The sequence below is a fragment of the Pantoea sp. Morm genome (assembly GCF_016643525.1).
GTDB lineage: Bacteria > Pseudomonadota > Gammaproteobacteria > Enterobacterales > Enterobacteriaceae > Pantoea > Pantoea dispersa.
The window spans coordinates 1-41,402 of sequence record NZ_VOQX01000045.1 but is presented as its reverse complement, the minus strand read 5'-3'; the positions used below and the strand labels follow the sequence as shown (position 1 = coordinate 41,402).

Below are 41,402 nucleotides of genomic sequence, written 5' to 3'. Positions count from 1 at the left end.
ATTTTGCGCGGTGCGGTCCGGTGAGGTCAGTGCGTTTTCACCGCCACCATAAATAAACGCGGAAAGGCCAGCAAAACCTGTCCATTACTGCGCGTCGGGTAAGCGGGCAGCAGCGCCTGATGATAGTCGCGTAAAAAGTCAGCCTGCTGCGCCTCATCCAGCGCGGCAAGGAACGGACGCAGCCCGGTGGCACGCAACCAGCTGATAATCGCCTGCGCATCCGCCATCGGATGATAGTAAGTGGTGCGCCAGATATCGACCTGACAGCCTGCATCGCCTAATAAATCATAGTAGCGATCGCTGCTCAGCAGGCGTTTGCGTTCTGCCGCCTGAGGCGAAATATGCGCCTGCCAGCGTGAGCTGGCCGCCACCTCACGCATCAGACGATGCGACGGCTCCTGCAGGTTATCCGGCATTTGCACCGCCAGTGCTCCGCCCGGTGCCAGCTGGTTTACCAGATGCGGCAACAAGGTTTCGTGGTCGGTCAGCCATTGCAGCGACGCGTTGGCATAAATGACCTGTTGCGGCTGCTCAGGCTGCCAGCTGCGGATATCGGCCTGACGAAAATCACAGTCCGGCAGGCGTTGCCGCGCCTGTTCCAGCATCGCCTCAGAGCTGTCGATGCCAGTGATGTGCGCCTGCGGCCAGGCCTGTGCCAGCAGTTCCGTGCTGTTGCCCGGGCCACATCCCAGGTCGGTAGCAAAGTGCACCTCGTGGACGGGAATACGCGCCAGCAGCTCCTGTGCCGGGCGCGTACGCTCAGATTCAAACTGACGATACAGCTGGGGATTCCAGTCTTGCATAGCAACGCTCCTGTCTGTGTGGAAGAGTCACACACTACCTGTTTTGCTGCGCGAGGCGCGAAGAGAAAAGTGCGGTTGCAGAAAAAGTGTGGATGGCGCAGCGGAGTCAGGTGCTGCAGGCTCAGGCGTGGTGATAGCGCGCAGGATGCGGATGTCATTACTTCCGCATCCTGCGGGGAAAAGCAACAGGACGGCGCATGGCCGTCCTGCAATTAGTTCTTTTTCACAAACTCAGATTTGAGTTTCATCGGACCGAAGCCGTCGATTTTGCAATCGATATTGTGGTCACCTTCAACCAGACGGATGCTTTTCACTTTGGTGCCGATTTTCAGGGTGGAAGAGCTGCCTTTCACCTTGAGATCTTTCACTACGGTTACGCTATCGCCATCTGCCAGCAGGTTACCGTTGGCATCGCGCACTACCAGCCCTTCGCTGCTGTCATCCGCGCTGGCGGACCAGATATGGCCGCAGGAGGGGCAGTTCAGGTTATCACCCTCCTGCCAGGTGTAGTCTGCCTGGCAGGCCGGGCAGGCAGGTAAAGTCGTCATACATATTCCTCAGTAGTCGGTATGCGATGAAGAAGGCACCGCAAAAGGGGCGCCATCTTATACCCTCATACTTTATAAGGACAGGATTAAAGCATGTTGCCCTGACGCGCCTGGGCGACCGCCTGCCCCAGCTGCCACACCGCCATGGCATAGTGCGTGCTGTGGTTGTAGCGCGTGATCACGTAGAAATTAGGCAGACCGTACCAGTATTGATAGCTGGTGCCGAGATCCAGCCGCAGCAGGCTGACCTGGCTGTTGCCATCCAGCGAACCCTGCGGTGCCAGACCGCTGGCCGCCAGCGTATTCACTGAATAAGAGGTTTTGAAACCGTTCTCCAGCGCCGGTGCCTGACCGCTGGCGGGCACGGCGACGTTTTCACCGGAACGCCAGCCGTGCGCTTTAAAGTAGTTGGCAACGCTGCCGATGGCATCCACCGGATCCCACAGATTGATATGGCCGTCGCCGTTAAAATCGACCGCATACTGCTTATAGGAGGACGGCATAAACTGGCCGTAGCCCATGGCACCGGCGAAAGAGCCGCGCAGATCCAGCGGATCGTCCTGCTCGGTGCGCGCCATCAGCAGGAAGGTTTCCAGCTCACTGCTGAAGTAAGCGGCACGGCGCGGATAGCTAAACGAGAGCGTCGCCAGCGCATCCAGCAGACGGGTTTTGCCCATCACCCGACCCCAGCGTGTTTCCACCCCGATAATCCCGACGATGATCTCCGGCGGTACGCCATACACCTGCTGGGCGCGCTGCAGCGCATCCTGATATTGATTCCAGAAGGCGACGCCGTTCTGCACGTTATCCGGGGTGATGAATTTATTGCGATAGCGAATCCACGCGCCGTTCGGCCCGGTCGGCGGCGTATAGCTCGGCGCCTGCTGATCCATCAGGCGCAGCACGTAATCCAGTCGCTTTGCCTGACCAATGACCGCATGCAGCTGGTCGCGGTTGAAACCGTGCTTCGCCACCATCTGATCGATAAATTGTTCCGCCGCCGGATTACCGGCAAAGTCGCCAAACATCGGCTGAATGGCGTGAGAAGGTTCCAGTAAAAACCCCCCTTTCGGTGCAGGCACAACGGCGGATTGCTGCTGGGGGGCAGGCTTACTGCTGCAGGCAGCAAGCAAACAAATAAGCGGAAGAAGAGCAACCTTAAAACGCATCGGATATCCATAAGCCAGATGAAACACGAATGCTCATGGTAATCGTTCAACGAAGCGACTTACAGAGCAATGTCGTAAATTTACGCCCGTGGTGATTCTGCAGTTATGACCAGCCCTATCTCTGGTCAGGTAATGAAAACGCCGCTGAGGTAAGGGGTGCACTGACCGAACTGACGCTTACCTGTAGCACGGCAGCGGCCTCGCCCGGCCGCGGCTAAGCGCCGGATTTGCGCGCTGGCTCCACAGTTTTCCCCGCCGCATAAAATTTACTTTTTACCGCCTGTCGCAATTTGATATGGTCGCCAGCCAGAAACATCGGCTGGCGGATGAAGCGGGCTGCGCAAAAATGCTAACATCTGCCCTTTCGTTATCCGCCAGTGTGATAACCATCCATCCCGGCTGCCCCTGTCCAGCCAGCGGAAATCAAAAGAGTGAATCCTGAGTGAGAATGAGATGAAAGGAGCAGAGCAAATGGACTTCAGTGGCCACACCCCCATGATGCAGCAATACCTGCGCCTGAAGGCCGATCATCCTGACATCCTGCTGTTTTATCGCATGGGCGATTTCTATGAGCTGTTCTATGACGATGCCAGACGCGCATCGCAGCTGCTGGAGATCTCGCTGACCAAACGCGGTGCGTCCGCCGGTGAACCGATCCCGATGGCCGGCGTGCCCTATCATGCCGTTGAAGGCTATCTGGCGAAGCTGGTGCAGCTGGGCGAATCGGTGGCGATCTGCGAGCAGATTGGCGATCCGGCACTCAGCAAAGGGCCGGTTGAGCGTAAAGTGGTGCGCATTGTAACGCCCGGCACCATCAGTGATGAAGCGTTACTGCAGGAGCGCCAGGATAACCTGCTGGCAGCCATCTTCCAGAGCCAGCGCGGTTTTGGCTACGCCACGCTGGATATCAGCTCCGGGCGTTTCCGCCTCAGCGAGCCGGGCGATATCGAGACCATGGCGGCCGAACTGCAGCGTACCAATCCGGCAGAGTTGCTCTATCCGGAGGATTTGCAGGCCATGACGCTGATCGATCAGCGCCGCGGGCTGCGGCGGCGTCCGCTGTGGGAATTTGAAATTGACACCGCACGTCAGCAGTTAAACCTGCAGTTTGGCACGCGCGATCTCAGCGGCTTTGGCGTCGAGCAGGCGCATCTGGCGCTGCGCGCGGCGGGCTGTCTGCTGCAGTATGTTAAAGATACGCAGCGCACCTCGCTGCCGCATATTCGCTCGCTGAGTATGGAGCGCCAGCAGGACAGCGTCATCATGGATGCGGCCACCCGGCGCAATCTGGAAATTACTCAGAATCTGGCGGGCGGCAGCGAAAATACGCTCGCGGCGGTGCTGGATAAAACCGTCACGCCGATGGGCAGCCGCATGCTGAAGCGCTGGCTGCATATGCCGCTGCGCGACGTAGCCACCATCACGCGCCGCCAGGAATCAATTGCCGAACTGCAGTCGCTGAGCGAAGAACTGCAACCGGTGCTGCGCCAGGTAGGCGATCTGGAGCGTATTCTGGCACGTCTGGCGCTGCGCACCGCGCGTCCGCGCGATCTGGCGCGCATGCGTCATGCCTTCCAGCAATTACCAGAACTCAATACCCAGTTAGCGGGCGTGGCCGCCCCCCATCTCAACGCGCTGCGCGATCGGATGGGAGATTTCAGCGAACTGCGCGAACTGCTGGAAAGCGCCATTATCGAATCGCCGCCGGTGCTGGTGCGCGACGGTGGTGTTATCGCGCCCGGCTATAACGCCGAGCTGGACGAGTGGCGCGCGCTGGCCGACGGTGCCAGCGACTATCTTGACCGCCTGGAGATTCGCGAGCGCGAAAAACTGGGGCTGGATACGCTGAAGGTTGGCTTCAACGCTGTGCACGGCTATTACATTCAGGTCAGCCGCGGACAGAGCCATCTGGTGCCTATCCATTACGTCCGCCGCCAGACGCTGAAAAATGCCGAGCGCTATATCATTCCCGAACTGAAAGAGTACGAAGATAAGGTCCTTACGTCGAAAGGCAAAGCGCTGGCGCTGGAAAAGAGCCTGTATGACGAGCTGTTCGATCGCCTGCTGCCGCACCTCGAAGCGCTGCAGCAGAGCGCCGCGGCGCTGGCAGAACTGGACGTACTGGCCAACCTGGCAGAGCGCGCCTGGACGCTAAACTATTGCCGCCCGGTGCTGCAGGAGAAAGCCGGGATTCGCATCACTGCCGGCCGCCATCCGGTGGTGGAACAGGTGCTGAAAGAGCCGTTCATTGCCAACCCGCTGTCGCTCTCGATGCAGCGTCGCATGCTGATCATTACCGGCCCCAACATGGGCGGTAAGAGTACTTATATGCGGCAGACGGCCCTGATTGCGCTGATGGCCTGGATCGGCAGCTATGTGCCAGCGGAAGAGACGGTGATCGGCCCCATCGATCGCATCTTTACCCGTGTCGGTGCCGCCGACGATCTCGCCTCCGGTCGCTCTACCTTTATGGTCGAGATGACCGAGACCGCCAACATTCTGCATAACGCCACCGAAAACAGCCTGGTGCTGATGGACGAAATAGGCCGCGGGACGTCCACTTATGATGGTTTGTCGCTCGCCTGGGCCTGTGCCGAAAGCCTGGCGAATCGCATCAAAGCCATGACGCTGTTTGCCACCCACTACTTCGAGCTCACGACCCTGCCGGAGAAAATGGAAGGCGTGGTGAATGTGCATCTTGATGCGGTGGAACACGGTGACACCATTGCTTTTATGCACAGCGTGCAGGATGGCGCCGCGAGCAAGAGCTACGGCCTGGCCGTGGCGGCGCTGGCCGGTGTGCCGAAAGAGGTGATTAAGCGTGCGCGCCACAAGCTAAAAGAGCTGGAAGCGCTGTCGGGCAGTTCTGCCGGCTCAACGGTGGAAGGCTCACAGCTGCCGCTGCTGGTGGCGGAAACCTCGCCGGCAGTGGAGGCGCTGGAAGCGCTCGATCCGGACAGCCTGACGCCTAAACAGGCGCTGGAGTGGATTTACCGTCTGAAAACCCTGATGTAACCTGCCACCGGCGCGTGCGCGGCGCGCGCTGGCCTGAATGACAGGCATAAAAAAACGGTGACCTTGTGGTCACCGTTTTTATTGCCAGCTACGGCTTATTCGCGGAACAGTGCTTCGATATTCAGACCCTGCGTCTGCAAAATTTCGCGCAGACGACGCAGACCTTCTACCTGAATCTGACGGACACGCTCACGGGTTAAACCGATTTCGCGGCCCACATCTTCCAGCGTTGCCGCTTCATAGCCTAACAGGCCGAAACGACGTGCCAGCACTTCACGCTGCTTGGCATTGAGTTCAAACAACCACTTAACGATGCTCTGTTTCATATCATCGTCCTGCGTGGTGTCTTCCGGGCCGTTGTCTTTCTCATCGGCCAGGATATCCAGCAGCGCTTTTTCGGAATCACCGCCTAACGGCGTATCAACCGACGTAATGCGCTCGTTGAGACGCAACATACGGCTTACGTCATCAACTGGCTTGTCCAGCTGCTCGGCGATCTCTTCCGCACTCGGCTCATGGTCCAGCTTGTGCGACAGTTCACGCGCGGTACGCAGGTAAACGTTCAGCTCTTTAACAATATGAATCGGCAGACGAATAGTACGGGTTTGGTTCATGATAGCCCGTTCAATGGTCTGACGAATCCACCAGGTGGCATAAGTTGAGAAGCGGAACCCGCGTTCCGGGTCAAACTTCTCTACGGCGCGAATCAGGCCGAGATTACCCTCTTCAATCAGATCCAGCAGCGCCAGACCACGATTGCTATAACGACGGGCAATCTTTACCACCAGGCGTAAGTTACTTTCGATCATGCGACGACGAGAAGGAATGTCACCGCGTAATGCGCGACGGGCAAAGAACACCTCTTCTTCCGCCGTTAACAGTGGTGAATAACCAATCTCGCCGAGGTAAAGCTGCGTCGCATCCAGAACGCGTTGCGTCGCACCCTGTGACAGCAACTCTTCTTCAGCTACTTCATTATCACCAGGTTCGTTCTCAACGAGAGCCTTCTCATCAAAAACCTCAGCTCCGTTCTCCTCGAATTCCGCATCATCGTGTAACTCATTAACTTTCAGCGTATTCTGGCTCATAAGCGGCTCCTACCCGTGATCCAAGGGCAGAACACCTAAGGTTCTGCCGGATTATCGCTGCGGTAAATAACGCAACGGGTTTACGGATTTCCCCTTGTAACGAATTTCAAAGTGCAATCTTACTGAACTGGTTCCGGTGCTACCCATGGTAGCGATTTTTTGCCCCGCCTTAACTTCCTGTTGTTCCCGGACCAGCATGGTATCGTTGTGGGCGTAGGCACTCAGGTAATCATCGTTGTGTTTGATGATGATTAAATTACCGTACCCGCGTAGCGCGTTGCCTGCGTATACCACTCTTCCTGATGCAGTGGCGACGACAGGTTGTCCACGCGACCCGGCGATATCGATCCCTTTGTTTCCGCCTTCCGCAGCGGAGAAGTTATCGATGATCTTCCCATCAGTTGGCCAACGCCAGCTTCCCACTGGTGTTGTGCTATTAGTTGTGCTGCTAACTGTGGGCGGTGCGGTAACCGGAGCTGTGGTCGTTGCCACATTATTTGCCCCTTTCGACGGCAGCATTTTCCCGCCTGTCGAACCCGAATCATCAGAATACGTAATAACAGGTTGCTGTGCAACAGGGGTGGATTTAATTTGCGTTTGATTCGATGCCACCGGAACGCCGCCCTGCGTGGCATCCGCTGCGGTTATCGCGTTACCACCGGTGATGGTCTGACCGTTACCGTTACCCACCTGCAACGTCTGCCCGGCGCTCAGGCTATAGGGCGCCGCGATATTATTGCGCTGTGCCAGATCGCGGAAATCATTGCCGGTAATCCAGGCAATATAGAACAGCGTATCGCCTCGCTTAACGGTGTAGGTTTCACCGCCGTAGCTGCCTTTAGGAATATTCCCATAATTGCGATTGTACACAATACGACCATTTTCGGTGGTCACATTATTATTGCCACTAACCATTCCACCTGCAGGCGCGGCTGATGGTGTACCACCGCTTAACATTCCACCACGCGGCATCGCCGGCACGGTGCTGTTCTGCGCGGCGATCATGCCGCCGCCTGTGGTGGGAGCTGCAGCCATACCGCTGTCACCGCTGTTGCTGCCAATCTGGCTGATGGGGGCTTGTGTGTTGTCGCCAGAGCTACAGCCTGCCAGCCAAAAACCGACCAGTGAAAGTGCCGCCAGACGGCGTAATTGAAATACTGTGCTTCCCGTGCTCATTGATCCCCCGTGATGGCAATCCTGGATAAAACTGTGTGTCGACGTTGACCGCATGATTCACTAGCTGTGCCGTCAAAAACGCGCTTTCGCATTGATTAACAAGGATAGTAACAATATCAACTGCGCCATGCCATGTAACGATTGTGAAGAAATACGTAAGATGGCTTTATGCCAGATCGCCCTGAACCAGCGGCACAAAGCGCACCGGCTCAATCGTTTCTTCAATGATTTCACCACCCTGACGACGCAGGCGCTTAAGTACCTGCTGGTCCTCACCCACCGGCAGCACCATTTTGCCGCCTTCTCCCAGTTGCGCTATCAGCGCAGTCGGAATTTCTGGCGGTGCGGCAGTCACAATAATGGCATCAAACGGACCCCGCGCGGCCCAGCCCTGCCAGCCGTCGCCGTGGCGTGTGGAAATGTTATGCAGATCGAGCTGCTTCAGGCGGCGTTTCGCCTGCCACTGCAGCCCTTTGATGCGTTCAACCGAGTAAACGTGGTTAACCAGATGCGCGAGAATGGCGGTCTGATAACCCGAACCGGTGCCAATTTCCAGCACGCGCGAGGTCGGGTTCAGTTCCAGCAGCGCCGTCATGCGCGCCACCATATAAGGCTGAGAAATAGTCTGGCCATTGCCAATCGGCAGCGCCACATTTTCCCAGGCTTTATGTTCAAAAGCCTCGTCGATAAAGCGTTCACGGGGGACATCAGCGATGGCTTTCAGCAGATGCTCATCGTGAATACCCTGCGTGCGCAGTTGGGCCAGAAGCGTTTCGATGCGCCGGTTTACCATGCCGGGTTCACCTCAGCCTGGTACAGTCCGTCGCCTGCCCTCTTCCGCGCCGCGCCGGCGCCAGGATCAACCTGTCGTAATGTCTTCACGCCAGGGAACACGCCAATGCCGGGAGTCTGAATTCCATCATCGTTGCTGAGCCGTATCCGCATCTGATTCTGACCTTTTTCATTAACCGGTCCACCGACCGCCGCGCCCGTTTTGCGCCTTCAGCGGCGCAAGCGGTCCTGCGCTGGCGGCACAAGGATGTTTGCATTCTAGCGGTGAGGCGCGGGAAGTGGTAGGCGTAAATCACGCAACCGTCGGCAGTTGTCGCAACAATAAGCAGTCAAACGCAATGGCACCCAGTAAAAAGCCCGGCGAAATGCCGGGCTGATTTATCACCTCAGTGACGATCCGGTAAGCTCACCGCATACAGATACCAGGCCGAGTGCGGCAGCCAGCCTTCCGCCCAGCGCCAGTCGTCATCCTTCCGTGTAACCGCATAGCCTTCATCAAAGGCGATGCCGTCCGCCACCTGATTCGACGCGCCGGTGATGCCGTTGACGATACCGCCCGGCAGCGTGGTGTATTTCCACGAATTGAAGAACAGATAGCTGATGTGACGATAGCCGCTGCCGGTCAGCATGCTGACGTCGTACGGATTATGACCGAGGATCCAGTTGAGCTGATCCCAGGCATAGCTCTGCAGCTGCTGCGTAAAGGCTTTATCGTCGGCAAACAGCGGCATCGCCTGACGGGCGGCGGCGGCCAGCGAGGCGATACGCGCGTTTTCGCCCTGCCACCACGGCGCAGCTTCGCTGTCGTGCGGGAAGAAGAAGCTGGTGCGCTTCACGCCGTCTTTCAGCTGAATCAGCTGGCGCGCATAGCCAAACGGGTTATTGCTCTCTTTGGTGACCGCCAGCTCAAAGCCCAGCGAGCGTTTCACCGTCTGGCGGATATTCGCCTGCTGCGCCTGCGGCGCGATACGCGCGTACTCCAGCAGCGCAATCACCGGCAGACCGGCATCGGACGGATGGAAGAACGGGCGTTTTTCGCCGTCGGCACGCCAGTAGTCATGCCAGTTATCCAGCGACGTCAGTCGCGCCATCAGGCTCTCCGCGCGCTGCTGCGCCGCAGCCAGATACACCGCTTTTTGCGAGGCGCGGTACAGCTCGGTAGCCGCCAGCAGCGCAGTGTAATCATCCACGATGTTCTCTTTGCCGTCGTTCACCATGCGCAGATTATTTTTCTGCAGGAAGGCAAAGGCATCTTCTGCGGTTTGCAGATACTGCTGCCGCGTAAAGTTACCGTCATTTTCCATGGTGCTGGCCAGCGCCAGCGCGGCAATTGACATGCCGGCACCGGAGCGGAAACTGGCCTGCCACGCCAGCGGGCCGACCGCCTCCTCTTCAACAATGGTGGAATCTGACTCCTTCTCTTTGATCTGCGTGCGCCAGTTGGGATTGGCGATCACCCGGTCCTGAGCCAGCTTCTCTTTGCCCGGCGATGAGATCGCCTGGAAGAAGGATTCCCCCGGCCGCTTCATGCGCACCAGGAAATCGGCACCGTACAGCCCTTCGTCGAGCATGCGCCGGCGATACTCATCAAAGTTCGGGTTATCCCGCGCCCCGAGATTTTGATAACCGCGCAGTAAGCTCCACGCCACCAGCGGCGCCTGCTGCGGATTGAAATAAGAGGTCAGATTCTGGTGCGACAGGTGCACGCCGTAATCGCCGGTGGCGTCATACCAGCCGCCGTGGACGTCAACCGTGCCGCTGCCGGTGCCCGGTGGCAGCGGCAGTTTGCGGTCCGCCTTATCGAACAGGCCGGTGACGCGCTGGCTTTTGAAATAGGCAATTACATCGGACAGCGTATAGCGCTCGAGCAGATCGGCACCAATAATGAACGGCCCGGAGCGCACATCGCCGTCGCTGCTGGTGGTTTGCAGCACGTAGCGGCCCGGCGTTTGCCAGCCGGAGAAATCGGCACGATAGAAGGTGCGATCGCCCCAGCCCGGCACGTCACCCTGCGGCTGCAGCGTGCCGCTCAGCACCGCTTTATTGGTCTCATTATCCAGCAGGGTAAATTTCACCGGCGGTTTAGCGCGCGAGTCGCCGGTCAGCTGCACGATGGCGTTTTTCGGCGCAGCAACATCGTAGCCGACCTGATTGATTAAAACGTGGGTTTCGGCGTGCGCCAGCCCGGCCAGTAACAGCGCTGCGGTCAGCGCGGAGAAGCGAATCCTCATGGTCATCATCCTTAGTGTCGTGAGTGATTGAACAGGCTAAAAGGGGCAATCATCATGAATTTGACGTCCTTTTCATCCTGGAAAACGTTGCCATAGCCGCCGCCCCAGCTGGGGTTATCGCTATGGTTGTTGTAGGCGGTGAGATGCAGCTTAAATACCGTGTCTTTGGCCCAGCCGGATTGCACCTGCCACACCAGATCGCCATTGATGGCGGTTTCCGTCAGACGCTGCTGCTGCGACCAGTCGCCACCGCGCGCCGGTTTACCGTCCCAGCCCCAGGCAAACGAGCCACCGATGCTGACGCCCGGCCAGACGATGTCGCTGAGATCGATCATCAGGCCTGCAAACAGCGCTTTTTCGCCGTCGGCGTTGAAGTCAGAGCGCGAATCCCACCACATATCGATGCGGCCCGCGGAGTTGGGATAGATCGGCGTCATCGCCACGGTGTAGTAACCTTGTTTCCCCGGTGCGTGTACCGCGCTGCCCTCGAGCCGGAACTGGTAGCGATCCCACTGGTACGCCAGCGTCAGGCCCTGCTGCCAGGCAAATTCATCGTAAACATCATGGCGACCGGTACGATCCTGCGAGCCGTAGAACTGCCAGCTGACGCTGAACGGGTTATCCCACAGCGTGGTCTGACGCGCCGCTTTGGCGAAATATTTGTCGAGATAATGCGGAGATTCACCCCACGCCAGCTCCAGCGTGTTGCCGTTTTTGAAGTCATACTTCGCGCCCAGCGAGTGCAGACAAGGAATGCGTGTTTGCCGGTCGATTTCGCGAAACTCGTACATTTTGCGATACCACGGTGCTTTGTACTTGTTGGCGCCCATCCACGACAGCGACAGCGCGCCGGCAGCGCCATAGTCATAGACTGCCCCGACTTCCACGCCCTGGTAGGTGCCGGGCAGAAATCCCCATTGGGTGCCAAGCAGCGTCTGACCGCTCGGCTGGATATAACCGGCCCGCAGCCAGTAGTCGCCGGCTTTGAGTTTCAGCGCGGCACGGTAGAGATCCAGCCCGTTACGTTCGCCGACGCCACGGTCTTCCCACATCGAAGGCCCGTGACTGAAGCTGATCTCATTGGGATGCGCCGGGCTGCCTTCAAACAGATCCCAGGTGGCGAAGGCTGCCACATCAATGCCCACGGTATCGGCCAGATAGCCGGACTGATAATCGAGCGCGCCGGTCAGCGTGCTGTGATGCAGGTTGGTCTGATAGTGCTGATAGTGCGTGCTGTGCGGATCGAGATCTTTACGCTCACGGTGGCGCTGCCAGTAATAGACGGTGCCCTCCAGCGTGCTGTCTTCAACAAATCCTTCCGCCAGCGCCGGCGGTGCCGCGCCCAGCATCAGGGTGGCCAGCGGCAGCAGCGCTGCCTTGTTTCTCCTGGTGAATGTGTTCATGACCTTTCCTTAAGGTGCACGCGGCCCTGCGAAGTAGCCGCATGCGATTTCCCTGTTTTGGTGTTAACGAATCAGCGCATCAGGCGCCGGTTTTATTCACGCTGCGCAGCGTCCAGCGGCCGTAAATCAGCGTCAGAATGAATGGGGTGAGGAAAGCCACGGCAATTGCCGCCACTTCATAGATCATCTTCGACTCAGGACCTTCGAACAGGCCAAGTTCAAACACGTTCAGCACCGGCAGGAAACTGTAGGTTTTCACCTGCAGCAGCCCGGTGATGCCACCGCCGAGCGCCGCGCCGATGCAGCCGAAGATAAACAGCATGCGGTACTTGAGATTGACGCCGTACAGCGCCGGTTCGGTGATGCCAAAGAACGCTGACAGCGACGCCGAGATTGCAATCTGCCGGTCGCGCAGGCTGCGGGCGATGAAGATCGCGCCGGTAACCGCGCCAAACTGCCCCATCACCGCCGACATAAACATCGCCATGATGGTGTCATAGCCCTGCACCTGAATATTGATCAGCGCCAGCGGGATGATGCCCCAGTGCACACCAAACACCACGAACAGCTGACCAATGCCCGCCAGCAGCGCGCCGGAGATCATCGGGCTGAGCTGATAGAGCCAGCTGTAGCCGCTGGCGATGCCGACGCCAACGTAATCTGCCAGCGGGCCAATCACCGTGAACACCACAAAACCGCAAATCAGCAGCGACAGGCACGGCACAAACACCAGCGCTGCCACCTCGGGGATCCACTGTTTCAGCCGGCGCTCAACCTTGCTCAGTAGCAGTACCGCCAGAATCGCCGGAATCACCGCGCCGCCGTAAATCTTCAGGCTGATGCTCAGGCCGAACAGCGTAAAGTGCGCCGGCAGATCCGGCTGGGTGAGCGGAAACACCATCGCCGCCGTCAGCGCCAGCGCGGTGAAACGGCTGGCACCGAAACGGTCTGCCGCGGTAACGGCAATAAACAGCGGCAGGAAGACAAACACGCCGCTGGCCAGCGCGTTGAACATGGCGAACAGCAGGTCATCGTCCGCCACCCAGCCCTGCGTCTGCAGCAGCACCATGATGCCTTTGATCACCCCGATGCCAGCCAGTACGCCAATGTAGGGCGTAAAGATAGCGCCGAGCGTGGCCAGCATTTTACCCGCGACGCCGCGCTCGTCTTTGCCGGGCTTCACCGGTTCGGCCACCGGCGCTGCGCCCTGCTGCATCGCCTGATACAGCTGTTCGACCTGCGGCCCGACCACAATCTGCAGCTGCCCGGACGCGTTCACCACGCGGATGACGCCCGGCAGGCTACTGATGGCCGGCATATCGACACTGGCCAGATCGTTTATCGTCAGCCGCAGTCGCGTGGCGCAGTGTGAAATGTGGCTGATATTATCGTCGCCGCCGACCTGTTCCCTGATGGCCTGCGCCAGCTTCACGTAATCGAGTTTCATGGTTGTTATCCTTATGGCTCGCGCCCGGCGTTAGTCGTAATCACCCGGTTTGGTTTTGCTCTTCATCGCCACGCCAAAATCAGTGAATATGCGCTGCGGCAGATTGTTGCCTTTGGCTTCAGCGATGTGATGCGCGAGGATCTGGAACGGAATCACCATCAGCAGCGGCGCCATCCATTCGCTGACCTCCACGCCGAGTGCCAGCGTGCGCGCATCATCGCTCTCCCCGAGACACAGGCTCCAGACGTGCGGCGTCACGCGCTGCTCATACTGGCGCAGCAGCTGCAGGCGTTCGCGCACCGGCGCCTCGACATCGATAAAGAACAGCCGGTGCTGCGGATTGATTTCGAAATAGGGGCCGTGCATGAATGCTTCCAGTTCAATGCCCTGCGACGGCACGCGCACCGTTTCGCTGAATTTGGTCTCCATCTCTTTGATCACGCCAATCGCCGGACCAAAGCCAATCGAGATAAAGCGTGGCGCCGCAGTGAGATCGTCCTGCCAGCGCTGCCAGAAACGCTCGGTGCGGGCGATGATGTCCGGAATCGCGTCGACGCCGTGCTGCAGTTGCGTCAGCGCCTGCTGCTCCTGCTCTGCGCTGAGGCGACCGCTGTGGCGCGCACTGTGCACGCCAATCAGCATCAGCGTCAGGATCGTGGCGACATAGCCTTTGGTGACATACCCGACGCGCTCTTCGCCGTTCATGATGTCTACGGCGTGATCCACCGCCTGCGCCAGCGGACTGGTGATTTTGCTGGTGATGCCCCAGGTTGCCACGCCGTGCTGTTTTTTCAGCGCGTCGATCGCCGCCAGCGTCGAAGTGCTCTCGCCGCTCTGTGAAATCGCGATCACCAGATCGGTCGCCGGATCCCACTGCTCGTAGTGCTGAAAATGGAACGGCTCCTGCACGCTGATGCGTACGCCGGTCAGTTGCTCAACGTAATATTTGGCGCTGAGCGCGGCGTTGATGCTGGAGCCGGTGGCCAGAATCAGCACTGTTTTTGCCTTGCCCAGCACCGGTAATCCCTGCGGATAGCACGCCAGCAGATGGCTCAGCACCTCGGGTTGCTGGTGGATGTAGGTCATCATGGTGGGTTTCATTACCGCTCCTTAAACTGTTTTTCCGCCAACCTGAAAACGTTTTCATGTTGTGAGCCAACTTATTTAATGGCGCATATTAAGTCAACGTGAGGATCGTGAAATTGCGATCGCGCTAACAAAGCGCAACGAAAGCAGGCGGAACGTTTAAGGGGAGAAGATCAGGCGGATTCGCCGGGGATCAATACCGGCTTTAGCGGTGCGCTGCAGCGCGCGTGCGGGCTTAAGCTGCCGTCCAGCTGCGCCATCATCATGGTGATAATGTTTTGCCCCAGCTGCGGATTCTGGTGATCGACACTGGTCAGGCGCGGGATAAAATACTCGCTGCCGGGGAAGCGCTCGCAGCTGATGACTGCTACCTGCTCAGGCACGTCAATGCCGCGATCGCGTAACGCGCGGATCGCGCCCATCGCCACGCGATCGTTGATTGCCACCAGCGCCTGCGGTTGCTCTGCCTGCTGCCACAGCGTATCAACCGCCTGATAGCCGTGTTCAGGATAGAAGTTATTCAGGCAGATCCAGCTGTCGCGCGGCGTAATGCCGGCCTGCTGCAGCGTGGCGTGGAAATGACTGACGCGCTCGCGCGTCACCCACACTTTGCGCGAACCGCCAATAAACGCGATATCACGCAGGCCGCGCGCCAGCAAATGATTCACCGCCAGCCCGACGCAGTGCTGCTGGTCGCGCATCACGCACGGCCATCGGCCAGCAGGATGCGGCTGCCCCACCACCACCACCGCCATTTTGTCCATCAGCGATTCCAGCAGCGTCAGGTAGCCGGCCGGAATCGGCGCATAGTCGCTGTGGCCGCCGAGCACGATCACCCCATCGATCTGGCTATCGATAATCGACTGAAAAATCGCGCTTTCGTCATCGTCGTGCTGAGGGCTGCGGTTGGCCGACTGGGTATCGTACAGGGTGATTTTGTAACCGATGGCCAGACAGGCCTGCTGAATCTGCGCCACCAGCGTGACGAAGTAAGGGTTAGTGATGTCAGAGACAATCACCGCGAGGGTGTAGCTCTGGCGCGATATCATGCCGCGCGCCATCAGGTTGGGGCTGAACTGATGCTCGGCGATCACCTGTTCCACCCGCGTGCGGGTTTTTTCCGATACCCACGCATGCTTGTTGAGCACGCGCGAGACGGTGGTGATCGACACACCGGCGAGTACGGCAATATCCTTGATGGTGAGATTTTTGCTCATCGTCGCCGGGTTCGCTTATTCGTCGCCGAGCGGGGCCGCCGCGCCGTTGCTCAGCAGCTCACGCACTACGCTGGTGGCAAAACTGCCGGCCGGCAGCCAGAACTGCAGCTCGAGCGTGACGTCATCCCACCAGTTCCATTGCAGATCTTTCGGCACCACCAGCATGGCGCGCCGCGCCGCATCGACGCGTTCACGCTCCAGCAGGCCCAGCAGATCGGCCACGCCCGCCAGCTGCTGCTGTTCAAACGCCAGCGTTTCGCCCTGAGTGCCCAGCTCGCCGCGTCCGGCCAGCGGTGCGGTGATGCGCAGCTCGTGGTTATCCAAACGCTGCTGCAGCGCAGGTAACTCGTCCGTCTGGGCAACAAACCAGCTGCCGCGCCCGCTGAGCTGCAGCGCATCGCCGGGCTGCACGCGATCCAGCGCACCGTCACGCTGCAGGCGCGCGCTGGTCAGCTGATTGAACAGCTGGCTGCGCGCCGCCGACAGCAGAATGCCTTTCATACTGCGGTCGCGTGGACGGAATTTCTCCTCTGCCCACAGGCGCGCCTGCGTCAGGTTATTGCCGCCGCGGCCAAAGCGCTGTTCGCCAAAGTAGTTGGGCACACCCTGCTGCTGAATTCGCTGCAGCCGCGATTCCACCTGCGCGCGATCGGACACCTGACGTACCACCAGACGAAACGCATTGCCCGCCAGCGCGCCGGTGCGCAGTTTACGCTTGTGGCGAATCACCTGCAGGATCTCCACGCCTTCCAGCTGGAAGCCGGCAAGGTTGGGCATCGCCGTGCCCGGCACGCGGAAGCACAGCGTCTGCTCGGTGACCGCGTGGCGATCTTTCATGCCGGCATAGCTGAGATCGCGCTGATGCACGCCGAGGAATTTGGCGATCGCCTCAGCGACAAAACGCGTGTTGCAGCCAATTTTACGGATGCGCACCAGCAGCTGCTCGCCTTCGCCGTCATAGGGATAGCCGAGATCTTCAATTACCACGAAATCTTCGGGACTGGCTTTAATCACCCCAGTGGCAGCGGGCACGCCGTGCAGGTAGAGCAGCTCACTCATGCCCGATCGGCCTTCACCAGCAGCGCCACGGCTTCGCAGGCAATACCTTCACCGCGACCGGTAAAGCCCAGCTTCTCGGTGGTGGTGGCTTTGACGTTGACATCATCCATGTGGCAACCGAGATCTTCGGCGATGTTGACGCGCATCTGCGGCACGTGCGGCAGCATTTTCGGTGCCTGAGCGATGATGGTGACATCGACGTTGCCGATGCGGTAGCCCTTCTGCTGGATGCGACGCCAGGCTTCGCGCAGCAAACCGCGGCTGTCGGCGCCTTTGAATGCCGGATCGGTGTCCGGGAACAGTTTGCCGATGTCGCCCATCGCCACCGCGCCCAGCAGCGCGTCGGTCAGCGCATGCAGCGCCACATCGCCGTCAGAATGCGCAATAAAGCCCTGTTCGAAGGGAATACGCACCCCGCCAATCACCAGCGGACCTTCGCCGCCAAACGCGTGCACGTCAAAACCGTGACCGATACGCATCATGCGTGCTCCTTTAACTGAATCTGAGTGAGATAGAAGGCCGCCAGCGCCAGATCTTCCGGCCGCGTTACCTTAATGTTGTCGCTGCGTCCGCTGACCAGCTCAGGATGATAACCGCAGTACTCCAGCGCCGAGGCTTCATCAGTGATGGTCGCGCCTTCATTGAGCGCGCGCGTCAGGCAGGCGGTCAGCAGCGCATGCGGGAAAAACTGCGGCGTCAGCGCATGCCATAAGTCATCGCGTTCGACGGTATGCGCAATGGCACCTTTACCCGGCTCCGCGCGCTTCATGGTGTCGCGCACCGGTGCCGCCAGAATCGCGCCGACTTTGCTGTGCTCACGCACCGCCAGCAGACGCGCTAAATCATCGGGATGCAGACACGGACGCGCCGCGTCATGCACCAGCACCCAGGCGCTGTGGCGGATGGTCTGTAATCCGGCCAGCACCGACTCGGCGCGGGTTTCGCCACCGGTGACGCGCAGCACGCGGGCATCCTGCGCCAGCGGCAGGCTATCGAACCAGCCGTCATCCGGGCTGATCGGCACCACCACCTGCTTTACCGCCGGATGCGCCAGCAGGCGCGCCACGCTGTGTTCGAGCAGGGTTAATGGACCGATAGTGAGATACTGCTTCGGACAGGCGGCCTGCATGCGACTGCCGATACCGGCAGCCGGCACCACGGCAATCACATCCGCAGAGGAAGAGAGCTGATTCATGGTTTATCGTTGTTGGTTCTGCGCCGCTTGTTGCGCATTACGTTTGTTTTGGTCTGGCACCAGACGATAGAAAGTCTCGCCAGGCCTGATCATGCCCAGCTCGCTGCGTGCGCGTTCCTCAATCGCCTCTGAACCGCCATTGAGATCGTCAATTTCGGCAAACAGTTGATCGTTACGCGCTTTGAGTTTGGCGTTATTCGCCTGTTGTGACGCCACGTCTTCGCTGACGCGCGTGTAATCATGGATACCGTTCTTGCCCAGCCACAGAGAGTATTGCAACCATCCCAGCAGCACGAGCAGCAGTAACGTCAGTTTTCCCATCCCCGCCCCCTGAAAAACGGCTCAATCATCCCATAACTTGACTCCGGACTCCACTGCGGCAGCGAAAATGGCGCGCAAGCAGATTTGTCTGGACAAATAATGACGGGAAAAGCGCCAGACGGCAGGTAAAGTTTTGTAACCTGCCGATGCGTTTGCACATCAGCGCCGGATTACCAGCCGGAGAGAAAGGAGAACAGCAGCCAGAACAGGCACACCACCACCAGGGCGGTAATCAGACCGCTCCACCACAGCCGGCCACGCAGCATCAGGCTGAGCACGATGCCAATCAGCACCGAAACCGGCAGCAGCGCGAGGAAAAAAGGCCAGGTGTAGAGAAAGAAAAACAGCGTGTTAGAGCCGTACAGCAGAAACGGGATGCCCAGCGCACACCAGTACGAGAGAAAGCCGATCACGCCGCCCGGCAGTGATGAGCGTGGCTCATCCGGGGTGCGTTCATCTTTGCGTGCCAGCATGGGGGTAACGTTCTGCATAGAGATCCTGTTGACGCTAAAGCGCGGCAAACCGTGAGATTTGCCGCTGTCGGTTCAGGATCTGATGATATCGTGGTGGCGCAGCAGGTCTAACAATTGGCCGGTCAGTTTTGTAACCAATTGTTCACCATCCAGTTGGATTTCCGGCGCGTCTGGCGCCTCGTAAACGCTGTCGATACCGGTGAAGTTACGCAACTCGCCGGCACGGGCTTTTTTATACAAGCCTTTCGGATCACGCGCTTCGCACACCGCCAGCGGCGTATCGACGAACACCTCGATAAACTGTCCGTCACCGAGCAGATCGCGCACCATCTGGCGCTCGGCACGGTGCGGCGAGATGAACGCCGTCAGCACCACCAGTCCGGCATCCACCATCAGTTTCGCCACTTCACCCACGCGCCGGATATTCTCTTTGCGGTCTTCATCGCTGAAACCGAGATCGCGGCACAGGCCGTGACGCACATTGTCGCCGTCCAGCAGATAGGTGCTGACGCCCAGCCGGTGCAGTGCCTGCTCCAGCGCACCGGCCACGGTGGATTTACCCGAGCCAGAGAGCCCGGTAAACCACAGCACCACGCCACGATGGCCGTGCTGCTGTTCGCGTTCAGCGCGCGTGACCGGATGGTCATGCCACACCACGTTTTCGTCGTGCTGCGCCATTACTGACCGCCCAGCAGGTCGCGTGCGTTCCAGTGCGGGAAGTGACGGCGCACCAGCGCGTTCAGCTCCAGCTCGAAATCACTGTACTGGCCAGCCTGACTGCGCGCGGCGCTCAGCGGCTGATGGATCATGCCGGCACCGACGGTCACGTTGCTCAGGCGATCGATAAAGATCATGCCGCCGGTCACCGGGTTCTGCTGGTAAGCATCCAGCACCATCGGTTCATCGAAGGTCACTTCTACCAGACCGATGCCGTTGAGCGGCAGGCTGTCGACCGCGCGTTTTTCCAGCGTATTGATCTCCACCTGATGGAGAATCTTTTCGATGCGGCCACGCGCTTTCTTGCCGGCAATTTTCACTTCATAGCTTTGTCCCGGCTGCAGCGGCTGTTCCGCCATCCACACCACGTCGACGGTCGCGGACTGCACCGCCTGCAAATCGGCTGCGGCATCCACCAGCAGATCGCCACGGCTGATGTCGATCTCATCGTTCAGCACCAGGGTAATCGCCTCACCGGCGGCCGCCTGCTGCAGGTCGCCGTCAAAGGTGACGATACGCGCAACGCTGGATTCCACACCGGACGGCAGCACTTTCACCCGCTGGCCGACGCTGACCACGCCCGACGCCAGCGTGCCGGCATAGCCGCGGAAGTCGAGGTTCGGCCGGTTAACATACTGCACCGGGAAGCGCATCGGCTGCGTGTCGACCACGCGCTTCAGCTCTACCGTCTCCAGCACGTCGAGCAGCGTCGGGCCGCTGTACCACGGCATGGTTACGCTCGGGGTGGCGACGTTATCGCCTTCCAGCGCCGACATCGGCACAAAGCGGATATCAAGATCGTCCGGCAGCTGCGCGGCAAAATCGAGGTAATCCTGTTTGATCTGCTCGAAGGTCTCCTGGCTGTACGCCACCAGATCCATCTTGTTGATCGCCACCACCAGATGTTTGATGCCCAGCAGCGTGGCAATAAAGCTGTGGCGACGGGTCTGATCCAGCACGCCTTTGCGCGCATCGATCAGCAGGATCGCCAGATCGCAGGTTGAGGCACCGGTCGCCATGTTGCGGGTGTACTGCTCGTGCCCCGGCGTGTCGGCGATGATGAACTTGCGCTTCTCGGTGGAGAAATAGCGATAGGCCACATCGATAGTGATGCCCTGCTCGCGCTCGGCCTGCAGGCCATCAACCAGCAGCGCCAGATCGAGTTTCTCGCCCTGGGTGCCGTGGCGTTTGCTGTCATTGTGCAGCGACGACAGCTGATCTTCATAAATCTGGCGCGTATCGTGCAGCAGACGGCCAATCAGCGTACTTTTGCCGTCGTCGACGCTGCCGCAGGTGAGGAAACGCAGCAGGCTTTTGTGTTGTTGCGCGGTCAGCCAGGCTTCAACGCCGCCCTGCTCGGCAATCTGTTGGGCAATAACGGTATTCATCGGCGTCTCCTTAGAAATAACCCTGACGTTTTTTCAGTTCCATCGAACCGGCCTGGTCGCGGTCAATCACGCGCCCCTGACGTTCACTGGTGGTGGAGACCAGCATCTCTTCAATGATTTCCGGCAGCGTCTGCGCCTCGGATTCCACCGCGCCGGTCAGCGGCCAGCAGCCGAGGGTACGGAAACGCACCATACGCTGCTTAATCACTTCACCCGGCTGCAGGTTGATGCGATCGTCATCAATCATCATCAGCATGCCGTCGCGCTCCAGCACCGGGCGCGGTGCAGCCAGATACAGCGGCACGATTTCGATGTTTTCCAGGAAGATGTACTGCCAGATATCCAGCTCGGTCCAGTTGGAGAGCGGGAACACGCGAATGCTTTCGCCTTTGTTGATCTGGCCATTGTAGTTGTGCCACAGCTCCGGACGCTGGTTTTTCGGATCCCAGCGGTGGAAACGATCGCGGAACGAATAGATACGCTCTTTGGCGCGCGACTTCTCTTCGTCACGGCGTGCGCCACCGAACGCCGCATCAAAACCGTATTTGTTCAGCGCCTGCTTCAGGCCCTCGGTTTTCATGATGTCGGTATGTTTGGCGCTGCCGTGCACGAACGGGTTAATACCCATCGCCACGCCTTCCGGGTTACGGTGCACCAGCAGCTCTGCGCCCATCGCTTTCACGGTGCGATCGCGGAACTCGTACATTTCACGGAATTTCCAGCCGGTATCAACGTGCAGCAGCGGAAACGGCAGCGTGCCCGGATAGAAGGCTTTGCGCGCCAGATGCAGCATCACCGAGGAGTCTTTACCGATGGAGTACATCATCACCGGATTGCTGAACTCGGCCGCCACCTCGCGGATGATATGGATACTCTCTGCCTCCAGCTGGCGCAGATGAGTGAGACGATTTTGGTCCATAATTTTTCCTCAAGCCAAATTGACAACGGCGGACTCGCGAGCCCCCTGCTGTGCCGAATGTTGGAACCAGGCAAGTTGCCCGTGCAGATTCACCACTTCGCCAATCACTAATAGCGCTGGCGTTGGCGCGGCAGCAGCCAGCGCATCGAGTTGTGCTAAGGTGCCGGTCAGCACCTGTTGATCCTGGCGCGTGCCGCGACCAATCACCGCCACTGGCGTTGACGGCGCGCGGCCGTGTTCGATCAGCCCGGCGGCAATTTCCGCCGCTTTCACCGTGCCCATGTAAATTGCCAGCGTCTGACGCGCGCGCGCCAGCGACGGCCAGTCGATACCGTCGCCATCGGCGCGGCAGTGACCGGTAATAAACAGCACGCTCTGGGCATAATCGCGGTGGGTTAACGGAATACCGGCATATGCGGTAGCGCCCGCGGCCGCGGTGATGCCCGGCACCACCTGGAACGGAATGCCCGCCGCCTGCGCCGCCTGCAGCTCTTCGCCGCCGCGGCCAAAAATAAACGGATCGCCGCCTTTCAGGCGCACCACGCGCTTGCCCTGCTGCGCCAGCGTCACCAGCAGCTGATTGGTCTCTTCCTGCGGCACCGAATGGGCGCCGGCGCGTTTGCCGACGCAGATACGATCGGCATCGCGTCTTACCAGCTCCAGCACCTCGTCGCTGACCAGATGGTCATACAGCACCACATCGGCCAGCTGCATCACCTGCAGCCCGCGCAGCGTCAGCAGACCGCTGTCGCCTGGTCCTGCACCGACCAGCGTGATTTCACCCTGATTATCAGAGGTGTTTTCCAGTTCGCGATCGAGCGTGCGGCGCGCCTCGTTGACGTTACCCGCCGCCATCTGGCTGGCAAACAGGCCATTGAAGGCGCGCTCCCAGAAGCGACGACGGTCAGACATTTTGTGGTAGCGCTGTTTGACTTTGTCGCGCCACTGACCGGCCACTTCGGCCATCTGCCCAAGATTGGCGGGCAGCAGCGCTTCGATTTTTTCACGCAGCAGACGCGCCAGCACCGGCGCGGTGCCGCTGGAGGAGATCGCCACCACCAGCGGTGAGCGGTCAACAATCGACGGGAAGATAAAGCTGCATTTTGGCTGGTCGTCGACCACATTCACCAGCTTGTGGCGCGCATTGGCGGCATCAAATACCTGCGCGTTGAGGGCGTTATCGTCGGTGGCGGCAATCACGAGGAAAACATCGTCCAGCTGCGCTGCGTCGAAGTGCTGAGCAATCCACTCGATGGCGTTAATGTCGCGCAGCGCCTGCAGTTCATGGCCGAGCTCGCGCGCGGCTACCCGCACGTGCGCACCGGCACGCCGCAGCAGCTCAATTTTACGCGCAGCGATTTCGCCACCGCCGACCACCAGCACCGGACGGTTTTTGAGATCGGCAAAGAGAGGCAAGTAATCCACGTTAACCTTGTTAGTTTTACAATAAGTTAACGCGACTATACGTCCCCGCCTTCTGGCAGATGAAATTACGAATTAGCATGAGTAGTTACCAAATGGAATAACGCACCGGGATTGCTGATAACAATTTGTGCTTAACAAATGATATTGCTGGTGTTTCGGAGCGATACAAATTGTGCAGGCGGCGTCACAGTTTCATACTAACTCAGAATTTTTTTACCCTGACGGGATGTCAGAAAAGGACAACCACTATGTTTGCCACTCTCCGCCGCAGCGTGCTGGCAGCACTGATTGCCGGCGGTTTGCCTCTTTTGGCGCAGGCTGCAGCGATCGCCCCTGGCCACTTTGCCGAACAGCAGCTGCGTCACATCGCCACCTATTTCCCCGGCCGCATGAGCGGCAGCCCGGCCGAGCTGATGACGGCAGATTATCTGCAGCAGCAGTTCACCCAGCTTGGTTATCAGAGCAATACCCGGCAGTTTAATACCAGCTATAACTGGCTGGAGAAACAGGGCATCACGCGCCGCCATAAAGTGACGGCAACCTCGGTGATCGCCGCTCGCGCCGGCAGCGTGCCGCAGGAGATTCTGATCGTCACCCATCTGGATACCTGGACACCGCTCAGCCAGCACGAGGCAGACAATAATCTCGGCGGTTTGCGATTGCAGGGCGTGGACGATAACGCTTCCGGGCTGGGCGTGATGCTGGAGCTGGCGCAGGCGCTGAGTCAAACGCCGCTGCACTATGGCGTGCGCTTTGTGGCACTGAGCGCAGGCGAAGCCGGTTTACACGGTATGGATGATTATCTGGCGCGCATGAGCGTGCAGGAGAAGAAAGATACGCTGCTGGTGATCGATCTGAATAGCCTGATCGTTGGCGATCGCCTCTACTTTAATAACGGCATGAATACGCCAGCGGCAGTACGCAAGCAGACCAGCGCGCGCGCCCTGCAGATTGCGCACCGTTACGGCATCACGGCCGCCAGCCACGTGCTGACCGCACGCGATTACCCGGGCGTTAATCCGTTTGATAAAGCCGGGATTCCGCTGCTGGACGTTACCGCAGCCAACTGGGCGCTGGGCAATAAAGCCGGTGAGCAGCAGCGCGCGCGGTCACCGCATTTTCCGGAGGGTACGGTGCGCCACCAGACCGGGCGCGATAATCTGACTTACATCGACCACTGGCTGCCGGGGCGCATCCATCAGCGCACGCGCGACAGCGTACGCATTTTGCAGCCGCTGCTGACGGAGCTGGCTAATCCGACGTTGTAAGATCTTGCCGGTTTTGCGGGTGCGCACCGATGCGCACTCGCAGCAATTGCGCCCATCAGCCTTCGTGTAACCCGCATTCGCGTTTGAGGCCGAAAAAGCGCGTCTCTTCCTCGGCCATCCCCGGCTCCCACTTGCGCGTGGTGTGCGTGTCGCCCACGGAGAGGTAACCTTCGTCCCACAGCGGATGGTACTTCAGCCCATGCTGCTTCAGATACTGGTGCACCTGACGGTTGTCCCAGTCGATGATCGGCAGGATTTTGAACACGCCACGCTGCACGGCCAGTACCGGCAGGCTGGCACGGCTGCCGGACTGATCGCGGCGCAGGCCGGCAAACCAGGTCTGCGCACCCAGCGTTTGCAGCGCGCGGTTCATCGGCTCGACTTTGTTCAGCTGGTTGTACTGCTCGATCCCTTCAACGCCCTGCTCCCACAGCTTGCCGTAGCGTGCTTCCTGCCACGCCGGTGAGGTTTCGGCGCGGAAGATCTGCAGATTCAGGTTCAGCTGCTGCGTCAGTTCATCAATGAAGCGGTAGGTCTCAGGGAACAGATAACCGGTATCGGTGAGGATGACCGGAATATCCGGGCGCTGCTGCGTGACCATGTGCACCAGCACCGCCGCCTGAATACCAAAACTCGACGACAGCACAAAGGCGCCTGGCAGCTGCTCCAGCGCCCAGCTGACGCGCTGTTCGGCGGAGAGTTTTTCCAGCTGGATGTTGCTTTCCGCCAGCGCCATGATGCGATCGACTTTGCTGCCGCTGTTCAGGCTGGCGAGATCGGGTAGTGTCATACTGCCTCCGGGTCCCAGAAATCACGGGCGGGATCGACCACCGGCTGCACAATGCCCGCGCGAATCACGAAGTCACCAAACCCTTCATCCGCCGTGCGCTCGCTGGCCCAGCGCGCCACCAGCTCATCGATGCTGGCGAGGATTTCGTTTTCCGTGATGTTTTCGCGGTACATGCGCGGGATGCGCGTGCCGATGCGATTACCACCAATATGCAGGTTGTAACGGCCCGGCGCTTTGCCCACCAGGCCCAGTTCGGCCAGCATGGCACGCCCGCAACCGTTCGGACAACCGGTAACGCGTAACACTATGTGCTCTTCGCCGACGCCGTGGCGGTGCATGATCTCCTCCACTTTGCTGACGAAGGACGGCAGGAAGCGTTCGGCTTCAGCCATCGCCAGCGGACAGGTCGGGAAGGCCACGCAGGCCATGGAGTTTTCACGCTGCGGCGTGACCGCTTCCATCAGGCCGTGCTCACGCGCAATGGCTTCGATCTGCGCTTTCTGCGCCTCCGGTACGCCGGCCACAATCAGGTTCTGATTGGCGGTCAGGCGGAAATCGCCCTGATGCACTTTGGCAATCTCCGCGATACCGCGCTTCAGCGGACGGCCCGGATAATCCAGCAGGCGACCGTTTTCGATAAACAGCGTCAGGTGCCATTTTTTGTCGATGCCCTTCACCCAGCCGATGCGATCGCCACGGGTGGTAAATTCGTACGGGCGAATCGGCTCGAAGGTCAGGCCGGCACGCTTCTCGACTTCGGCTTTAAAGGTTTCGACGCCGACGCGCTCAAGCGTGTATTTGGTTTTGGCATTTTTACGATCGGTACGGTTACCCCAGTCGCGCTGCGTGGTGACCACCGCTGCAGCCACATCAAGGATCTTCTCCACCGGCAGATAGCCAAACTCGCTGGCGGTGCGCGCGTAAGTGGCTTTGTTGCCGTGCTCAATCGACAAGCCGCCGCCGACCAGCAGGTTAAAGCCAATCAGCTTGCCGTTCTCCGCAATGGCGATGAAGTTCAGATCGTTCGCATGCAGATCGACATCGTTATGCGGCGGCACCACCACGGTGGTTTTAAACTTACGTGGCAGATAGGTCTCACCGAGGATCGGCTCCTGATCGGTGGTGGCGACCTTCTCCTGATCCCACCAGATCTCGGCGTAGGCGCGCGTCTGCGGCAGCAGGTGCTCGGAAAGCTTTTTCGCCCACTCGTACGCTTCCTGATGCAGCTCTGACTCCACCGGGTTCGAGGTACACAGCACGTTACGGTTAACGTCGTTAGCGGTGGCCAGCGCGTCCAGTCCGACTTCATGCAGCATCTGGTGAGTTGGCTTGACGTTCTTCTTCAGAATGCCGTGAAACTGGAACGTCTGACGGTTAGTCAGGCGAATGCTGCCGTACAGCGTTTTGTCGGTGGCAAATTTATCAATCGCCAGCCACTGCGTTGGCGTGATGATGCCGCCCGGCAGACGGCAGCGCAGCATCATCGCATGACGCGGTTCCAGCTTCTGCGCGGCGCGCTCGGCGCGGATGTCGCGGTCATCCTGCTGGTACATGCCGTGAAAACGGATCAGCAGGAAGTTATCGCCGGTAAAGCCGCCGGTCAGGCCATTGTCGAGATCTTCTAAAATGGTGCCGCGCAGGTAGTTGCTCTGCTTTTTCAGACGCTCAGCGTCGGAAAGTTTGCCTTCAACCACCAGCGGTCCAGGATGTTTTTCGCTCATTAGTAAACGTCTCGCTGATAACGGCGCTCAATGCGCAGCTCACTTAAAAATTCGTCAGCGGTTTCACGATCCATGCCGCCGTGTTCGACCACCACATCCAGTAATGCCTGTTCAACGTCTTTCGCCATGCGATTGGCGTCGCCGCAGACGTACAGGTGCGCGCCCTCTTCAATCCAGCGCCACACTTCCGCCCCTCTGGCGCGGATTTTATCCTGTACATAAATCTTTTCGGCCTGATCGCGTGACCACGCCAGATCGATATGGGTCAGCAGACCGTCTTTAACGTATTTCTGCCACTCTACCTGATAGAGGAAATCTTCGGTGAAGTGCGGATTACCAAAGAACAGCCAGTTTTTGCCGCTGGCACCGTCGTTTTCACGCTGCTGCATGAAGGCGCGGAACGGGGCAATGCCAGTGCCCGGGCCGATCATGATCACTGGCGCATCCGGATTGGCCGGCAGGCGGAAATTATCGTTATGCTCGATGAACACGCGGATTTCGCCATCTTCTTCCAGCCGATCGGCCAGCCAGGTAGAAGCGCCGCCGCCGCGCTGACGGCCGTCAATTTCATAACGCACCGCGCCGACGGTGATATGCACTTCGGTTTCGCTCTCCGCCTGCGACGAGGCGATGGAGTAAAGCCGCGGCGTCAGCGGACGCAGCAGGCCAGTCAGCTGGCCGGCGTTCAGTTCGGTGGGTGCCTGGCGCACCATGTCGACAATCGGGAAACTCTGCGCGAAGCTTTGCAGTTTCGGCTTGTCGCCCGCCAGCGCCAGCAGCGCCTCGTTGCGCGACAGGGCCGCATACTGCTCGACGATCTGCGGCGTGTTAACCGTCAGTTCGAAATGTTTCTGCAGCGCCTCGGCCAGCGGCAGAGTTTCTCCGCGCACCTCGACCTGCTCATCGCCTTTCAGCCATACCAGCTGCAGCAGCTCCTGCACCAGTTCAGCATCGTTTTCATACCATACGCCGAGCGCATCGCCTGGCTGGTAACGCAGACCGGAATCCCCCAGATCGATTTCGATATGGCGCACGTCTTTATCTGAGTTGCGACCGGTAATTTTCTGGTTCAGGGCAAAGCTGGCGGTGAGCGGCGCTTCTTTGGTGTAAGGACTGCTGTCCACCAGGTTGACGCTGCCAGCCGCGCTGGCTGCCAGCTGCGCTGCCGGTTCCGCCGGCACGCGCGCTTTGAGAATATCGGTGAGCTGCAGACGCCAGGCGCTGGCCAGCTCGCTGTATTCAACATCGGCATCCACGCGATCCAGCAGGCGTTCGCCGCCCAGTTCGGCCAGACGCTGGTCGAAGTCTTTACCGGCCTGACTGAAAAATTCATAGGAGGTATCGCCAAGACCGAACACGGCAAAGGCGGTATCGCTCAGCTTCGGCGCTTTCTTCGACAGCAGGAATTTATGCAGCGCTACCGCCTCTTCCGGCGGTTCGCCCTCGCCCTGCGTTGAGGTCACGATGACCAGCAGTTTTTCCTGACCGATCTGTTTGAATTTATAGTCGCCGGCATTCACCAGGTTGACGCTCAGTTTCGCCGCCAGCAAATCGTCACGCAGCTGCTCGGCCAGCCGGCGCGCATTGCCGGTTTGGGAGGCGGAGATCAGCGTAATGCCCGGCACCTCAGCGGCGACTGGCGCAGGCGCGGCAACGGTGCCCGGTGCCTGATTAACCATGCCCCAGAAGTAGCCAGAGAGCCATGCTAGCTGCGTTGGATTGAAATCGGTGGTCGCGGCCTGTAAGCGCGCAATTTGCTCCGGGGATAGCGGAAGCATCGCTGGGGGTGCCTGAGTCGTCATCGCGTTAAAAATTCCAGTGTCAGAAATCCGTACCGGGAAGCGGCGGAAGAGTGGGTAGGTTACCGGCCTGTATATTAACGATTAAATAAGGCTTCGACATAATAAATAACCAAAATGACTAAGTGGTTTTTTGGGTCAACCTAACCAGTAAAAGTGGTAAATAAAGTTGTCGTAATTCAATCAGTTAATCAACGGCGTAACCGGCAGATCGGCAGAAATGCCCTTTTCAGCGCTGGCGGGTGCGAAAAATCTGCTTTTCAGGTAGACTTCAGCGGTTTTTACGTCTGAGAGCCATTATGTCTACCACGCTGTTTAAAGAGTTCCAGTTTGAAGCGGCCCACCGCTTACCTCACGTGCCGGAAGGGCATAAATGCGGTCGTCTGCACGGCCATTCATTTCTGGTGCGACTGGAAATTACCGGTGAAGTGGATGCGCATACCGGTTGGGTAATGGATTTTGCCGAACTGAAGGCGGCGTTCAGGCCGATCTACGATCGCCTCGATCACCATTATCTCAACGATATTCCCGGTCTGGAGAACCCGACCAGCGAAGTGCTGGCGAAATGGATCTGGGATGAGATGAAGCCGATTCTGCCTGAGCTGAGTGCAGTGATGATCAAAGAGACCTGCACCGCAGGTTGCGTCTATCGCGGCTGACAGCCGCGGTAAAGGTCAGAAGGTCGCCATCAATGGCGACCCTACGGTGTAATGAGTTTTACAGGGTGCGCATTGATGCGCACCAGCCACAATTGCGTTGATTTTGCCGGGTGCGCATCGGGTGAATCAGGCGATGTTCAGGTATTTGTGCGTCTGCATCGAAAGCCGCCAGTTGCGGGCAATGCAGGTTTCAATACACAGTCTGGTCGCCGCCTCGCCACGGCTGATGGGCTGCAGCGCCACAATGCGTTTTTTCTCATCCTGCAGGCCAGCCAGCAGCGCATCCAGCGCTTCCACATCCCGCTCGCGCGCCACCGGATGTTTGATCTCATCGGCACGCTGCAGCGCCTGCGGCAGCACATCGTAGCCACCCCGCATGTTCACCTTCGGCGACACCGTCACCCAGGTAGCAGCGGAACAGTGCACTTCATGCGTGCCGCTGGTTTCAATCTGACACTGAAAACCGGCCGCCTCCAGCGCTTCGGTCAGTGGACGTAAGTCAAAAATTGCCGGCTCACCGCCGGTGATTACCACATGGCGGGCGGTCCAGCCCTGACGCTGAATGCTCTCAATCAGCGTGGCCGCATCGGCGCTACCCCAGGCATCGCTCTCCACGGTTTTGACCAGAATGTCCCCCAGCGACGTCTCCCGATCCGCCCGCGTTTCCCAGGTATGTTTGGTATCACACCAGCTACAGCCCACCGGACATCCTTGTAAGCGGATAAAGATGGCCGGCACGCCGGTGTAAAAACCTTCGCCCTGCAGCGTCTGGAACATTTCGTTAATCGGGTAGAACATTTTTTACTCACGTCAGAAATTCGAGGCGCAGATTATGGCAGATTTTGTGCGTCGCTTCACAGCTGCTTCGTGCCATAAAAAGCAAAAGCCCCGCACGAGGCAGGGCTTGATGTCAGGCGATGTGGCCGTTTAGCCACATCCGCAGGCGATTACGCCTGGCCTTTAACTTCTTTCAGACCGTTGAACGGCGCTTTGTCACCCAGCGCTTCTTCGATACGAATCAGCTGGTTGTACTTAGCAACGCGGTCAGAACGGCTCATAGAACCGGTTTTGATCTGGCCAGCGGCAGTACCGACCGCCAGGTCAGCGATGGTCGCGTCTTCAGTTTCGCCAGAGCGGTGAGAGATGACCGCGGTGTAGCCAGCGTCTTTCGCCATCTTGATCGCAGCCAGGGTTTCGGTCAGAGAACCAATCTGGTTGAATTTGATCAGGATAGAGTTAGCGATGCCTTTCTCGATGCCTTCTTTCAGAATTTTGGTGTTGGTCACGAACAGGTCGTCGCCCACCAGCTGAATTTTGTCGCCCAGTACTTTGGTCTGGTAAGCGAAGCCGTTCCAGTCAGACTCATCCAGACCGTCTTCGATAGAAACGATTGGGTACTGTTTGGTCAGGTCTTCCAGGAAGTGGGTGAACTCTTCAGAAGTGAAGGCTTTGTTGCCTTCGCCAGCCAGCACATATTTGCCGTCTTTGTAGAATTCAGATGCTGCGCAGTCCATCGCCAGGGTGATGTCTTTGCCCAGCTCGTAGCCTGCTGCTTTAACAGCTTCGGCGATAACGGCCAGCGCTTCGGCGTTTGAACCCAGGTTTGGCGCGTAGCCACCTTCGTCACCTACCGCGGTGTTCATGCCTTTGGCTTTCAGAACTTTAGCCAGGTGATGGAACACTTCAGAACCCATACGGATGGCTTCTTTCACGGTTTTCGCGCCAACCGGCTGAATCATGAACTCCTGGATATCAACGTTGTTATCCGCGTGCTCACCACCGTTGATGATGTTCATCATTGGCAGTGGCATAGAGTATTTGCCCGGGGTGCCGTTCAGTTCTGCAATGTGTGCGTACAGTGGCAGGCCTTTAGAGGCTGCTGCTGCTTTCGCTGCTGCCAGAGAAACCGCCAGAATGGCGTTTGCACCGAAGTTGGATTTGTTGTCAGTACCGTCCAGCTCGATCATGATCTTATCGATGTTCGCCTGGTCTTTGGCATCTTTGCCTTTTACCGCGTCAGCGATTGGGCCGTTAACCGCAGCAACCGCTTTGGTTACGCCTTTGCCCAGGAAACGAGACTTATCACCGTCACGCAGCTCCAGTGCTTCGCGTGAACCGGTTGATGCACCTGATGGCGCAGCAGCCAGACCAACGAAACCGCCTTCCAGATGCACTTCTGCTTCTACAGTCGGGTTGCCACGGGAGTCGATGATTTCGCGACCGATGACTTTAACGATTTTGGACATTCGATTTTCCTCAGTACAAGTTAGTCAATCCTAAGACAAACAACGCGCGAAAAGTTCGCGCGCTGTTCGTTAAACTCTTACTTCGCTAAACGCTTCTGGTGCTCCTGCGCGGCTTTCACAAAGCCAGCGAACAGCGGATGACCATCACGCGGGGTCGACGTGAATTCCGGGTGGAACTGGCAGGCTACAAACCATGGATGATTCGGGATCTCGATGATCTCCACCAGTTGATCGTCGCCGGAACGGCCTGCAATGTGCAGACCCGCCGCTTCAATCTGCTTCAGCAGCAGATTGTTTACTTCGTAACGGTGGCGATGACGCTCAGTAATGACGTCAGAGCCGTACAGCTGGCGCACTTTGCTTTCCGGCGTCAGCTGGCACTGCTGGCTTCCCAGACGCATGGTGCCGCCCAGATCGCTCTGCTCGGTACGCTGTTCAACGTTACCGTTTTCATCGCGCCATTCGGTGATTAACGCAACCACCGGGTACTTACAGTCTGGCACAAATTCAGTGGAGTTGGCGCCTTCCATCCCGGCCACGTTGCGCGCGAATTCCATCAGCGCAATCTGCATGCCAAGGCAAATGCCGAGGTACGGAATGTTGTTTTCACGCGCGTATTGCGCGGTCAGCAATTTCCCTTCCACACCGCGGTAACCGAAGCCACCAGGAATCAGGATAGCATCAAGATCTTTCAGAATTTCGACGCCGCGCGTTTCCACGTCCTGCGAATCGATCAGCTTGATGTTCACGGTGACGCGATTTTTCAGGCCGCCGTGCTTCAGCGCTTCAATCACGGATTTGTAGGCATCCGGCAGTTCGACATATTTGCCGACCATACCGATGGTGACTTCGCCGCCCGGATTGGCTTCTTCGTAAATCACCTGCTCCCACTCGGCCAGATTGGCTTCCGGCGCGCTCAGGTTGAAACGCTTGCAGATGTAATCATCCAGACCCTGCGATTTCAGCAGGCCCGGGATCTTGTAGATCGAATCAACGTCTTTCAGCGAGATAACCGCTTTTTCCGGCACGTTACAGAACAGGGCGATCTTCGCGCGCTCGTTAGCGGGCACCGCGCGGTCTGAACGGCAAATCAGCACGTCAGGCTGAATACCAATCGACAGCAGCTCTTTAACCGAGTGCTGGGTTGGCTTGGTTTTCACTTCACCCGCCGCCGCCATGTAAGGCACCAGCGTCAGGTGCATATACATGGTGTGTTCACGGCCAACATCGACCGCCATCTGGCGAATCGCTTCCAGGAACGGCAGGGATTCGATATCGCCCACGGTTCCGCCGATTTCCACCAGCACGACGTCATGACCTTCGCCACCTTCAATGATGCGCTCTTTGATGGCGTTAGTGATGTGTGGGATAACCTGAATGGTCGCGCCCAGATAGTCGCCGCGACGCTCTTTGCGCAGCACTTCTGAGTAGATACGGCCGGTAGTAAAGTTGTTGCGGCGCGACATTTTGGTACGGATGAAGCGCTCGTAGTGACCTAAATCCAGATCGGTCTCGGCCCCGTCATCGGTGACGAACACTTCACCGTGCTGCGTAGGGCTCATGGTACCCGGATCGACGTTGATGTACGGATCGAGTTTCATGATGGTCACATTCAGACCACGTGCTTCAAGGATGGCTGCGAGGGAGGCTGCGGCAATGCCTTTGCCCAGAGAGGAAACGACCCCGCCGGTCACAAAAATATAATTCGTTGTCATGCTGAACCTGAGAGTTTAGGTTTAAAGACGGTGGAATAACCAGGACGGGAAAACAGTATACCCGAAGTCGTCCGCAGCCACAATTGATGAATCACACCATCCTCCTCGCATTACAGCCTGTAACATAGCGGAGAGTGCCGGGTGAAATGTTGACGTACGTCACAAAGTTGCCGACTGGCTGAATCGAGTAAGCTCAGGCGGTGATTTTATGCGCAGCGCTGGAATAATCACCTGCGCTGCGCGGTGAGGCTGAAGAAGGTTATTCGCCGGCTTTAACCTGCTGCCAGGCGGCTTCCATCTGCGCCAGCGTAGCCTGTTCCATGCTCAGCCCCTGGGCCTGAATAATATTCTCTACCTGACGGAAGCGGCGCTCGAACTTGTCATTGGCCTTCTGCAACGCGGTTTCCGCTTTGCTGCCGAGATGGCGTGACAGATTGACGGTAGCGAACAGCAGATCGCCAATCTCCTCTTCCAGCTTGTCGCTGTCCACCACCGCCTGCTGGGCTTCATGCATCACTTCGTCGATCTCTTCATGCACTTTATCCAGCACCGGCCCGAGGCTGTCCCAGTCGAAGCCTACGCTGTGACAGCGCTTCTGGATTTTATAGGCGCGCATCAGCGCCGGCAGCGCTTTCGGGATATCGTCCAGCACCGAATGCTGAGACTTCTCCGCACGCTCACGCTGCTTGATCGCCTCCCAGTTTTTCAGCACTTCGGCCGTGGAATCGACCTGGACTTCGCCGAAGATGTGCGGATGGCGACGCTCCAGTTTGTCACTGATGGCGTTGCAGATGTCATCGAAGTTGAAACGCTGCTGCTCCTCGGCCATGCGGGCGTAAAACACCACCTGAAACAGCAGATCGCCCAGTTCGCCGCGCAGATCGTCAAAGTCTTCGCGCTGGATGGCGTCGATAACTTCATAGGTCTCTTCCAGCGTGTACGGCGCAATAGAGGCAAAGGTCTGCTGGCGATCCCACGGGCAGCCGCGCACCGGATCGCGCAGGGTTTGCATGATGGTGAGCAGGCGGTTTAAAGCAGTCATGAAAGTCCCCGGAACAACAAGATAAAAAGCCGCCATTAATGGCGACCCTGCAGGGTAATTACGCGGTTTTGCCCGGGTGCGCATTGCTGCGCACCGGTCTCAGCAGGGCTTAATGTAAGCGGCGCGCATCGATAATATCCGGCACCTGATTAAGGCGCGCCAGCACGCGACCCAGCACCTGCTGGTTATAAATCTCGATATCCATATCGATGGTGGCGAGCTGCTTTTTGGTGTCGCTGCGGCTGGACACGCCCAGCACGTTGACCTTTTCATTGGCCAGAATGGTGGTGATGTCGCGCAGCAGCCCGCTGCGATCGTTGGCCGTCACGCGTACCACCAGCGAATAACCGCTGGAGTAACTTTCGCCCCACACCGCATCGACAATCCGTTCCGGCGCATGCGAAATCAGTTCGCTGAGCTGATCGCAGTCGGCGCGGTGAATCGAAATGCCGCGCCCCTGGGTAATAAACCCGACAATATCATCGCCCGGAATCGGCTGGCAGCAGCGCGCAATGTGGTGCAGCAGATTGCCGACGCCCTCCACCACCACGCGGCCACTCTCTTTACGCGCCGACGACGGCTGATGCGATTTCTGCGTCAGCTGACGCAGCGCCTCGCGATCTTCCTCTTCAGCGCTCGGCTTGTTGAGCTTCGCCTGCAGGAAGTTAACCATCTGGTTAAGACGGATATCCCCGCCGCCAATCATCGCCAGCAGCTCATCCTGCGAGCTGACGTTATAACGCGGCAGCAGCAGCTTCTCGGCTTCGCGCATGCTGATATCCAGCTGGCCCAGCTCGCTATCCAGAATCTGCCGGCCGGCCGCGATATTTTTGTCGCGATCCTGTTTACGGAACCAGGCATGAATCTTCGAGCGCCCGCGGCTGGTGGTGATATAGCCGAGGTTGGGGTTCAGCCAGTCGCGGCTCGGGTTAGGCTGCTTCTGGGTGATCACCTCAATCTGATCGCCCATCTGCAGCTGATAGGTAAAGGGCACGATACGGCCGCCAATTTTGGCGCCGATGCAGCGATGACCAATATCACTGTGGATGTGGTAGGCAAAGTCGAGCGGCGTGGAACCGGCCGGCAAATCGACCACGTCGCCCTTCGGCGTAAACACGTAAACGCGGTCATCAAATACCTGGCTGCGCACCTCTTCCAGCATCTCGCCGGAATCCGCCATCTCTTCCTGCCAGGTAATCAGTTTACGCAGCCAGGCGATGCGCTCTTCGTGCCCTGCGGCACCGCGCGCGTTGCTGGCCGTCGGCCCTTCTTTGTACTTCCAGTGTGCCGCGACGCCCAGTTCAGCGTCCTCGTGCATCTGGCGGGTACGGATCTGAATCTCGACCGTTTTGCCCTGCGGACCCAGCACCACGGTATGAATCGACTGATAGCCGTTTGGCTTGGGATTGGCGACGTAATCGTCGAACTCGCTAGGCAGATGACGATACAGCGTGTGGACGGTACCGAGCGCGCCGTAGCAGTCCTGCAGACGTTCAGCGACGATGCGCACTGCGCGCACGTCGAACAGCTCATCAAACGCCAGCGACTTCTTCTGCATTTTGCGCCAGATGCTGTAGATATGCTTGGGACGGCCGTAAACTTCCGCACGCACGCCCTCTTTTTGCATCTCTTTACGCAGGTTATCGACGAAGTTATCAATGTACTGTTCACGATCGATGCGGCGTTCGTGCAGCAGTTTGGCGATGCGTTTGTATTCGTCAGGATGCAGGTAGCGGAAGCAGTAATCTTCCAGCTCCCATTTGAGCTGGCCGATACCGAGACGGTTGGCCAGCGGCGCATAAATGTTGGTGCTCTCTTTCGCCGCCAGCACGCGCTCATCTTCCGGCGCATCTTTCATCTCGCGCAGGTGGGCAATACGTTCTGCCAGCTTGATAACCACGCAGCGGAAATCTTCCACCATCGCCAGTAGCATGCGGCGCACGTTATCCACCTGCTCCGAGGCCATTGAGTCGTTGTGAATGGCTTTCAGCTGGCGGATGGCATCCATATCGCGCACGCCGTGCACCAGCGAGACGATGCTTTTGCCAAAGGCCTTCTCCAGATCCTCTTCGCTTACCACGCCCGCATTGGCCAGCGGGAACAGCAGCGCGGCGCGCAGACTGTCGATGTCCATACTGAGCATGGTGAGAATTTCCACCATCTCAATACCGCGCCACAGCAGCAGAGCCTGATCAGGATGGTCGTGCGTTTCGGCTTCACAGTAGCGCCATGTTTCCGCCAGTCGTTCGCAGGATTGCGGATTACTGATACTCAAGCTGGCGATCCACTGGTCAAGGGCAAATTCCCCGGCCGTATTTAAATGCGCACTTCTAACCGCAACCATATCCTCTCCTGCCACAGCGACTTAAACATCGCTTATGTTTTGCTAAACAGCACCATGGATTCGAGATGGCTGGTATGAGGGAACATATCCAGCATCGCGACCCTTTCCAGATGGTAGCCCGCCGACAGTAATGTCTGACTGTCGCGGGCAAGTGTTGTCGGGTTACAGGAAACATAGACCACGCGTTGCGGCGCAAGTTTAACGATATGCGACATCACGCCCGCGGCCCCGGCACGCGCCGGATCCAGTAACACCTTATTAAATCCCTGCGCCGCCCAGGGCTGGCGCGAGACATCTTCCTCTAAATTATGCTGGAAGAAGCAGACATTTCTGAGATTGTTAAGCTGAGCATTATACTCTGCCTGGCGCACTAATGCTGCAACGCCCTCCACACCCACCGCATTTTGTACGAACTTTCCTAGCGGCAATGTGAAGTTGCCCATGCCACAGAACAGATCGAGCACCCGATCGTCCGGCTGCAGATCCAGCCAGGCAATCGCCTGTGCCACCATCTGCTGATTCACGCCATCGTTGACCTGAATGAAATCCTGCGGGCTAAAGGTTAGCTGCAAATCAAACGAGCGGTAGTAAGGCTGCTCCGCGCCGAGCGCCTGCAGCGCGTCACTGCCGTCCGCCAGCCAGATCATTAGCCGGTGCTCATGCGAAAAACGTTCCAGTTTTGTCCGGTCCGCAGCGGAGAGCGCATCAAGATGGCGCAGCACCATTAGCGGACCGTTATCCGCCAGCACCAGTTCCACATGCCCCAGCCGTTTCACTGCGTGCAGGCTGCTGAGACAGTGGTGCAGCGGCTGCAGCAGCGCCTCAAGCTCGGGCACCAAAACGGGGCATTGCGTCACATCAATCAGATCGTTACTGCCCGCCTGACGGAAGCCCATCTGCAGGCGCTGCTGCTTCGGCAGCCACTGCAAACCGAGACGCGCGCGCCGGCGATAGCCCCAGGGCGCAGCGCTGATGATCTCATCCACCTGCACCGGCAGCGCCGCTTCCTGACTCAGCATGCGGCCCAGCGCCCGCGCTTTGCTCTCCTGCTGCAGCGCCACGGACACGTGCTGCTGCTGGCAGCCGCCGCACACGCCGAAATGGATGCAGCGCGGTTGCTGGCGCTGCGGGCTCGGTTGTGTAATCTTTTTGGCTTTGCCGCGCGCAAACTGACGCTTATCTTCGGTCAGGATCACCTCGGCCTGTTCGCCGGGCAGCGCGCCGCTGACAAACAGCGTTTTACCGTTATGGCGCGCCACGCCCTGACCAAAGGGATCGAGCTCGTCAATGGTGACGCTGAGACGTTGCTTCGTCGTCACGCGCTGTTTTGCGGAGTAAAATTGCGCCATAGTATTGTGAATTCTCAGTTTTCATTAGGTGTGCAGCCGTACGCGGTTTTTGCACAGGGATAAAATGCCAGGAGTCGCCAGGCCACAATTATGACCAAATACAGCCTGCGGGCGCGAATGATGATTCTGATACTGGCGCCGACGCTGATGATTGGCCTGCTGCTCAGTACCTTCTTCGTGGTGCACCGCTACAACGAACTGCAGCACCAGGTGCGCGATGCCGGCGCTAACATTATCGAACCGCTGGCGGTGTCGAGCGAGTACGGCATGACGTGGCATAATCGTGATGCGATTCGCGAGCTGGTCAGCCTGCTGCATCGCCGTCATTCCGATATTGTCCGTGCCATTACGGTTTTCGACAACAATAATCACATTTACGTCAGCTCCAATAACAACCAGAACCTCGCGCTGCTGCAAAAAGCCGATATTTCCACGCTGGCGGATGGCGTGTCGGTGGAGCGACACGGCAACCTGATGGTGCTGCGCACGCCAATTATCTCTGAACGCTATTCGGTGGACGAACTGCCGGGTGAAGACGCCAAGCCGGCAGGTAATCCGCTGGGTTATGTAGCGATTGAGCTGGATCTGCAGTCGGTGCGGCTGGAGCAGTACAAAGAGGTGTTTGTCGCCACTCTGCTGCTGCTGTTTTGCCTGTGTATCGCCATGCTGTTTGCCTATCGACTGATGCGCGACGTCACCGGCCCGATTCGCAACATGGTTACCACCGTGGACCGCATCCGGCGTGGCCAGCTCGACAGCCGCGTGGATGGCTACATGCTGGGCGAGCTGAGCATCCTGAAAAACGGCATCAACGCCATGGCGATGTCGCTCACTGCCTACCATGAAGAGATGCAGCAGAACATCGATCAGGCAACCTACGATCTGCGCGAAACGCTCGAGCAGCTGGAGATTCAGAACGTCGAACTGGATCTGGCGAAAAAGCGCGCCCAGGAAGCGGCACGCATCAAGTCGGAGTTTCTCGCCAATATGTCGCACGAGCTGCGCACGCCGCTCAATGGCGTGATTGGCTTTACCCGCCAGATGCTGAAAACCGGGCTGAGCACCAACCAGCGTGATTACATGAGCACCATTGAGCGTTCGGCCAATAACCTGCTCAACATCATTAACGACGTGCTCGATTTCTCCAAACTGGAAGCCGGTAAGCTGGTGCTGGAGTCGATCCCGTTCCCGCTGCGCGCCACGCTGGATGAAACGCTGGTGCTGCTGGCGCCGTCCGCGCATGAGAAAGGCCTCGAGATCACCGTGTGCCTCGGGAAACAGGTGCCGGATAATGTGATTGGCGATCCGCTGCGTCTGCAGCAAATTCTGATCAACCTGATTGGCAACGCCATCAAATTCACCGAGCGCGGCCACATTGATCTGCGCGTCGAGCTGCGTCATCTCAGCATCACACGGGCGGAACTGGAGATTCAGGTGCACGATACCGGCATCGGTATCTCTGAGCAGCAGCAGTCGCAGCTGTTCCAGGCATTTCGTCAGGCGGACGCCAGTATTTCGCGCCGTCACGGCGGTACCGGTCTTGGCCTGGTGATTACGCAGAAACTGGTACACGAAATGGGCGGTGAGATCGCCTTCCACAGCCGGCAGAATCAGGGCTCCACCTTCTGGGTACAAGTACATCTGGATCTCAATCCTAACGCACCGGCGATTCCACGCATGCTGGACGATCTGCACGCCACGCCGCTGGCTTATATCGAACCCCATCCGGCGGTGGCGAAAGCGGTTCAGGAGATGCTGAGCATTACGCCTCTGCAGGTGCAGCACTTTGCCAGCCTTGACGATCTGCCCGACGCCCATTTCCCGCTGCTGCTGATGGGGCTGCCGGTCAGCGATCCGCATCCGGCTACGCTGTCCGATGCGCTGATTGCCCGCCTGCGCGCACACGCCGACTCCGTGCTGCTGGCGCTGCCAAGCGAAATGATGCTGTTCGCTGACGATTTGCGCGCGCGCGGTATCGCCGGCTGCATTGCCAAACCGGTGTCGCTGACGCGATTGCTGCCGATGCTGCTCGATCTCAACATGCGTCACAGCGACGCCGCCCCGCGCGGCGTAAGACAGCCGCTGACGGTGATGGCGGTGGATGATAATCCGGCCAACCTGAAGCTGATCGGCGCATTGCTGGAGGAGCAGGTCCAGAACATCATTCTGTGCGACAACGCCAGTCAGGCGATTCACCAGGCGCGGCAGCAGCGGCTGGACGTGATTCTGATGGATATTCAGATGCCGGACATCGACGGCATCCGCGCCAGCGAGATCATCCGCAGCCTGCCACAGCACGCCAGCACGCCGATTGTCGCGGTCACGGCGCATGCGCTGGATGGCGAACGTGAGCAGTTGATCGCCGCCGGCATGAATGACTATCTCGCCAAGCCGATTGATGAGGACAAGCTGAAGCAGCTGCTGCAGCGCTATGCGCCGGGCAGCGTGGCGAGCGCGGTGCGACAACCGGCGATCGCACCCTCACTTGACTGGGCGCTGGCATTGCGTCAGGCGGCGAATAAAGCCGAGCTGGCGCGCGATCTGCTGCAGATGCTGCTGGATTTTCTGCCGGAAGTGGAGCAGCGCGTGGCGCAGTGTATGGCGCAGAATGACGTCGATGGGCTGCGCGAGATTATCCACAAGCTGCACGGCAGCGCCAGCTACAGCGGCGTGCCGCGGCTGAAACAGCTGTGTCAGCAGCTGGAGAAGAGTCTGCACCAGGAGAGCGACATCGCAGCGCTTGAACCAGAGCTGCTGGAGCTGAGCGACGAGATGGCGAATGTAGCGCGCGAAGCGCGTCAGGTGCTGGGCGTGGCGTAGTGAGGGTTGTGGGTTGTGGGTTGTGCGTTGTGCGTTGTGCGTTGTGCGTTGTGCGTTGTGCGCTGTGCGCTGGGCCCTCACCCTAACCCTCTCCCGGCGGGAGAGGGAACCGTGCGGTGCGATGAAGAGGAACAGCGCGAAATCCAAATCCGTGAACAATCAGCCCCCTCTCCCGCC

Annotated in this window: 33 protein-coding genes; 4 read left to right on the top strand and 29 right to left on the bottom strand. The window is 58.7% G+C overall.

Translation table 11 applies throughout. The features are described 5' to 3' along the window. Nucleotides 1-26: 26 nt before the first annotated feature. From tam to mltB, 3 genes are all read right to left on the bottom strand, one after another. A complete protein-coding gene (gene tam, locus FT726_RS16200; RefSeq protein WP_058776002.1) occupies nt 27-803 on the bottom strand; it encodes a trans-aconitate 2-methyltransferase in 777 nt (258 codons plus the stop codon). 212 nt (nt 804-1,015) lie between these two features. Continuing rightward, nucleotides 1,016-1,351: a zinc ribbon domain-containing protein YjdM gene (locus tag FT726_RS16195; RefSeq protein WP_088516493.1), complete on the bottom strand. Its 336-nt coding sequence runs from the start codon at nt 1,349-1,351 to the stop codon at nt 1,016-1,018. Nucleotides 1,352-1,437: 86 nt separating this feature from the next. Further along, nucleotides 1,438-2,520, bottom strand: a complete 1,083-nt coding sequence (mltB, locus tag FT726_RS16190) for a lytic murein transglycosylase B (RefSeq protein WP_127834480.1) — start codon at nt 2,518-2,520, stop codon at nt 1,438-1,440. 471 nt (nt 2,521-2,991) lie between these two features. On the opposite strand from mltB, the gene mutS reads away from it, so the two are divergent. After that, nucleotides 2,992-5,535, top strand: a complete 2,544-nt coding sequence (gene mutS, locus FT726_RS16185; protein ID WP_346303071.1) for a DNA mismatch repair protein MutS — start codon at nt 2,992-2,994, stop codon at nt 5,533-5,535. A gap of 95 nt (nt 5,536-5,630) precedes the next feature. Here the strand turns inward: mutS and rpoS are convergent, their stop codons facing one another. The 17 genes from rpoS to cysG form a co-directional block, all read right to left on the bottom strand. Next, entirely contained in the window at nt 5,631-6,623 is a 993-nt protein-coding gene (gene rpoS / locus FT726_RS16180) for an RNA polymerase sigma factor RpoS (RefSeq protein WP_021507339.1), read from the bottom strand. A gap of 51 nt (nt 6,624-6,674) precedes the next feature. Beyond that, complete coding sequence (gene nlpD / locus FT726_RS16175; protein ID WP_058776000.1) at nt 6,675-7,799, bottom strand: murein hydrolase activator NlpD; 1,125 nt, start codon at nt 7,797-7,799, stop codon at nt 6,675-6,677. Nucleotides 7,800-7,965: 166 nt separating this feature from the next. Continuing rightward, nucleotides 7,966-8,592 (bottom strand): protein-L-isoaspartate(D-aspartate) O-methyltransferase, encoded by a 627-nt coding sequence (locus FT726_RS16170; protein ID WP_021507341.1) that lies wholly within the window; start codon nt 8,590-8,592, stop codon nt 7,966-7,968. A 385-nt stretch (nt 8,593-8,977) separates the two neighbouring features. After that, complete coding sequence (locus tag FT726_RS16165; RefSeq protein WP_058780259.1) at nt 8,978-10,822, bottom strand: glycoside hydrolase family 9 protein; 1,845 nt, start codon at nt 10,820-10,822, stop codon at nt 8,978-8,980. Nucleotides 10,823-10,833: 11 nt separating this feature from the next. Next, nucleotides 10,834-12,225, bottom strand: a complete 1,392-nt coding sequence (locus FT726_RS16160; RefSeq protein ID WP_346303070.1) for an OprD family outer membrane porin — start codon at nt 12,223-12,225, stop codon at nt 10,834-10,836. A 79-nt stretch (nt 12,226-12,304) separates the two neighbouring features. Beyond that, nucleotides 12,305-13,672: a PTS transporter subunit EIIC gene (locus FT726_RS16155; RefSeq protein WP_346303069.1), complete on the bottom strand. Its 1,368-nt coding sequence runs from the start codon at nt 13,670-13,672 to the stop codon at nt 12,305-12,307. 30 nt (nt 13,673-13,702) lie between these two features. Next, nucleotides 13,703-14,773 (bottom strand): SIS domain-containing protein, encoded by a 1,071-nt coding sequence (locus FT726_RS16150; RefSeq protein ID WP_150059292.1) that lies wholly within the window; start codon nt 14,771-14,773, stop codon nt 13,703-13,705. A 158-nt stretch (nt 14,774-14,931) separates the two neighbouring features. Beyond that, entirely contained in the window at nt 14,932-15,975 is a 1,044-nt protein-coding gene (locus tag FT726_RS16145) for a LacI family DNA-binding transcriptional regulator (protein WP_021507346.1), read from the bottom strand. Between the two features lie 15 nt (nt 15,976-15,990). Next, nucleotides 15,991-17,034 (bottom strand): tRNA pseudouridine(13) synthase TruD, encoded by a 1,044-nt coding sequence (gene truD, locus FT726_RS16140; protein WP_346303068.1) that lies wholly within the window; start codon nt 17,032-17,034, stop codon nt 15,991-15,993. Next, nucleotides 17,031-17,513 carry a 2-C-methyl-D-erythritol 2,4-cyclodiphosphate synthase gene (ispF, locus tag FT726_RS16135; RefSeq protein WP_031279680.1) on the bottom strand — a complete coding sequence of 161 codons (483 nt, stop codon included), beginning with the start codon at nt 17,511-17,513 and terminating at the stop codon, nt 17,031-17,033. Before ispF ends, truD begins: the two co-directional genes overlap by 4 nt. Further along, on the bottom strand, nt 17,513-18,229 hold the full coding sequence (ispD, locus tag FT726_RS16130) for a 2-C-methyl-D-erythritol 4-phosphate cytidylyltransferase (protein WP_127834485.1): 717 nt from the start codon (nt 18,227-18,229) through the stop codon (nt 17,513-17,515). The genes ispF and ispD overlap by 1 nt, the downstream gene beginning before the upstream one ends. A gap of 3 nt (nt 18,230-18,232) precedes the next feature. Then, complete coding sequence (ftsB, locus tag FT726_RS16125) at nt 18,233-18,550, bottom strand: cell division protein FtsB (RefSeq protein ID WP_021507350.1); 318 nt, start codon at nt 18,548-18,550, stop codon at nt 18,233-18,235. Between the two features lie 170 nt (nt 18,551-18,720). Next, nucleotides 18,721-19,041, bottom strand: a complete 321-nt coding sequence (locus tag FT726_RS16120; protein ID WP_021507351.1) for a DUF3561 family protein — start codon at nt 19,039-19,041, stop codon at nt 18,721-18,723. A gap of 54 nt (nt 19,042-19,095) precedes the next feature. Continuing rightward, entirely contained in the window at nt 19,096-19,701 is a 606-nt protein-coding gene (gene cysC / locus FT726_RS16115) for an adenylyl-sulfate kinase (RefSeq protein ID WP_021507352.1), read from the bottom strand. Then, nucleotides 19,701-21,128 carry a sulfate adenylyltransferase subunit CysN gene (cysN, locus tag FT726_RS16110; protein ID WP_058759743.1) on the bottom strand — a complete coding sequence of 476 codons (1,428 nt, stop codon included), beginning with the start codon at nt 21,126-21,128 and terminating at the stop codon, nt 19,701-19,703. Before cysN ends, cysC begins: the two co-directional genes overlap by 1 nt. Before the next feature lie 10 nt (nt 21,129-21,138). Continuing rightward, nucleotides 21,139-22,047 (bottom strand): sulfate adenylyltransferase subunit CysD, encoded by a 909-nt coding sequence (gene cysD, locus FT726_RS16105; RefSeq protein ID WP_021507354.1) that lies wholly within the window; start codon nt 22,045-22,047, stop codon nt 21,139-21,141. 9 nt (nt 22,048-22,056) lie between these two features. After that, the gene (gene cysG, locus FT726_RS16100) at nt 22,057-23,472 is read right to left on the bottom strand and encodes a siroheme synthase CysG (RefSeq protein WP_346303067.1); all 1,416 of its coding nucleotides are present in this window, start codon (nt 23,470-23,472) and stop codon (nt 22,057-22,059) included. A 248-nt stretch (nt 23,473-23,720) separates the two neighbouring features. On the opposite strand from cysG, the gene FT726_RS16095 reads away from it, so the two are divergent. Continuing rightward, nucleotides 23,721-24,740: an aminopeptidase gene (locus FT726_RS16095; protein WP_058775990.1), complete on the top strand. Its 1,020-nt coding sequence runs from the start codon at nt 23,721-23,723 to the stop codon at nt 24,738-24,740. Nucleotides 24,741-24,795: 55 nt separating this feature from the next. Here the strand turns inward: FT726_RS16095 and FT726_RS16090 are convergent, their stop codons facing one another. From FT726_RS16090 to cysJ, 3 genes are read right to left on the bottom strand one after another with little or no spacing between them, the layout of a single operon-like run. Continuing rightward, nucleotides 24,796-25,530, bottom strand: coding sequence for a phosphoadenylyl-sulfate reductase (locus FT726_RS16090; RefSeq protein WP_288424838.1), 735 nt, complete (start codon nt 25,528-25,530; stop codon nt 24,796-24,798). Beyond that, nucleotides 25,527-27,251, bottom strand: a complete 1,725-nt coding sequence (gene cysI, locus FT726_RS16085; RefSeq protein WP_021507358.1) for an assimilatory sulfite reductase (NADPH) hemoprotein subunit — start codon at nt 27,249-27,251, stop codon at nt 25,527-25,529. Before cysI ends, FT726_RS16090 begins: the two co-directional genes overlap by 4 nt. Beyond that, on the bottom strand, nt 27,251-29,053 hold the full coding sequence (gene cysJ, locus FT726_RS16080) for an NADPH-dependent assimilatory sulfite reductase flavoprotein subunit (RefSeq protein WP_058759740.1): 1,803 nt from the start codon (nt 29,051-29,053) through the stop codon (nt 27,251-27,253). Before cysJ ends, cysI begins: the two co-directional genes overlap by 1 nt. Nucleotides 29,054-29,346: 293 nt before the next feature. Between cysJ and queD the strand changes: the two genes are divergently transcribed. Next, nucleotides 29,347-29,709, top strand: a complete 363-nt coding sequence (gene queD / locus FT726_RS16075) for a 6-carboxytetrahydropterin synthase QueD (RefSeq protein ID WP_176428100.1) — start codon at nt 29,347-29,349, stop codon at nt 29,707-29,709. Between the two features lie 126 nt (nt 29,710-29,835). On the opposite strand, the gene queE is transcribed toward queD, so the two are convergent. From queE to rlmD, 6 genes are all read right to left on the bottom strand, one after another. Then, nucleotides 29,836-30,507: a 7-carboxy-7-deazaguanine synthase QueE gene (gene queE / locus FT726_RS16070; RefSeq protein ID WP_021507361.1), complete on the bottom strand. Its 672-nt coding sequence runs from the start codon at nt 30,505-30,507 to the stop codon at nt 29,836-29,838. 149 nt (nt 30,508-30,656) lie between these two features. Next, complete coding sequence (gene eno / locus FT726_RS16065) at nt 30,657-31,955, bottom strand: phosphopyruvate hydratase (protein ID WP_021507362.1); 1,299 nt, start codon at nt 31,953-31,955, stop codon at nt 30,657-30,659. A 77-nt stretch (nt 31,956-32,032) separates the two neighbouring features. After that, entirely contained in the window at nt 32,033-33,670 is a 1,638-nt protein-coding gene (gene pyrG, locus FT726_RS16060; RefSeq protein ID WP_021507363.1) for a glutamine hydrolyzing CTP synthase, read from the bottom strand. 259 nt (nt 33,671-33,929) lie between these two features. After that, entirely contained in the window at nt 33,930-34,712 is a 783-nt protein-coding gene (mazG, locus tag FT726_RS16055) for a nucleoside triphosphate pyrophosphohydrolase (protein WP_125310165.1), read from the bottom strand. Nucleotides 34,713-34,821: 109 nt separating this feature from the next. After that, entirely contained in the window at nt 34,822-37,056 is a 2,235-nt protein-coding gene (relA, locus tag FT726_RS16050; RefSeq protein WP_021507365.1) for a GTP diphosphokinase, read from the bottom strand. Nucleotides 37,057-37,088: 32 nt separating this feature from the next. Further along, nucleotides 37,089-38,405, bottom strand: a complete 1,317-nt coding sequence (gene rlmD, locus FT726_RS16045) for a 23S rRNA (uracil(1939)-C(5))-methyltransferase RlmD (protein WP_021507366.1) — start codon at nt 38,403-38,405, stop codon at nt 37,089-37,091. A gap of 90 nt (nt 38,406-38,495) precedes the next feature. Here rlmD and barA point away from each other — a divergent pair, with 90 nt between their 5' ends. Then, entirely contained in the window at nt 38,496-41,225 is a 2,730-nt protein-coding gene (gene barA / locus FT726_RS16040) for a two-component sensor histidine kinase BarA (protein ID WP_346303066.1), read from the top strand. The last annotated feature ends 177 nt before the right edge of the window (nt 41,226-41,402 follow it).

Coding starts and splice junctions, on each gene's coding strand:
- pyrG (WP_021507363.1), bottom strand. CDS start 33,670: ATGACAACGAATTATATTTTTGTGACCGGCGGGGTCGTTTCCTCTCTG.
- cysN (WP_058759743.1), bottom strand. CDS start 21,128: ATGAATACCGTTATTGCCCAACAGATTGCCGAGCAGGGCGGCGTTGAA.
- FT726_RS16095 (WP_058775990.1), top strand. CDS start 23,721: ATGTTTGCCACTCTCCGCCGCAGCGTGCTGGCAGCACTGATTGCCGGC.
- relA (WP_021507365.1), bottom strand. CDS start 37,056: ATGGTTGCGGTTAGAAGTGCGCATTTAAATACGGCCGGGGAATTTGCC.
- truD (WP_346303068.1), bottom strand. CDS start 17,034: ATGAGTGAGCTGCTCTACCTGCACGGCGTGCCCGCTGCCACTGGGGTG.
- FT726_RS16150 (WP_150059292.1), bottom strand. CDS start 14,773: ATGAAACCCACCATGATGACCTACATCCACCAGCAACCCGAGGTGCTG.
- ispF (WP_031279680.1), bottom strand. CDS start 17,513: ATGCGTATCGGTCACGGTTTTGACGTGCACGCGTTTGGCGGCGAAGGT.
- FT726_RS16165 (WP_058780259.1), bottom strand. CDS start 10,822: ATGAGGATTCGCTTCTCCGCGCTGACCGCAGCGCTGTTACTGGCCGGG.
- FT726_RS16090 (WP_288424838.1), bottom strand. CDS start 25,530: ATGACACTACCCGATCTCGCCAGCCTGAACAGCGGCAGCAAAGTCGAT.
- rlmD (WP_021507366.1), bottom strand. CDS start 38,405: ATGGCGCAATTTTACTCCGCAAAACAGCGCGTGACGACGAAGCAACGT.
- cysI (WP_021507358.1), bottom strand. CDS start 27,251: ATGAGCGAAAAACATCCTGGACCGCTGGTGGTTGAAGGCAAACTTTCC.
- cysD (WP_021507354.1), bottom strand. CDS start 22,047: ATGGACCAAAATCGTCTCACTCATCTGCGCCAGCTGGAGGCAGAGAGT.
- mutS (WP_346303071.1), top strand. CDS start 2,992: ATGGACTTCAGTGGCCACACCCCCATGATGCAGCAATACCTGCGCCTG.
- eno (WP_021507362.1), bottom strand. CDS start 31,955: ATGTCCAAAATCGTTAAAGTCATCGGTCGCGAAATCATCGACTCCCGT.
- FT726_RS16145 (WP_021507346.1), bottom strand. CDS start 15,975: ATGAGCAAAAATCTCACCATCAAGGATATTGCCGTACTCGCCGGTGTG.
- tam (WP_058776002.1), bottom strand. CDS start 803: ATGCAAGACTGGAATCCCCAGCTGTATCGTCAGTTTGAATCTGAGCGT.
- FT726_RS16195 (WP_088516493.1), bottom strand. CDS start 1,351: ATGACGACTTTACCTGCCTGCCCGGCCTGCCAGGCAGACTACACCTGG.
- ispD (WP_127834485.1), bottom strand. CDS start 18,229: ATGAATCAGCTCTCTTCCTCTGCGGATGTGATTGCCGTGGTGCCGGCT.
- queE (WP_021507361.1), bottom strand. CDS start 30,507: ATGTTCTACCCGATTAACGAAATGTTCCAGACGCTGCAGGGCGAAGGT.
- ftsB (WP_021507350.1), bottom strand. CDS start 18,550: ATGGGAAAACTGACGTTACTGCTGCTCGTGCTGCTGGGATGGTTGCAA.
- rpoS (WP_021507339.1), bottom strand. CDS start 6,623: ATGAGCCAGAATACGCTGAAAGTTAATGAGTTACACGATGATGCGGAA.
- nlpD (WP_058776000.1), bottom strand. CDS start 7,799: ATGAGCACGGGAAGCACAGTATTTCAATTACGCCGTCTGGCGGCACTT.
- FT726_RS16120 (WP_021507351.1), bottom strand. CDS start 19,041: ATGCAGAACGTTACCCCCATGCTGGCACGCAAAGATGAACGCACCCCG.
- cysC (WP_021507352.1), bottom strand. CDS start 19,701: ATGGCGCAGCACGACGAAAACGTGGTGTGGCATGACCATCCGGTCACG.
- mazG (WP_125310165.1), bottom strand. CDS start 34,712: ATGACTGCTTTAAACCGCCTGCTCACCATCATGCAAACCCTGCGCGAT.
- FT726_RS16170 (WP_021507341.1), bottom strand. CDS start 8,592: ATGGTAAACCGGCGCATCGAAACGCTTCTGGCCCAACTGCGCACGCAG.
- FT726_RS16160 (WP_346303070.1), bottom strand. CDS start 12,225: ATGAACACATTCACCAGGAGAAACAAGGCAGCGCTGCTGCCGCTGGCC.
- cysJ (WP_058759740.1), bottom strand. CDS start 29,053: ATGACGACTCAGGCACCCCCAGCGATGCTTCCGCTATCCCCGGAGCAA.
- mltB (WP_127834480.1), bottom strand. CDS start 2,520: ATGCGTTTTAAGGTTGCTCTTCTTCCGCTTATTTGTTTGCTTGCTGCC.
- barA (WP_346303066.1), top strand. CDS start 38,496: ATGACCAAATACAGCCTGCGGGCGCGAATGATGATTCTGATACTGGCG.
- FT726_RS16155 (WP_346303069.1), bottom strand. CDS start 13,672: ATGAAACTCGATTACGTGAAGCTGGCGCAGGCCATCAGGGAACAGGTC.